At 71.5% G+C, this 56,893-nt stretch carries 53 protein-coding genes, 1 tRNA gene and 1 other RNA gene (2 of these 55 running past the window's edge); 24 read left to right on the top strand and 31 right to left on the bottom strand.

What is annotated here, in order from left to right; genetic code table 11:
- The 4 genes from ACFY3L_RS10710 to ACFY3L_RS10695 form a co-directional block, all read left to right on the top strand.
- Window positions 1–70: the end of a hypothetical protein gene (locus ACFY3L_RS10710; protein WP_389321396.1), read on the top strand. 314 nt of this gene lie to the left of the window's left edge; only the last 70 of its 384 coding nucleotides appear in the window; its start codon lies off the left edge, out of view; it ends in the stop codon at window positions 68–70.
- Between the two features lie 51 nt (window positions 71–121).
- A complete protein-coding gene (aroA, locus tag ACFY3L_RS10705; protein ID WP_389321394.1) occupies window positions 122–1,402 on the top strand; it encodes a 3-phosphoshikimate 1-carboxyvinyltransferase in 1,281 nt (426 codons plus the stop codon).
- Window positions 1,399–2,178: an inositol monophosphatase family protein gene (locus tag ACFY3L_RS10700; protein ID WP_389321392.1), complete on the top strand. Its 780-nt coding sequence runs from the start codon at window positions 1,399–1,401 to the stop codon at window positions 2,176–2,178. Before aroA ends, ACFY3L_RS10700 begins: the two co-directional genes overlap by 4 nt.
- A gap of 65 nt (window positions 2,179–2,243) precedes the next feature.
- Window positions 2,244–2,894 carry a hypothetical protein gene (locus ACFY3L_RS10695; protein WP_389321390.1) on the top strand — a complete coding sequence of 217 codons (651 nt, stop codon included), beginning with the start codon at window positions 2,244–2,246 and terminating at the stop codon, window positions 2,892–2,894.
- Here the strand turns inward: ACFY3L_RS10695 and ACFY3L_RS10690 are convergent.
- The 4 genes from ACFY3L_RS10690 to ACFY3L_RS10675 form a co-directional block, all read right to left on the bottom strand.
- Window positions 2,878–3,321: a pyridoxamine 5'-phosphate oxidase family protein gene (locus tag ACFY3L_RS10690; RefSeq protein ID WP_389321388.1), complete on the bottom strand. Its 444-nt coding sequence runs from the start codon at window positions 3,319–3,321 to the stop codon at window positions 2,878–2,880. The genes ACFY3L_RS10695 and ACFY3L_RS10690 overlap by 17 nt on opposite strands.
- Before the next feature lie 48 nt (window positions 3,322–3,369).
- The gene (locus ACFY3L_RS10685; protein WP_389321386.1) at window positions 3,370–3,864 is read right to left on the bottom strand and encodes a hypothetical protein; all 495 of its coding nucleotides are present in this window, start codon (window positions 3,862–3,864) and stop codon (window positions 3,370–3,372) included.
- Window positions 3,857–4,327: a sigma-70 family RNA polymerase sigma factor gene (locus tag ACFY3L_RS10680; RefSeq protein WP_389321384.1), complete on the bottom strand. Its 471-nt coding sequence runs from the start codon at window positions 4,325–4,327 to the stop codon at window positions 3,857–3,859. The genes ACFY3L_RS10685 and ACFY3L_RS10680 overlap by 8 nt, the downstream gene beginning before the upstream one ends.
- 405 nt (window positions 4,328–4,732) lie before the next feature.
- Window positions 4,733–5,158 (bottom strand): tyrosine-type recombinase/integrase, encoded by a 426-nt coding sequence (locus ACFY3L_RS10675; RefSeq protein ID WP_389321382.1) that lies wholly within the window; start codon window positions 5,156–5,158, stop codon window positions 4,733–4,735.
- Between ACFY3L_RS10675 and cutA the strand changes: the two genes are divergently transcribed.
- Window positions 5,090–5,383 carry a divalent-cation tolerance protein CutA gene (gene cutA, locus ACFY3L_RS10670; RefSeq protein WP_389321380.1) on the top strand — a complete coding sequence of 98 codons (294 nt, stop codon included), beginning with the start codon at window positions 5,090–5,092 and terminating at the stop codon, window positions 5,381–5,383. The genes ACFY3L_RS10675 and cutA overlap by 69 nt on opposite strands.
- Before the next feature lie 15 nt (window positions 5,384–5,398).
- Here cutA and ACFY3L_RS10665 read toward each other — a convergent pair whose 3' ends face one another.
- The 6 genes from ACFY3L_RS10665 to rnpB form a co-directional block, all read right to left on the bottom strand.
- Window positions 5,399–6,460: a DUF4238 domain-containing protein gene (locus tag ACFY3L_RS10665; RefSeq protein ID WP_389321378.1), complete on the bottom strand. Its 1,062-nt coding sequence runs from the start codon at window positions 6,458–6,460 to the stop codon at window positions 5,399–5,401.
- Window positions 6,461–6,717: 257 nt separating this feature from the next.
- A complete protein-coding gene (locus ACFY3L_RS10660) occupies window positions 6,718–7,098 on the bottom strand; it encodes a hypothetical protein (protein WP_389321376.1) in 381 nt (126 codons plus the stop codon).
- Window positions 7,099–7,103: 5 nt separating this feature from the next.
- Window positions 7,104–8,918, bottom strand: a complete 1,815-nt coding sequence (locus tag ACFY3L_RS10655) for an IS481 family transposase (RefSeq protein WP_389322580.1) — start codon at window positions 8,916–8,918, stop codon at window positions 7,104–7,106.
- A 205-nt stretch (window positions 8,919–9,123) separates the two neighbouring features.
- Complete coding sequence (locus ACFY3L_RS10650; RefSeq protein WP_389321374.1) at window positions 9,124–9,597, bottom strand: DUF1707 and DUF4190 domain-containing protein; 474 nt, start codon at window positions 9,595–9,597, stop codon at window positions 9,124–9,126.
- Between the two features lie 628 nt (window positions 9,598–10,225).
- Window positions 10,226–10,768 carry a hypothetical protein gene (locus ACFY3L_RS10645; RefSeq protein WP_389321372.1) on the bottom strand — a complete coding sequence of 181 codons (543 nt, stop codon included), beginning with the start codon at window positions 10,766–10,768 and terminating at the stop codon, window positions 10,226–10,228.
- 183 nt (window positions 10,769–10,951) lie between these two features.
- An RNA gene (gene rnpB, locus ACFY3L_RS10640) (RNase P RNA component class A) lies at window positions 10,952–11,321 on the bottom strand.
- 29 nt (window positions 11,322–11,350) lie between these two features.
- On the opposite strand from rnpB, the gene ACFY3L_RS10635 reads away from it, so the two are divergent.
- On the top strand, window positions 11,351–12,118 hold the full coding sequence (locus tag ACFY3L_RS10635) for a sulfite exporter TauE/SafE family protein (RefSeq protein WP_389321370.1): 768 nt from the start codon (window positions 11,351–11,353) through the stop codon (window positions 12,116–12,118).
- Window positions 12,119–12,154: 36 nt separating this feature from the next.
- On the opposite strand, the gene ACFY3L_RS10630 is transcribed toward ACFY3L_RS10635, so the two are convergent.
- Genes ACFY3L_RS10630 through ACFY3L_RS10610 form a run of 5 tightly spaced genes read right to left on the bottom strand, consistent with a single transcriptional unit; the run spans window position 12,155 to window position 16,968 of the window.
- A complete protein-coding gene (locus tag ACFY3L_RS10630; RefSeq protein ID WP_389321368.1) occupies window positions 12,155–13,549 on the bottom strand; it encodes a bifunctional RNase H/acid phosphatase in 1,395 nt (464 codons plus the stop codon).
- Window positions 13,507–14,247: a zinc ribbon domain-containing protein gene (locus tag ACFY3L_RS10625; RefSeq protein ID WP_389321366.1), complete on the bottom strand. Its 741-nt coding sequence runs from the start codon at window positions 14,245–14,247 to the stop codon at window positions 13,507–13,509. Before ACFY3L_RS10625 ends, ACFY3L_RS10630 begins: the two co-directional genes overlap by 43 nt.
- 57 nt (window positions 14,248–14,304) lie before the next feature.
- Window positions 14,305–15,159, bottom strand: coding sequence for a Nif3-like dinuclear metal center hexameric protein (locus tag ACFY3L_RS10620; RefSeq protein WP_389321364.1), 855 nt, complete (start codon window positions 15,157–15,159; stop codon window positions 14,305–14,307).
- Window positions 15,160–15,168: 9 nt separating this feature from the next.
- Window positions 15,169–15,711, bottom strand: a complete 543-nt coding sequence (locus ACFY3L_RS10615) for a flavoprotein (RefSeq protein ID WP_389321362.1) — start codon at window positions 15,709–15,711, stop codon at window positions 15,169–15,171.
- A 24-nt stretch (window positions 15,712–15,735) separates the two neighbouring features.
- On the bottom strand, window positions 15,736–16,968 hold the full coding sequence (locus ACFY3L_RS10610) for a helix-turn-helix domain-containing protein (protein ID WP_389321360.1): 1,233 nt from the start codon (window positions 16,966–16,968) through the stop codon (window positions 15,736–15,738).
- A gap of 193 nt (window positions 16,969–17,161) precedes the next feature.
- Here ACFY3L_RS10610 and ACFY3L_RS10605 point away from each other — a divergent pair, with 193 nt between their 5' ends.
- On the top strand, window positions 17,162–17,800 hold the full coding sequence (locus ACFY3L_RS10605) for a bifunctional DNA primase/polymerase (RefSeq protein ID WP_389321358.1): 639 nt from the start codon (window positions 17,162–17,164) through the stop codon (window positions 17,798–17,800).
- Window positions 17,801–18,140: 340 nt separating this feature from the next.
- Here ACFY3L_RS10605 and ACFY3L_RS10600 read toward each other — a convergent pair whose 3' ends face one another.
- The 6 genes from ACFY3L_RS10600 to aceE all read right to left on the bottom strand — a co-directional run bounded on the left by ACFY3L_RS10600 (window position 18,141) and on the right by aceE (window position 24,213).
- Window positions 18,141–18,563, bottom strand: a complete 423-nt coding sequence (locus ACFY3L_RS10600) for a hypothetical protein (RefSeq protein ID WP_389321356.1) — start codon at window positions 18,561–18,563, stop codon at window positions 18,141–18,143.
- A 279-nt stretch (window positions 18,564–18,842) separates the two neighbouring features.
- Window positions 18,843–19,580, bottom strand: coding sequence for an ABC transporter permease (locus tag ACFY3L_RS10595; protein ID WP_389321354.1), 738 nt, complete (start codon window positions 19,578–19,580; stop codon window positions 18,843–18,845).
- 2 nt (window positions 19,581–19,582) lie between these two features.
- The gene (locus tag ACFY3L_RS10590) at window positions 19,583–20,458 is read right to left on the bottom strand and encodes an ABC transporter ATP-binding protein (RefSeq protein WP_389321352.1); all 876 of its coding nucleotides are present in this window, start codon (window positions 20,456–20,458) and stop codon (window positions 19,583–19,585) included.
- Window positions 20,458–20,760 (bottom strand): transcriptional regulator, encoded by a 303-nt coding sequence (locus ACFY3L_RS10585; RefSeq protein WP_389321350.1) that lies wholly within the window; start codon window positions 20,758–20,760, stop codon window positions 20,458–20,460. Before ACFY3L_RS10585 ends, ACFY3L_RS10590 begins: the two co-directional genes overlap by 1 nt.
- On the bottom strand, window positions 20,753–21,394 hold the full coding sequence (locus ACFY3L_RS10580; protein ID WP_389321348.1) for a transporter: 642 nt from the start codon (window positions 21,392–21,394) through the stop codon (window positions 20,753–20,755). Before ACFY3L_RS10580 ends, ACFY3L_RS10585 begins: the two co-directional genes overlap by 8 nt.
- Before the next feature lie 74 nt (window positions 21,395–21,468).
- Window positions 21,469–24,213, bottom strand: coding sequence for a pyruvate dehydrogenase (acetyl-transferring), homodimeric type (gene aceE / locus ACFY3L_RS10575; RefSeq protein ID WP_389321346.1), 2,745 nt, complete (start codon window positions 24,211–24,213; stop codon window positions 21,469–21,471).
- 251 nt (window positions 24,214–24,464) lie between these two features.
- On the opposite strand from aceE, the gene ACFY3L_RS10570 reads away from it, so the two are divergent.
- From ACFY3L_RS10570 to ACFY3L_RS10550, 5 genes are all read left to right on the top strand, one after another.
- Complete coding sequence (locus tag ACFY3L_RS10570) at window positions 24,465–24,947, top strand: hypothetical protein (protein WP_389321344.1); 483 nt, start codon at window positions 24,465–24,467, stop codon at window positions 24,945–24,947.
- Between the two features lie 26 nt (window positions 24,948–24,973).
- On the top strand, window positions 24,974–25,387 hold the full coding sequence (locus ACFY3L_RS10565) for a YjbQ family protein (protein WP_389321342.1): 414 nt from the start codon (window positions 24,974–24,976) through the stop codon (window positions 25,385–25,387).
- A 60-nt stretch (window positions 25,388–25,447) separates the two neighbouring features.
- Window positions 25,448–25,891, top strand: a complete 444-nt coding sequence (locus tag ACFY3L_RS10560; RefSeq protein WP_389321340.1) for an NUDIX domain-containing protein — start codon at window positions 25,448–25,450, stop codon at window positions 25,889–25,891.
- A 54-nt stretch (window positions 25,892–25,945) separates the two neighbouring features.
- Window positions 25,946–28,492: a transketolase C-terminal domain-containing protein gene (locus tag ACFY3L_RS10555; RefSeq protein WP_389321338.1), complete on the top strand. Its 2,547-nt coding sequence runs from the start codon at window positions 25,946–25,948 to the stop codon at window positions 28,490–28,492.
- Window positions 28,493–28,598: 106 nt separating this feature from the next.
- Window positions 28,599–29,030 carry a DUF3052 domain-containing protein gene (locus ACFY3L_RS10550; RefSeq protein ID WP_033362448.1) on the top strand — a complete coding sequence of 144 codons (432 nt, stop codon included), beginning with the start codon at window positions 28,599–28,601 and terminating at the stop codon, window positions 29,028–29,030.
- 1,683 nt (window positions 29,031–30,713) lie between these two features.
- On the opposite strand, the gene ACFY3L_RS10545 is transcribed toward ACFY3L_RS10550, so the two are convergent.
- Window positions 30,714–33,410, bottom strand: coding sequence for an Hsp70 family protein (locus tag ACFY3L_RS10545; RefSeq protein WP_389321336.1), 2,697 nt, complete (start codon window positions 33,408–33,410; stop codon window positions 30,714–30,716).
- A gap of 47 nt (window positions 33,411–33,457) precedes the next feature.
- On the opposite strand from ACFY3L_RS10545, the gene ACFY3L_RS10540 reads away from it, so the two are divergent.
- The 3 genes from ACFY3L_RS10540 (at window position 33,458) to ACFY3L_RS10530 (ending at window position 34,843) form a co-directional block, all read left to right on the top strand.
- Entirely contained in the window at window positions 33,458–33,922 is a 465-nt protein-coding gene (locus tag ACFY3L_RS10540) for a peroxiredoxin (protein WP_389321334.1), read from the top strand.
- 87 nt (window positions 33,923–34,009) lie between these two features.
- Window positions 34,010–34,084: transfer RNA gene (locus ACFY3L_RS10535), tRNA-Val, on the top strand.
- A gap of 39 nt (window positions 34,085–34,123) precedes the next feature.
- The gene (locus tag ACFY3L_RS10530; protein WP_389322578.1) at window positions 34,124–34,843 is read left to right on the top strand and encodes a leucine-rich repeat domain-containing protein; all 720 of its coding nucleotides are present in this window, start codon (window positions 34,124–34,126) and stop codon (window positions 34,841–34,843) included.
- Window positions 34,844–34,848: 5 nt separating this feature from the next.
- On the opposite strand, the gene ACFY3L_RS10525 is transcribed toward ACFY3L_RS10530, so the two are convergent.
- Together ACFY3L_RS10525 and ACFY3L_RS10520 are read right to left on the bottom strand one after the other, a co-directional pair.
- Window positions 34,849–35,247, bottom strand: coding sequence for a hypothetical protein (locus tag ACFY3L_RS10525; protein ID WP_389321332.1), 399 nt, complete (start codon window positions 35,245–35,247; stop codon window positions 34,849–34,851).
- Between the two features lie 68 nt (window positions 35,248–35,315).
- Complete coding sequence (locus tag ACFY3L_RS10520) at window positions 35,316–36,674, bottom strand: GH1 family beta-glucosidase (RefSeq protein WP_389321330.1); 1,359 nt, start codon at window positions 36,672–36,674, stop codon at window positions 35,316–35,318.
- Here ACFY3L_RS10520 and ACFY3L_RS10515 point away from each other — a divergent pair.
- The gene (locus ACFY3L_RS10515) at window positions 36,673–37,482 is read left to right on the top strand and encodes an aldo/keto reductase (RefSeq protein ID WP_389321328.1); all 810 of its coding nucleotides are present in this window, start codon (window positions 36,673–36,675) and stop codon (window positions 37,480–37,482) included. The genes ACFY3L_RS10520 and ACFY3L_RS10515 overlap by 2 nt on opposite strands.
- Window positions 37,483–37,495: 13 nt before the next feature.
- Here ACFY3L_RS10515 and ACFY3L_RS10510 read toward each other — a convergent pair whose 3' ends face one another.
- A complete protein-coding gene (locus ACFY3L_RS10510; protein WP_389321326.1) occupies window positions 37,496–37,951 on the bottom strand; it encodes a hypothetical protein in 456 nt (151 codons plus the stop codon).
- Between the two features lie 77 nt (window positions 37,952–38,028).
- Between ACFY3L_RS10510 and ACFY3L_RS10505 the strand changes: the two genes are divergently transcribed.
- Window positions 38,029–39,591, top strand: a complete 1,563-nt coding sequence (locus tag ACFY3L_RS10505; protein ID WP_389321324.1) for a methyl-accepting chemotaxis protein — start codon at window positions 38,029–38,031, stop codon at window positions 39,589–39,591.
- A 683-nt stretch (window positions 39,592–40,274) separates the two neighbouring features.
- Complete coding sequence (locus ACFY3L_RS10500; RefSeq protein ID WP_389321322.1) at window positions 40,275–41,870, top strand: methyl-accepting chemotaxis protein; 1,596 nt, start codon at window positions 40,275–40,277, stop codon at window positions 41,868–41,870.
- Window positions 41,871–42,011: 141 nt separating this feature from the next.
- Here ACFY3L_RS10500 and ACFY3L_RS10495 read toward each other — a convergent pair whose 3' ends face one another.
- On the bottom strand, window positions 42,012–45,203 hold the full coding sequence (locus ACFY3L_RS10495; RefSeq protein ID WP_389321320.1) for an efflux RND transporter permease subunit: 3,192 nt from the start codon (window positions 45,201–45,203) through the stop codon (window positions 42,012–42,014).
- 47 nt (window positions 45,204–45,250) lie between these two features.
- Between ACFY3L_RS10495 and ACFY3L_RS10490 the strand changes: the two genes are divergently transcribed.
- The 3 genes from ACFY3L_RS10490 (at window position 45,251) to ACFY3L_RS10480 (ending at window position 48,608) form a co-directional block, all read left to right on the top strand.
- Complete coding sequence (locus tag ACFY3L_RS10490) at window positions 45,251–45,793, top strand: MarR family winged helix-turn-helix transcriptional regulator (RefSeq protein ID WP_389322576.1); 543 nt, start codon at window positions 45,251–45,253, stop codon at window positions 45,791–45,793.
- Between the two features lie 9 nt (window positions 45,794–45,802).
- A complete protein-coding gene (gene gltX / locus ACFY3L_RS10485; protein WP_389321318.1) occupies window positions 45,803–47,224 on the top strand; it encodes a glutamate--tRNA ligase in 1,422 nt (473 codons plus the stop codon).
- 115 nt (window positions 47,225–47,339) lie between these two features.
- Complete coding sequence (locus ACFY3L_RS10480) at window positions 47,340–48,608, top strand: cellulase family glycosylhydrolase (RefSeq protein WP_389321316.1); 1,269 nt, start codon at window positions 47,340–47,342, stop codon at window positions 48,606–48,608.
- A 103-nt stretch (window positions 48,609–48,711) separates the two neighbouring features.
- Here ACFY3L_RS10480 and ACFY3L_RS10475 read toward each other — a convergent pair whose 3' ends face one another.
- The 4 genes from ACFY3L_RS10475 to ACFY3L_RS10460 all read right to left on the bottom strand — a co-directional run bounded on the left by ACFY3L_RS10475 (window position 48,712) and on the right by ACFY3L_RS10460 (window position 52,095).
- A complete protein-coding gene (locus ACFY3L_RS10475; RefSeq protein ID WP_389321315.1) occupies window positions 48,712–49,365 on the bottom strand; it encodes a hypothetical protein in 654 nt (217 codons plus the stop codon).
- A 36-nt stretch (window positions 49,366–49,401) separates the two neighbouring features.
- Window positions 49,402–50,703, bottom strand: coding sequence for a TIGR04013 family B12-binding domain/radical SAM domain-containing protein (locus ACFY3L_RS10470; RefSeq protein WP_389321313.1), 1,302 nt, complete (start codon window positions 50,701–50,703; stop codon window positions 49,402–49,404).
- 62 nt (window positions 50,704–50,765) lie between these two features.
- Window positions 50,766–51,185 (bottom strand): hypothetical protein, encoded by a 420-nt coding sequence (locus ACFY3L_RS10465; protein WP_389321311.1) that lies wholly within the window; start codon window positions 51,183–51,185, stop codon window positions 50,766–50,768.
- Window positions 51,186–51,198: 13 nt separating this feature from the next.
- Window positions 51,199–52,095, bottom strand: coding sequence for a ParA family protein (locus ACFY3L_RS10460; protein ID WP_389321309.1), 897 nt, complete (start codon window positions 52,093–52,095; stop codon window positions 51,199–51,201).
- Window positions 52,096–52,190: 95 nt separating this feature from the next.
- Here ACFY3L_RS10460 and ACFY3L_RS10455 point away from each other — a divergent pair, with 95 nt between their 5' ends.
- Window positions 52,191–53,123 (top strand): sulfotransferase family protein, encoded by a 933-nt coding sequence (locus tag ACFY3L_RS10455; RefSeq protein ID WP_389321307.1) that lies wholly within the window; start codon window positions 52,191–52,193, stop codon window positions 53,121–53,123.
- Between the two features lie 9 nt (window positions 53,124–53,132).
- Window positions 53,133–54,017 (top strand): hypothetical protein, encoded by an 885-nt coding sequence (locus ACFY3L_RS10450; RefSeq protein WP_389321305.1) that lies wholly within the window; start codon window positions 53,133–53,135, stop codon window positions 54,015–54,017.
- 45 nt (window positions 54,018–54,062) lie between these two features.
- On the opposite strand, the gene ACFY3L_RS10445 is transcribed toward ACFY3L_RS10450, so the two are convergent.
- Window positions 54,063–56,309, bottom strand: a complete 2,247-nt coding sequence (locus tag ACFY3L_RS10445) for a HelD family protein (RefSeq protein ID WP_389321303.1) — start codon at window positions 56,307–56,309, stop codon at window positions 54,063–54,065.
- A gap of 111 nt (window positions 56,310–56,420) precedes the next feature.
- On the opposite strand from ACFY3L_RS10445, the gene ACFY3L_RS10440 reads away from it, so the two are divergent.
- Window positions 56,421–56,893, top strand: the 5' end (the start) of a protein-coding gene (locus ACFY3L_RS10440; protein WP_389321301.1) for a cellulase family glycosylhydrolase. It continues 535 nt past the right edge of the window; the window shows 473 of its 1,008 coding nt (coding positions 1–473); the start codon lies at window positions 56,421–56,423; the stop codon falls past the right edge of the window.

Here is a 56,893-nt window from a genome sequence, read left to right as displayed (position 1 = left end):
CGGCATCCTCGGCGACACCGTGCCGCTGGACCCGGCCGGCGACGGCTCGTACGAGATGCGCAAACGCTGACGGGGTGGGGTTGCCCCGCGGTGCGGCCGCGGGCTGCTGGACAATCGAGGGGTGAGCCTCCATGCCGATGACCTGCCGGACGTCCTTGCCATCACGCCGCTGACCGCGCCGCCCGACGTGTCGCTGCGGCCACCGGGCTCCAAGAGCATCACCAACCGGGCGCTGATCTGCGCGGCGCTCGCGCCGGGGCGCAGCACGCTGACCGGGGTGCTGTTCGCCGACGACACGCACGCGATGCTCGGCGCCGTGCGGGCGCTCGGCGCGACGCTGACCGTCGACGAGGCCGCGCACACGGTCGTCGTCGACGGCGTCGACCCGCGTACGCAGACCACGTCGGCGAGCATCGACGCCCGCCAGTCGGGCACCACCGGCAGGTTCGTGGTGCCGGCGGCGGCGTTGCGCCCGGCGCGCAGCGTGGTGGACGGTGCCCCGCAGCTGCGGGCACGGCCGTTCGGCCCGCTGACCGACGCGCTGCGCGAGCTCGGCGCGACGGTGGAGGACCTTTCCGAGGCCGGGCCAGGGTTCCTGCCGGTCGCGGTGACGGGGCCGGTCGCCGGCGGGAAGGTCGCGGTGCCGGGCCACCTGTCGAGCCAGTTCCTGTCCGGGCTGCTGATGGCCGGTCCGCTGATGTCCGACGGGCTGTCGGTGGAGCTCACCTCGCCGCTGGTCTCGGTGCCCTACGTCGAGGCGACCACCGCCGTCATGGCCGCGTTCGGGGTCACCGTCGACGGCCTGCACGTGCGCCCGGGCGGGTACCGGGCGACGGACTATGCGATCGAGCCCGACGCGAGCGCCGCGTCCTACGTGCTCGCCGCCGCCGCGATCACCGGGGGCCGGGTCACCGTCGAGGGGCTCGGCACCAGCAGCCTGCAGGGCGACGTGCGCTTCGCGGACCTCCTGGAGCAGATGGGCGCGCGGGTCGAGCGGACCGCCGACCGGGTCACCGTCACGGGCACCGGCACGCTGCGCGGCATCGACGTCGACATGGCCGACATCTCCGACACCGCGCAGACCCTGGCGGCGGTCGCGGTGTTCGCCGACTCCCCCACGCGCGTGCGCGGCATCGGCTTCATCCGCAAGAAGGAGACCGACCGGATCGCCGCGGTCGTCACCGAGCTGCGCCGCGCCGGCATCGACGCGGTCGAGGACGAGGACGGCTTCACGGTCCACCCGGGGACGCCCGCGCCGACGGCGTTCCACACGTACGACGACCACCGGATGGCGATGAGCCTGGCGCTGCTCGGCCTGCGCGTGCCCGGCATCGAGATCCGCGACCCGCGCTGCGTGTCGAAGACGTACCCGACGTACTTCATCGACCTGGCGCGCCTGTGAGCGACCTTCTCCTCGCCCGGCGGGCCGCGCTCGCCGGGGCCGAGGTCGGCATGCGCTACTTCGCCGCCCTCGCCGAGCTGCCGAAGGAGGTCAAGGCCGACGGCAGCGTCGTCACCGAGGCCGACCGCGCCGTCGAGGCCGCGATCCGGGCCGTGCTCGCCGAGGCGCGCCCCGGCGACGCGGTCCTCGGCGAGGAGGGCGGGCTCACCGGCACCGGCGGCCGTCGCTGGATCATCGACCCGATCGACGGCACCGCGATGTTCGTCGCCGGCGACGACCGCTGGCTCGTGCTCGTCGCCCTGGAGGTGGACGGCGAGATCGTCGCGGGGGTCGCCGCCGTCCCGGCGCAGGGCACCATCTGGTGGGCCTCGCGTGGCGCGGGGGCGTTCCAGGGCCGCATCGGCGAGGACGAGGGCCGCCGCCTGCACGTGGCGCCCGCCGGCGCCGAGACGCCCGAGGGGGCGACGCTCGGCGTCATCCCCGACGACTACGTCTTCCGTCCCGACCGGGCGATGCTGGAGCCGCTGACCGCCGTGGCGCGCAAGGAGCCGTGGCCGGTGCACGCGGCGCTGCTCGTCGCCGACGGGCGGCTCGACCTGTGCGTGCAGACCCGGGGACAGATCTGGGACTTCGCGGCGACGTCGCTGATCGTACGAGAGGCCGGCGGGCGGTACAGCGGCCTCCACGGCCGGCCGGAACCCGGTCCCGGGCCGTCACTTTTCGCACGGAGCGCCACTTTGCACGCCGCTACCCTGAAGCTTTTCGACGGGTCTTGACACTCATCGATGCATTCGTCCAGCATTTCCGGCGGGGTCGTTCTCAATCACGCTTTGGAGTCGCTGTGCGCTGTGCCCGGGGGTTGCTGTCCGCTGCCGTTGTCCTCCTCGCGTTACTGGTGCCGGTGCCGGCGCACGCCGGGCCCGCCCCGGTCGCCGAGACGACGGCCGACGACGATCCCGCCACGCGAGGGTTGAAGCGCACGCCGCTGGACCTCGGCGGCGGGGTGCAGGCGAACGCCCTCGGGCCGGTCGGCATCCCGGGCGCCTCGATCTGCCAGCGGTTCTACATCTACAGCTACCGCGCGGCCCGCTACGTCTCGGAGGAGCAGGGGTACACCGGCAGCAGCCACAACATGCTGCGGGCCCGCGCCACGGCCGGCGCGCTGGGCACGTGGGAGCACTTCCGCCTCTGCGCCTACAACGGCAGGACCGACACCATCTACATCCAGGCCAGCTCCGGCTACCTCGTGACCGCCGAATACGGGTACAGCGGCAACCTCCGCGGCATGATGCGCGGGCGCGGCGAGTGGCCGGGCGTCTGGGAGATCTTCGAGGTGTGGTCCGACGCCGGCGTCTACTACCTGCGCAACCAGTCCACGAAGGGCTGGGTCAGCATCCGCGTCGACATGACCGGCAGCTACGTCAACATGGTCCGCGGCAACGGCACGAGCGCGGGCCCGTGGGAGCAGCTGGCGCTCACCTCGGTGGCGTGAGGCCGGGGAGCTCGCGGCCGGTCAGCTCGTTGGCCTCGCGCCACGCCTGCACCCACAGCGGCGTCATCCGGAAGTACACGTAGCCCTTCCCCGGCCGGAAGCCCGTCTTCTCGGCGAACGCGTCCTTCGTGCCGTCCGTCAGGTCACCGGCCGGCACGGTCTCCACGGCACACTCGATGAGCACCACGTCCCGCGTCGGCCCCACGCCGACGCGGGCCCGGCCGTTGGCCTTGAGGTTGCGCGCCGTCGGGTTGCCGGCCGCCGTGGAGAACAGCAGCGTCGCCCCGTCCCACAGGAACGACAGCGGCACCATGCACGGCTCCCCCTCCGCCGACGCCGTCGCCACCCACGCGTCGACGTCCTCCTCCAGCCGCCGCAACGTGTCCGCCACGCGCTGCTCGGTGCTCCGCGCCGCCGGTGCTGTCATCGCCGCTCCCCCTGCTGGTTCTCCGGTCCCCTCAGTATCCGCGGCACCTCAGCGCATCTGACACAGCACCTGTACGTCATGCAGTCCCTCCGGCGGGACAACGACGGGTGCCTTGGCGAAGCACCGGTCCACGCGGCCGTCCGAGTGCGAGAAACCGGGGTCTCCCGTGGCGGTGTACTGCCCCGGCGCGACCCTGATGCTGAACCGTCCGTCGGCCGTCGCGGTGGTGCTCGTGGTCGTGCCGTCGGCCGCGTCGAACCACACCGTCCCGGCGGTGGCGTGCGAACGCCCCGGCATCGGCCCGCCGACCATCAGCAGCGACCCGGTGACGACCGCTCGAGGCGCGGAAGCCGGCTGTTGCCGCTGCCTCCACAGCGTGGGTCCGACCGTCGCTCCCAGCGCCACCGCCACGACCACGCCCACGACGGCGAGGTGGCGCCGGTCCCGCCGCCGCCGCTGCCGCACCACCTCGTCGAACGCCGGCGGCTGCCCCGGCTCGTGCCGCTTCGCCTCCGCCGCCAGCAGGTCCCTGAGCTCAGACATTGGACTCTTCCTCTCTCAGCAGCCCCGCGAGCGCGCTCCGGGCCCGGCTCAACCGCGACTTCACCGTCCCGGGCGCGACGTCCAGCAGCTCGGCGATCTGCTCGACGCCGTACCCGAGCAGGTGGTGCATGACGACCACCTGCCGCTGCCCGACCGGCAGCCGCCGCAGCGCCGCCGTGAGATCCACCCGGTCCCCACCCGGCGTCGACGCGTCCGCCGGCGGCCCGTGCCGCAGCAGCGCCCGCAGCGCATTCCGCGCGTTGCGCCGCCGGTTCGCCACCAGCCTGATGGCCACGGTCCGCACCCACACCTCCGGCGACTCGAGCCGGGACACGTGCTCCCACCGCCCGAGCAGCCGCACGAACGCCTCCTGGACGCACTCCTCGGCCTCGGCCCTCCCACCGGCGACCAGCGCCACCACACCGACGAGCCTCGCGAAGCTGGCCGCGTACAGCTCGGACACCGCATCGCGACTGGTGGAACCGCGCCCATACTCCTGTCACCCCCGAGCCCACCGAACGGTTCCAGCCACACCCGACTTTTCCTCGCCGAGCTTCGACGCAGGCGCCTGGTTCGAGCCCCACGCAGACCTCGCCAGCCTCCGCAGCGCCACCGCGAGGACGACGAAAGCAGCACCGCATGGGGCGAGCGACGCGACCAGACGGGCCGGCGGCGATGGCGCGCGGGACGCGCAGGTCCTGCCGCGCGCTCAGCGCGCCGGCAGTGCGCCGCCGCGGCGGCGCATGGGGGTTCGGGTGGGAACCCCCGCCGGGGCCCCGCCGCGGAGCGGTGGGGGGTACAGACGGACGAGTCGACCTGTACGCCGGGTCTTGCCGGGCAACAACGCGCTGACCTGCGGATATGCACCCTACGCCTCTTCCTGGGACGTCGCCGGGACGCGGCCGGCCGCCTGGTACAGGTTGTCGATGACATTTCGTGCCCGCCGGTCGCTGGAAGGCATCAGGTGGGTGTAGACGCGCAGTGTGAAGGCCGGGTCGTTGTGGCCCAGGTACGCCGCGAGCGTCTTGATGCTCTCCCCGCCGTCGAGCAGCGCGGAGGCGTAGGAGTGCCGCAGGGCGTGCATGCCGGTCGCCCGGGTCGGTTCGATGCCCGCCGCGAGCAGCGCCAGGTGCCAGATCTCGTGGTTGAAGTGGCCTCGGTTGATCGCGTTGCGGCGGGTGGTAGTGAACACCAGCCGGACGGTGGTCGGGCTGCCGGTGATCGGGTGCTCCCACGGCAGGGAGACCGGGACCGGTGCGCAGAGGGTGAGGTGCGCCCGTGCTCGTCCGGTCATACCGTCGAGGCGATCCGATCCATCTACAGGTGGAACGGCGAGATCTTCGATAAGCATGAAGCCCGCGTTATGCTTCACACTCGGACGTCCCTCGTTCAGCACATCATCGACCGAACGAACCGTGAGCACCCGTACGAAGTGCCCTGTGTTGTCGCTACACCAATAGCGTTCAGAAATCCGGAATATTTACAATGGATACTCGACGAGACGAACGACGCCCACTGACGCCGAGCAGCGGATTCATCGCTGTTTCGCCTGCCGATCCGCGTTCTTTCGTTTTACGCCGCGCCGTCGCCCAGTTTGCCGGTCCCCAAGCGGCGCATTGTACCGATCCGCAAATGCGAGTCCAGGGGCATGTACCTGATAAAGCGGGCCATCCGACGGGAGGTCTGCGGGCAGGACGTCGTAGTCGGGGTGCAAGAAAACGTACTTGTAGGCGTTATGCACCAGGACTCGATTCACCGTCTCCGCCGTACTCGGGTCAGCGTCGATGACGGACCCTTCTGGCAAACGCCGCTCGGATGCCAGCACCAGCAGGTGACGGGGCGTTAGAGGCAACCACACCTCATCTGCATTAAGAAACCCGTACCCGCTAAACTTGCTGGGATTCGCTTTGTAGAGCGCAACCGGCTCATCACATGTGAGAAGAAGGGGATCTGCGAACTTCGCCAAATACCAGTGACGGCGAAGCAGCACTTTATAAATCTCCCAAGCATGAGAACCCATCATTCTGAGGTGCTCATTCGGGTCAGGAACGATCGTGTACTCATCCAGGTTTTCGACAAACTCCAAGGACTCTCGCACCACATCCGGCGTTGGCTCCACACCGTTGCGACGCAGTCTCTCGCGAATCGCTGTCTCGTCCATTCCCGCAAATTCGAACCGCGCCAAAAAGTCCGCATGCAGTTCAACAGACTTGCGTGACTTACGACCACGGACGTACTGAAATGCCATGAACGTGGCGACAGCGTGCTTGTCATCTGGCGGCGGCGGAAACACTCCGAAGACGGGATTGAGCAAGCGCCGCAGCGCATCGCTGGCCTCGTCCTCGACATATTGCAAGGCATGGTCGATGTGCCCGCTAAAATCGCCGTCCTTGTCGACTGCGGTGTAAAAGTCCCGTTCGGTACCTGCGTTCGTAATGTCGGTTGGAGGAGTTCTTTCCCAGTCAGGTTTGGTAACCATGACTATTTGTCGCTGCCTGCTGGACCAGCCTTCTAGGTAAAATCGCGGAACCAAGTGGTGGCGCCATCCGACACTGCCGTTCGGGTCCCCAGGAAGAGGCCACTCCTCGTTCATCATGCCGTTGACGCTCCGTCGCGATGCGAAGCCCGGACCGGTACCGGACTACTTCAACGGCGGATCCTACAGCGCGGGAGCGCACGTCTGATAGCGAATAATCGCCCTTTGCGCCCCAGGGATCTCAAGTAGGCACAAACAAATAGGCGCGACCACGTCGCAACGCACTGCCGAAAGAACGGCTGTCGGGCTCCAGTTGATCCGTTACGGATCAGCGTCAGATGATGCGTGACAGCTCCGGCTAGACGATCTTCGCTAGATTAGCGGCCTTCTGCGTTCGGGGCGAGAGACGACAGGCCGTGTTCGAGCCAGTTCGGCGGGATGCCGAGTGTCGTGGGATCGCTGATGTCGAGGTCGGTGATGGTCTGACCTTCGGGATCGAGGCTGGCTTCGCCGACGGTCTCGCCGGAGACTTCGAGCCAGATCATGAGGCTGCCTGAGCTGCCCGGCGGGGCGGTCAAGACGAACGTGCATCCGGGCTTGCAGTGGCAACGACCGTAGAAGTGTTGTGCTGGAAGTGCATCGGCGAGGTCGCTGTGACCCATCTCGCGGAGAACGGCAACGACCCGGGCGGTCGCGTCGGGAAACGCCGTGGCCATGGTCGGCCTCGGCGGTTCGGTGGGCCGGTTGGGTCCGGTCATGCAGGTCACGTTCTCACACCGGCGTCGGGGCGGCGGCGAGGTGACTCCGGTTTGCGGGCTTTGAATCGGGCGATCGGCTTGGTGGTGGTGCGCGCCACTTCACTGATCAGGCTGTTCTCGTCATAGACGCGGTAGGTGGTGTCGGCTGCTTCGACGGTGACGGTTCGGCCGGCGTGGCGGATACCGACATGGATCTTCTGACCGGCGATGACGAGGGTGCCGCGGCTGCTGATGCGCCGGTCGACCCGTAGCGGATCGGCCGATGGTGCCGGGGCTGGCCCGGCCGGGCGGGCGTCGCGGATACGAGCCATGTCGGTGGGCGTTAGCGGGTTGGGCAGGCTGCGCAACAGCACACCCTGGTCGGTGATCTGCATCAGGGCTTGGTCGAGGCGGACAGTGACGCGCCGCCCGGCGAAGTGGCTGCCGATCGGGTGTTGACGGCCGGCCAGGCTGATCAGGCCGGTGGCGTTGACCAGCCGGTCCACCTCCACTGCTGCACCACGCTGGACAGGTGCGGCCGGTAGCGCTGGTGGGCCAGCGGGTTGACCACCGTCGGCGAGCAGCTGCCGCAGGTGGGCGGGGGTCAGCCGGGACGGCACCGTCTTGAGCCTCACATCGTCCTTGAGCAGGTGCACGACGGTCGCGTCGGCCCACAGCATGATGGTGGTGCCGGCATAAGCGGGGCCGAGCCAGAACTGCTGGCCGCACACGCCGAGATTGCCCGAGGCCGGGACGACCCTGGTCAGCTGCACGGCCAGGTTGACCGGGTCGACACCGTTAGCCGACATGACCAGCGGCGGCACCGGCGAGGCCGAGGTCGCCGGCACGCTCGACATCACTGACGGCGCAGGCTCATCAGTGGATGCAGCGGCCAGCGATGCGGGAATGCGCAGTGGCAGCTCTGCCTGATCTGGGCGCGGGACGAACCGGTCAGCGGGAAACGCCATGCCCAACGCCTGGTGCGGCCGGTCGGTGTTGTACTCCTGGTAGAAGGCGTCGATCGCGGCCTGCGCCGCCTCCAGGCTCGGCCACACCGGCACGGCGTCGAGCAGTTCGCGTTGCAGGGTCTGGTGGAACCGCTGCACCTTGCCCGTCGTGGTGGGTGAGCGGGGCTTGGTGTTACGGGCGATAATGCCGTTCTCCCGGCAGATCCGCTCGAACAACACTTCACCCGGGCGAGGTTTGGTGAACCGGCCGGTGAACTGCTTGCCGTTATCGGTGAGCACCTCCTCCGGGATGCCGAAACGGCGCAACGCCGCCGCGAACGCCAGACACACCGCCCGGCCGGTGGCCCGGCGCACCACCGTGGCGATCACGCAGTAGCGGGAATGGTCATCCACCCCGGTGATCACCTTCGCCTCGCTGCCATCGGCCAGCATGATCCCGCCGACGATGCCCATCTGCCACAACTCCATCGGCCGGTCCCGCTGCCAGCGGGTGTAGCCCTGCCGGCGACGACCACGAGGCTGCGCGTCGACCAGGCCGTGCCGCACCAGCACCCGATAGATCGTGCTCAGCGACGGGACCGGGCCGGGACAGCCGTTGCGGCCCAGCTCGAACTCGATGCGCCGCTGCCCCCACCGCGGATGCTGACGACGCAGCTCACAGATCGCCGCCTCCATCTCCGGCGACGTCTGCGCCGGATGCGCATGCGGCCGATGCGACCCGTCAGCCAGACCCTCCAAGCCCAACGTTCGGTACCAGCCCAACCACCGGTGCACCGCCTGCCGCGACACCCCGAACCGCTCGGCCACCTCGGTCACCGGCACCCCGGCTTCCACTTCCAACACGGCGCGATACCGCTGTTCCGTCATGGTCAACTCCACCAGCACTCGGCGGAGTGTCACCCATCAAGTGAAGTCAACCTGTAACGGATCAAGCGGAGTACGACACCTCTCGGGTCCTTCCAGTGGTGAGAACTTTCCATACGTCTTCAAGGCGGCCCTGGCGGGCCGCTCGCGCGGACACGGCGAAGCCCGGCGTCACAGACTTGCGGTGACGCCGGGCTCTGGCGGACGAGCTGACCTATTCGAGGAAGACGAAGAGCGCGATCGCCGCACCCTGAAGCAGTACACCGGCCAATCCGCAAAGCAAGCCCGCGAGGGCCATGCCGCGTTGACCGGGCACCCCCTGGCCGCCATTGCGTAGCGCGACAACCCCGAGAACGATCGCCACCAATCCAGCGACGCCGCCCAGGCCTGCGCAAGAGGTCAGAGGGATAGAGGTGATCCCGACGATCAGCGCGGCCAACGGCAGCTTGCTGGCCTGCCCAGCCGCCGTGGAGACCGCAGCCGTCGGCCTCGTGTCCGCGATGGGCGGTGCGGGCAGGTCACCTACCAGGTGGGCCAACTCACCCCATGTACGGGAGGCGTACGCCAGTTGCGACCGCTCGCTGAACTCCTCTAGCGTCAGCCGCCCTTCAGCGACCGCCGCGGTGAGGTGTGCGACGACAGACTCGCGGTCCGCGTCCGACACCCGGATCCAGTGCGCGGGATACATGTCCAGACGGTACAAGGACCGCGCACCCCATGCTTCCGCCGGCAGGATGGTCTCAACAAGCCGCAGCGGCAATGGCCGAGGCCTGGTTCCGTGTGACCCGGGACTTACCCAAAGGCAGTAACGGCCGCGCCGGCGAAGGCCGCGCCCTCGCATCACGGCGCGCATCATGCCTCCGGCGGGCAGGGCCTCCGGCCCTACGACCCGGGGCGTGCCTCCGGCGGCCAGGGCTGCGCGCCCTGGACTGCGGCGGGCCGGGAAGCCCGGGGTGGGCTCCGAGTCCTCCCGTTGCGCACCGAGGGCTGCCATGCCGCACCGGCAGGGCGCCAGCGTCCGAGGGCAACGGTGCGGTCCGTACGTGATGGCGCCCCACCGGCACAGCATGTCCGGGCGGAGCCTGCGCAACGGGAAGCCTCTCCGGGTCCGAAGCATGCTGCGGAAGCAGCCGGTGACAGCACGAGCGTCGATGGCGGCTGGGAGACGCCGGGGAGACAAGCCTGCAATCGACCGCTCGAAGCTCCATCCGAGACCGACAGCCACAAGCACATTGAGCAGCGAGAACGTCGTCGGTCCCAGGTAGATCAACCAGGTGGACCTAATTCGGGACGAAGAGTTCGCCAGTTCAGAGCGTTCAGTATCCGACCACCAACACGCCCTCGAAAGGCAGCCGCAACCGCTGGCTCGCAAAGATCGCGTTGAACTGATCGCGTGCGGCGCTGAACGCTGCAACCGATACCTCGCGCTCGCCGCTCTGGTGGCGATACGCGATCGGCAGCATGACGACGAGGTACCTCGCATCCAGGATGAGGCTGGTACGAACGATGTCTCGGTAGACAGCGTTGCCACGAGCTCCCCGACCGGCTTCAACTTCGACCACGATGCCGTGTCCATCGTGAAATGCATCGATTTCGTACGAGACCTCGGCCTGTCCGTTGTCGCCGAACAGTACCGGTCTGCGGATCTTTCCCACGGACGTCTTCCCGGATTCGACCGCGTAGCCGAGGTCACGCAGGCCGCTGGAGAGCTCGCGGAGAACACCGTCACTCGTGAGTCCGCTACGAGCGCTGACCGTAGAGATGGCAGGTTCGCCCTCACGAACCACGGACAGCAAACTGTCGACCCACTCCGGCGGTCGGACGTTGCGCGGGTAGTAGTTCCAGAGTGGATACAGCACTCACGCAGGGTAGCCGCTTCCCGACCGCACCGACCTCTGCCGCGCACTCCCCTGGGCCGTCTCTGGGCCGTCTGGGCCGTCGCTGGGCCGTCGAACGACCGTCAGCATTGACCGATGTCGACCAGTACTGACGTACGAAATACCAGCTCAGCGGCTATGAGAACGGCCGTGAACAGCAGGCGACGGACGAGTCGACCTGTACGCCGGGTTCTGTCCCGCCCGGAGGGGCGGGGGCGGCCATCCATCTCGGCCTGCCGTTGCCGGCAGGCTCCAGCGGTCTACCCGCAGGCTCGGGCGGGCCGCCCTCGAACGCCTGCGTCTGACCTTGCTCCGAGTGGGGTTTACCTAGCCGCCCCGGTCGCCCGGGGCGCTGGTGGGCTCTTACCCCACCGTTTCACCCTTACCCGGCCCCGAGAGGCCGGGCGGTCTGTTCTCTGTGGCACTGTCCCGCGGGTCGCCCCGGGTTGCCGTTAACAACCACCCTGCCCTGTGGAGCCCGGACGTTCCTCGGCGACACCGGTGAAGGTGCCGACGCGGCCGCCCGGTCGACTCGTCCGTCGTGATGACTATGGTAGGCGCACCATGAACCTTGCAGACATCGCGCTCCTGTCCGGGGCCGGGCTGGCCGCCGGCACGGTCAACGCGATCGCCGGCGGCGGGTCGCTGATCACGTTTCCGGCGCTGATCGCGACAGGGCTGAGCCCGGTGGCGGCGAACGTGACCAACTCGGTGTCGGTGTTCCCCGGGTACACCGCTTCGGTGTACGGCAGCCGGATGGACCTCGGTGACCTGCCGCGGCGGACGGTGCTGGCCATCGTGCCGACGGCGGTGGTGGCCGCGGCGCTGGGGTGTGCGCTGCTGCTGATCACGCCGGCGAGGGCGTTCGACCTGGTGGTGCCGTTCCTGGTACTGGCGGCGACCACCACCCTTGCGTTCCAGGACCGGCTGCGCAGGCTGGTCGGCAACCCGCGGGACATGTCGCCGGCGCGCAGGACGCTGAGCCTGCACGCGATGGTGTTCGCCGGTTCGCTGTACGGCGGCTACTTCGGCGCCGCGCTCGGCGTCATGCTGGTCGCGGCGCTGGGTCTGGTGCTCGACCAGTCCATGGCCAAGATCAGCGCGCTGAAGAACGTCGTGTCCGCCATCGGCGGCCTGGTGACGGTCTGCGTGTTCGCGCTGTTCGGGCCGGTCGAGTGGCTGGACGTGCTGGTGGTGGCGCCGACCGCGATGCTCGGCGGCTACGCGGGCGCCCGCCTCGCCCGGCGGCTGCCGTCCGCGGTGCTGAAGTGGCTGATCGTGGCGTTCGGCACCAGTGTCGGCCTGATCCTGCTGTACCGGGCGATGACCTGACGCATGGTCAGGATGCGGCACAAGGACGGAGCGCCCTCAGTGCCGGCCCAGGTGTGCGGTGTCGTTGACGGTACGCACCGCGACCCCTCCGTCAGGCCATGAGTCGACGATCGAGAGGCCGGCGGGGTCCAGGTACAGGCGGTACATGAACGCGTCGCCGGCGGCGAGGGCGTCGCGCAGCATCGACTTGATCGGGGTCACGTGGCTGACGACGGCGATCCGCTGCCCCGCGTACTGCTGCTGCAGCCGCCGCACCGCCCGCCGCACCCGGATGGTGACCTGCTGCAGCGACTCCCCGCCGGGCGGCGCGACCATGGGCGAGGCGAGCCAGCGGTCGAGCTCGGCCGGGTACGCGGCCCGCACCTCGGCGAACGTCAGCCCGTCCCACTCGCCGAAGTCGCACTCGACGAGATCCTGGTCGGTGACGATCTCGACCTCGCCGCCGACCAGGTCACGCACGGCGGCCGCGGTCTCCAGGCACCGCCGCAGCGGCGAGCTGACCACGGCGGCGAGGTCGGGGGCGAGGTCCCGGATCCGTCCGGCGGCCCACACGGCCTGGTCGCGGCCGCGGTCGGACAGCGGGATGTCGCTGCGCCCCGAGTAGCGCTTCTCGGCGGTGTACGACGTCTCGCCGTGCCTGACGAGCAGCATCCGCAACGGTGACCCGGTCGACGGCGGCGCCCATGACCGGACCACGGCCTCCGCCGGCGCGGCATCGGCGTCCCCCGCATCCACCAAAGCGCCCGCAGACGAAGACGAGCCCGGAGACGCAGGCGGACCCGCAGACACAGACGAGCCCGCAGACACAGACGAGCCCAGAGACGAAGACGGACCCGCAGCGGCAGACCGGCCCGCAGCGGAAGACGAGCCCGCGGCGGCGGCGACGGCGCGGGCGGCCGCGCGGCCCGGGGAGTCGGGCCCCGCGACCGGAGCGGCATCAACCACAGCGGAGCCAGGACCGGCAGCGGGACCAGGGGCGGCGGCGGGAGGGGCCGAGGCACCGTCCATGGCGGCGTTCGCCAGGCGGTCGGCATGCTTGTTCCGCTCGCGAGGGATCCACGAGTAGCGGACCGAGCGGAACGAGCGGGCCAGGTCGCCCGCCTCCGCCGCCAGCGGGACCAGGCCGGGGTGCTTGATCTGCCAGCGGCCCGACATCTGCTCGACGACCAGCTTCGAGTCCATGCGGACCTCGACCTCGTCGGCGCCGAGCTCGGCGGCGGCGCGGAGGCCCTCGATGAGGCCGGTGTACTCGGCGACGTTGTTGGTGGTGACGCCGAGCCGGCCGAGGCGTTCGGCGAGGACCTCGCCGGTGGTGGAGCGCACGACCGCGCCGTAGCCGGCGGGCCCGGGGTTGCCCCTGGACCCGCCGTCGGCCTCGATCGTGACCTTCACAGGCCGGACTCCGCGGTCCGGACGAGGATGCGCCGGCATTCTTCGCAGCGGACGACCTCGTCGGCGGCGGCGGCCTTGACGCGGGCCTTGTCGCCGCCGGCGAGCTCCAGGCGGCAGCCCTCGCAGCGGCCGTGGCGGAGCATGGCGGCGCCGATGCCACCGCTGGACTCGCGGATCTTGTCGTACAGGGTGATGAGGTCGGCGGGGAGGTCCGCGGCGAGGGGCTTGCGGCCGGAGCGGCGGAACTCCTCGTCCTTGGCGATCCCGGCCAGGGCCTCGTCGCGGCGCTGCTCGGTGGCGGCCCGCACGGAGCGGGTCTCGGTGAGCCGGCCGGCGATCTCGTCGAGGGCGGCCTGCGCGGTCTCCCTCTGCTCCATCAGCTCCAGCTCGGCGTCCTCCAGCTCGCCCTGGCGCCGCTTGAGCGTGGCGATCTCGTGCTGCAGGGCCTCCAGCTCGCGGGCGGGGCCGGTGCCGGCGTCGAGCCGCGCCTGGTCCTTGTCCTTGCGGGCGCGGACCTGCTCGGCGTCGCGCTCGAGGCGGCTGATGTCGCGGTCGAGGTCGTCGACGGCGACCTGGGCGCGGACGCGCTCGTCCTCCATCGTGGACAGTTCGCGGGCCAGCCGGTCGAGCTCGGCGTGCTCGGGCAGTGACTTGCGCTTGTGCGCGAGCTGGGTGAGCGCGATGTCGATCGCCTGCAGGTCGAGCAGGCGGCGCTGAGCCTCTGGGTCAGCCTTCACGGGTTGCCGTCCTCCAAAACGCCGATGGAATCGCCGGTAGCCGAAACTCCCGGAAGCCTAGTCGCCGGTCGCCGGAGCTCCGGAAGCCTGATCGCCGGGAGCCGGAGCGCCGGTGGCCGGCCGCGGGGCCGCGGCCACGCCGAACGTCCACGGTGACGTGTCCACATCGGACACGACGGTCTGCACGCCGGCCTCCTGCCGCAGGAACGCCGCCACGTCGTCGAGCCAGGGCCGCTCCGACGCCCAGTGCGAGACGTCCAGCAGCGCGGGGCCGCCGTCCGCGAGGTGCTCGTGCGCCGGGTGGTGGCGCAGATCCGCAGTCAAGTATGCGTCAACGCCGGCCCGCGCCGCGTCGGCCAGGAACGCGTCGCCGGCACCCCCCGACACGGCCACGGTGCGGATCGTGCCGGTCGGGGCGCCCGCCACTCGTACACCACCCACCGCCGACGACACGAGCGCCGCCAGGTCCGACAGCGCCATCGCAGATGGCAGCCGGCCGATGCGCCCGTGGCCGCGGCCGGTGTCGGCGACCGGGACGAGCGGGCGGACGTCGAGGAGCCCGAGCCGCGCGGCGAGCGCGTCGGACACCCCGGGGTTGGCGACGTCGCCGTTGGTGTGGGCGGTGTACAGGGCGATTCCCGCCTTGATCATCCTGTGGACGATGCCGCCCTTGTACGTGGTGGGCGCGACGCTGGACACGCCGCGCAGCAGCAGCGGGTGGTGGGTGAACATGAGGTCCGCGCCCTCCGCCACCGCCTCCTCGACCGTTCTCGGGTCGCAGTCGACCGCCAGGAGGACCTTGGTGACCTGGGCGGTGGGTTCGCCGAGGACGAAACCGACCCGGTCCCAGCTTTCGGCCCACGAGGTCGGGTAGCGCTGCTCGATGAGTTCGACGAGTTCGGCGACTAGCACGGCGCGACGTTACTCCACCCGCGGAGGGCCGAGCGCCTCGACAGGCAGATGCCAGGGAAAGCGGTCCGTGATCCGCTCGCCCGTGCCCGGTGGATGCAGCGGCAGGACGTCGGGGCCGTAGAGGACGGTGACACCCCAGGAGCGCAGCTTGTCGATCGACTCGCCGAACGCGGGGTGCCGCGCCATGGCGGCGTTGGTGAAGGGCACCGTGACGATCGGCAGGCCCATGCCGAGCCCTTCGACGACGAGGCCGAGGGCCAGGGTGTCGGCGATGCCCGCGGCCCACTTGTTGATCGTGTTGACGGTGGCCGGAGCCACGATCATGGCTTCGGCCTGCGGGAGGATGTCGGGGTCTCCTGGGTATTTGTACCGGTGCCGGACGGGATGACCGGTCTGGGCGATGAGGCTCGGGATGTCGAGCCACTTGAGAGCGTCCGGCGTGGCGACCACGCAGACCTCCCAGCCTTTCGCCTGGGCGAGCGACACCAGCTTGCTGGCGTGCTGCGTGACAGGCGATCCGCACATCACGGCGTACAGGACATGACCGGCCATGCGGGCATTGTGCTACTCCGCCCCCTACACCCCCACGCTCATGTGCTCGGCGAGTTCCGCGACCGGCGCGGACGGGGTGCCCCGGGTGCGCCGCAGGACGTCGCTGAGCACCTCCCTGGCCAGGGGGCGGCAGCGGATCTCCGAGGGGGCGAGACGGTCGCCCTCCAGGAGCATCTCGCTGGCCAGTTCGATGTCGCCGAGGATGGCGTGGGCGCGGGCCTGGTCGAGGTAGTGGTGCGCGCGGCGCTCCGGCAGCAGCGCGTGGAACGCCTCCAGGTCCAGCGACTCGTGCACCTCGACCGCGTGGCGCCCCTCGCCGAGTTCGACGGCGGCGGCGGCGCGGTGCAGCTTCACGTTCGTCGGCCCGAAGCTGGACCAGTAGTAGTTGTGGTCGCCGTCGAGCCCGCGGGCCGCCTCCTCCGCCCCGCCGAGCAGGTCGCGGACGGTGGCCCCGTCGCCGATGCGGGCGGCGGCCATCGCACCCTGCAGCAGCAGCATCCCGTAGACCGACAGGCGCTCCGGCGCGCAGTCGTTGCCGCCGGAGCCGGGGGCGAGCCGGTTGGCGATGTTGACGTTGATCTCCAGCGCCGGGCGGGAGCGGCCGAGGGCGAGCAGGGCGAGGGCGACCCTGGTGGTGGCGGCGCCGGCGAGGAGCTGGTCGTCGGCGCGCTGCGACACCGCGATCGACCGGTCGGCGGCGAGCCAGGCCAGCTCGTGCTCGCCGAGCTTGCGCAGCGCCGAGGAGGCGATCTGGTAGACCTGCCCGAGCAGGTGGGCGGCCTCGCGGCCCTGCCCGCCGTCGGCGTAGGCGGTGTCGGCGGCCTGGGCCTCCCGCAGCAGGCGGGGCAGGGTGCGGGCGAGCATGCCGTACTTCGCGTGCTGGTAGCTCAGCCACGCGTGGGTGACGGCCTTGCGCATCTCCGCGAGGGGCGGCGGCTCGGGCGGCGCGTAGAAGAAGGCGCTGATCTGGTCGTAGCGCTCCAGCGCGGCGCGGATCTCCTCGACCTCGACCTGGTCGACGCAGTTGATGCTGTCGGGGCGCCGCTCGGGGTCCTTGCCCAGCAGGATCTGGACGTCGAGCTGGAGCACGTCGGCGATCTCGTAGACCACCGAGAACTTGTCCAGGCGCCGCACGCCGCGCTCGACCTTGTCGACCCAGCTCTTCGACTTCCCGAGCCGGTCCGCGAAGACCTGTTGGGACATCTTGCGCCGGTTCCGCCAGTAGGCCACGCGCCGCCCGATCGGCAGCTCATCCACGCCGCTCACCTCCGGAGGTCACCCGCTCGGCCGACATCGCACCTTTTGTGCGGTTCGTCCGGCGTCCATGCTCATACGTTCCGATGTGCAAGTTGCAGTCCCCGTTGCCAATGCCAACGACGTACACGGCGTCCGGTGACGCGACGTGGTTCTGTGCGCACTTTCGAGTGATCCCCGCTGCTAGGAGGAGCACATGCGGTCCTGGGAACGCGCCAAACTCCGCAAAGCGGCCATCCGGTACGCCGAACACGGCTGGCACGTGCTGCCCGGCGCCTACCTGGCCGGCCGGCACGCGGGCCGGCACGCCAACGAGCGCCGCTTCGACTGTGGCCAGGCCGGCTGCCGCACCGTGGCGTGCCACCCCGCCGCGAACACGCCGAGCCGCTCGCCGGCGGCCGTCGCCGAGTGGTGGCGCGTGCACCCCTACAGCGTCCTGTTCCCGACCGGGTACGCCTTCGACGTCCTGGAGGTCCCCGGCGCGCTGGGCCGGGCCGCGCTGCTCGGCGACGGCTTCGTCGCGGCGCGCGGGCCGGTCATGGTGGCCCAGCAGAAGGGTCAGGGTGACCGCTGGTCCTTCCTGGTGCTGCCCGGGCACGGGCTGCTGCCTGAGCTGGCCCAGCAGCCCGGCGTGGTCCTGCACGGACAGGGATCGTGGGTGCCGGCGGCGCCGAGCCCGCAGTTCGGCGGGCGGGTGCGCTGGGAGCTGCCCCCGGAGTCGCACGGCTGGCAGCCGGCGGAGCCCTACGCCGTGCAGGCCCTCATGGTCGACGCGATCGGGGCGGGACCCTTGGCGACCGCGGGACAGCGGGGCACCTGGCGCACCGCCGCCTGAGCCCACCACAGCCGACGGCCGGTCCTCTCGGGGGGACCGGCCGTTGCCGCGCCCCGCGCCCGGGTCGCCGTCGCCGCCCACGTACGACCGGGCAGCGCCGTCGATGCGCGGACGGCCGTGACCACCGGCACGGCGGCCGCCGCCGTTCGCGCGCGGGACATCAACCGAGCGGCGGGGGTCGATGGGCGCGCTAGGCTTCGGAAAAAATTCACGTGCAGAATTCATGCCGCTGCCCAACGTAGCGCTGGTGTAGCCCTACGTCGACCCTTGTCCTACGAGTGGGTTACTCAAGGGTTGCGTGAATACCTACTCAAACCTGAGTGTTGATCTACTCAATCGATCAGTAACCCGCCAGGACGTCGACGGTGGCCACCACCCGGCGGACGCCGTCGCCCGCATTCCGGTCGGGCACCTCGGCCGGCTCGGCGGCCGGGTCGACCCGGATGATCCTGCCGCCCTCGGGCAACCGGACGCCGCGCGCCGCGAGCAGTGCCGTCAGCGCACCATAGACGACCGCCTCTACCCGGTCGGGGGCGGCCCACGCCTGCAGCCCGATCCGCCGGCGGACCTGACGCGCCCACGGCAGGCGCGAGCGGACCGGCTCCCCCACCGCCTCCACAAGCAGGACCGGCAGATCGCTGCCGAGGTCGGCCGGGCGTGAGGTCACCAGGGTCGTGTCGGACAGGTGGTGCTGGGCGCGCAGGTACGCCACGACGAGCCCGACCGCGTCCGGCTGCGCCACGGCCGTCACCGCCCCCGTCACCCTCGCCACCCCCGCCCGTGCTCTCGTCAAGGACAACGGGACGCGCACCGCCTGGTCGCGGTACCAAAGATACATTTCATGTTCCCCGTAGAAAGGATTCATCCGCGATCGGAGAAACGGCGCGTCCGGTCGAACGGTTCGTTGAATTCCACCGCCGGTGACTGCCGCCGCCCAGCTCCAGGGTAGTGACCAGAAAAGATCCGGTGGGCGCTTTTGCGACAAACATCGGCGCCCCCCAATCGGCTTTTCGTTGCCGATCGGTGGGCGCCGGAGTGCGGATCAGTTGAAGCGGGCTCCCTCGTCGCGGCGGTGCGCCCAGGCCGCGAGGCCCGCCGCCGCGACCGTCCAGACGGCCAGCGAAGCCATCGAGGTGGCCGACACCGTGAAGTCGCCGACCGCCGCCCAGAGCAGCTCGGCGGCGCCGCGGGTCGGCAGGTAGGGCGCGACCGTCTCGACGAACCCGGGCGCGTGGCCGGGCGCCGACAGCAGCCCGCCGCCGAACGCGAGCGGAAAGAAGATGATCTGCGCGACGGCGAGAGCGGCCTTCGTCGGCAGGGAATAGCCGATCGCCAGGCCCATGAACGTGAACGGCAGGGCGCCGAGCCCGACCGCGCCGATCGCGAGCAGCAATTGCACCGGGGATGCGGTCGCGGCGGTCAGCGCCGCACCGATGATGACGACCGGAATCAGCGACAGGAGCGTGAACGTGAGCCCGGACAGGACCCGCCCGGTGAACGCGGCGGCGGGCCCGGCCGGCAGGGTGCGGCTGTAGGGGTCCCACGGCTGCGCGCGATCCTCGGCGACGCCGACGCCGTAGGTGAACAGCGAGCTGGTCATCACCGCGAACATGACCATCGAGGCGGTCGCGTAGGTGGCACCGGCCGCGTCGTCCCCGGCGAACGGCACGACGAAGAACAGCATCGACGCGGCCGGGAAGAACGCCCCGCCGACGACGGCGACGGGGATGCGGGCGGTCTCCAGGACGCGGAACCGGGCATGGGTCAGTGCGAGCGACATGATCAGCGTCCCGTCAGGGTCAGGAATGCCTCTTCGAGGCTGGTGGGCCGGACCTGCAGGCCGCGGAACGGCACGCCCTTGGTGACGAGGTCCCGCACGAGCTGGTCGGGGTCGGCGGTGAGCAGCGAGGTGCGGCCGTCCGCGCCCTGCTCGATCCCGACGACGCCCGCCAGGTCGGGCAGCGCCGTGCTGTCCATGCTCACCCGGTGGATGCCGACCATCCCGCGGATCGCGGCCACGGTGTCGTCGGCCAGGACCCGGCCGCCGCCGATGACCACCACCCGGTCGGCGAGCGCCTCGATCTCCTCCAGATAGTGGCTGGTCAGCACGACCGTGCCGGTGCGCCCGAACGCCCGGATGTGGTCCCACAGGTCGCGCCGCGCCTGCACGTCGAGGCCGGTCGTCGGCTCGTCCAGGAACACCAGGTCGGGGCGGCCGGCGAAGGCGAGCGCGACGGCGAGACGGCGCTTCTGGCCGCCGGACAGGCCGCCCGTCTGCCGGCCGGCGATCTCCGCCAGGCCGAACCCCTCCAGGAGCTCGCCGGTGGGGACCGGGTCGGCGAAGTGGGCCGCGACGAACGCGACGCACTCGCGCACCCGCAGCGTCGCGGGCAGGCCGGTCTCCTGCGGGGTGACCCCGATCCGGCGGCGGCTCGCCGGGTCGCGGGGGTCGCCGCCGAAGAGCTCGACGGTGCCGCTGGTCGGGCGGCGCAGGCCGACGAGGAGGTTGACGAGCGTCGACTTGCCGGCGCCGTTGGGGCCGAGCAGGCCGATCACACCCCCGGCGGGGATGTCGAGGCTGACGCCGTCGAGGGCGACCCGGGCGCTGGCACCGGTGCCGTAGCGCCGGGTGACGTCGACGGTGCGGGCGAGAAGCATCAGGACTCCGTCCTCGGGTCCAGGAGGGCACGGACGGCGGCCGTGTAGTCGTCGAAGGCGACCCGGCCGCGGGTGCTGAGGGCGGCCGAGGTCGTCGGGGTGCGGCCGCGGAAGGACTTGACCAGGTCGACATAGCCGGCCTGCTCGAGCTTCGTCAGGTGGACCGACAGGTTCCCGGCCGTCATGTCGAGCAGCTCCTGCAGGCGCGGGAAGGTCATCCGGTCGCCGTCGGGCAGCCCGGACAGCGCGGCCATGATGCGCAGCCTCGCCTGGGCGTGGATCACGGGGTCGAGCTCAGCCATGTCGCCGGTTCCGCAGGTGCAGCACCGCGCTGAGCAGGCACAGGCCGCCGCCCCCGCCGAGGGAGATCAGCAGCGAGTGCCAGCCGGGGCCGAGGGCGACGCCGGCGATGTTGATGACGGTGAGCCAGGCGCCGAGGACGAACATCTCGCGCGACAGCCAGATGGCCGCGCCCGCCATGTACATGACGGCGACGGTGCCGACGGAGACGCAGGCCCACAGCAGTCCCTGCTCGTCCTGCGGCAGGAAGCGGACGAAGCGCCCGGTGGTGGACCCGACGCCGGCGAACGCGAGGAACCACGCGATCCCGTATGCCGTGCCCTGCCACGACGAGCGCCCCTCGACGCCGCGGCCGCGCCGGACCGACGCCACGAGGGTGCTCGCCATCGCGCCCGCCATCGCCGCGAACAACACGACGAGCGGCAGCCAGTCGGGCAGGTCGAGGAAGACCCGGCCGCCGGGGCCGAACCGCAGGAACAGCAGCCCGTAACCGACCAGCCAGGCGAGGCCCCACGGCAGGTAGTAGACGAGCGGGTTGAGGGTGATGGTGCTGGTGACGGCCGTGCGCTCCTGCTGGATGAGAGCGAGGGAGTCCGCCGGCGAGGCGGGCGGCGCATCGTCATCGACCGGGGTCATGCAAACTACTTTACGCCACAAACCTGTTGGCCAAAAGAGAGAGGGCTCGATCGAGCCCTCTCTCCTCGCGGTCGTTACGAGTCGCCGCCGGTCTCCCCCACCGGGGCGGCGTTGACGTCGTCGATCGCGTACTTCTTCGCCGCGTCAGCGGCGGCCGACGCGGGCACCTCGCCGCGGCGGGCGAGCTGGCGCAGCGTGGCGACCACGACCGACTCGGCGTCGACGTGGAAGTGCCGGCGCAGCGCGTGCCGGGTGTCGGACAGACCGAAGCCGTCGGTGCCGAGCGACGTGTAGTCGGTGGGCACCCAGCGGGCGATCAGGTCCGGCACGGCCCGCATGAAGTCGGAGACCGCGATGACCGGACCCTCGGCATCCTGCAGCGCCTGGGTGATGTACGGCACCCGCGGCTCGTCGGCCGGGTGCAGCAGGTTGTGCTCCTCGGCGAGGATCGCGTCGCGGCGCAGCTCGGTCCACGACGTCGCGGACCACACGTCGGCGGCCACGCCCCAGTCCTCGGCGAGCAGCTTCTGCGCCTTCAGCGCCCACTGCATGCCGGTGCCGGAGGCGAGGATCTGCGCCTTCGGGCCCTCCTGCACCGGTGCCGGCAGGTACTTGTAGAGGCCCTTGAGCACGCCCTGCACGTCCAGCCCCGCGGGCTCGGCCGGCTGGAAGATCGGCTCGTTGTAGACCGTCAGGTAGTAGATGAGGTCTTCGGGCTTCTCGCCGTACATCCGGTTGACCGCGTTCTCGGTGATGTGCGCGATCTCGTAGCCGAACGCCGGGTCGTAGGCCACCACGGCCGGGTTCGTCGCCGCGATGAGCAGCGAGTGACCGTCCTCGTGCTGCAGGCCCTCACCGTTGAGCGTGGTGCGGCCCGCGGTGGCGCCCAGCAGGAAGCCGCGCGACATCTGGTCGGCGGCCGCCCAGATGCCGTCCGCGGTGCGCTGGAAGCCGAACATCGAGTAGAAGATGTAGACCGGGATGATCGGCTCGCCGTGGGTGGCGTAGCTGGTCGCCGCGGCGGTGAACGAGGCGACCGAGCCGGCCTCGTTGATGCCCTCGTGCAGGATCTGCCCGCTGGTGGACTCCCGGTAGCTCAGGAACAGCTCCCGGTCGACCGGCGTGTAGTTCTGCCCGTGCGGCGAGTAGATCTTCGCGGTCGGGAAGAGCGAGTCCATGCCGAACGTGCGGGCCTCGTCGGGGATGACCGGCACCCAGCGCCGCCCCATCCCCTTGTCGCGCATCAGGTCCTTGAGCATGCGGACGAACGCCATCGTGGTGGCGACCTTCTGCTTGCCGGAGCCGCGCTTGATGTCGCCGTACACCGACGACTGCGGCAGCTGCAGCGGCACGTGGGTGGTCCGCCGGTTCGGCACCGGGCCGCCCAGCTGCGCCCGGCGCTCGCGCATGTACTGCATCTCGTCGGACTTCTCGTCGGGCCGGTAGTACGGCACCGCGTACGGGTTGTCGCCGATCGCGCTGTCCGGGATGTCCAGGTACAGCCGGTCGCGGAAGTCCTTGACGTCCTGCAGCGTCAGCTTCTTCATCTGGTGGGTCGCGTTGCGGCCCTCGAAGTGCGAGCCGAGCGTCCAGCCCTTGATCGTCTTGGCCAGGATGACCGTCGGCTGGCCGGTGTGCTCGGTGGCAGCCTTGTACGCCGCGTACAGCTTGCGGTAGTCGTGGCCGCCGCGCTTGAGGTTCCAGATCTCGTCGTCGGACAGGTGCTCGACCATCTTGCGCGTGCGCGGGTCGCGGCCGAAGAAGTGCTCCCGCACGTACGCGCCGGACTCTGCCTTGTAGGTCTGGTAGTCGCCGTCCGGGGTGACGTTCATCAGGTTGACCAGCGCGCCGTCGGTGTCGGCGGCCAGCAGCGGGTCCCACTCCCGGCCCCAGACGACCTTGATCACGTTCCAGCCGGCGCCGCGGAAGAACGCCTCGAGCTCCTGCATGACCTTGCCGTTGCCGCGGACCGGGCCGTCGAGGCGCTGCAGGTTGCAGTTGATGACGAACGTGAGGTTGTCCAGCTCCTCGCGGGCGGCGACGCCGATCGCGCCGATCGACTCCGGCTCGTCCATCTCGCCGTCGCCGAGGAACGCCCATACGTGCTGCTGGCTGGTGTCCTTGAAGCCGCGGTTGTGCAGGTACCGGTTGAACCGTGCCTGGTAGATCGCGTTGATGCCGCCCAGGCCCATCGAGACGGTCGGGAACTCCCAGAAGTTCGGCATCAGCCGCGGGTGCGGGTAGCTGGGCAGGCCCTTGCCCATGCCGCCGTGCGACAGCTCCTGGCGGAACCCGTCGAGCTGCTGCTCGCTCAGGCGGCCCTCCATGAACGCGCGCGCGTACATGCCCGGCGAGGCGTGGCCCTGGAAGAAGATCTGGTCGCCGCCGCCCGGGTGGTCCTTGCCCCGGAAGAAGTGGTTGAAGCCGACCTCGTACAGGCTGGCAGCGCTGGCGAAGGTGGAGATGTGACCGCCGACACCCACGTCGGGGCGCTGGGCGCGCTGCACGAGCATCGCCGCGTTCCACCGGATGTAGGCGCGGATGCGCCGCTCCACGTGCTCGTCGCCGGGGAACCAGGGCTCACGCTCCGGCGTGATCGTGTTGATGTAGTCGGTGGTCGTGAGCGGGGGCACGCCGACCTGTCGCTCCCGCGCGCGCTCCAGCAGGCGCAGCATCACGTACCGGGCGCGCTTCGTGCCGCGCTCGTCGATCACTCCGTCCAGCGACTCGACCCACTCGGTGGTCTCCTCCGGGTCGATGTCCGGCAGTTGACTCGGCAGGCCGTCGCTGATCACTGGGCGCTTGCGTTCGGTGGACACAGGCGTTCCTTCTAGGTGTAGGGCCGGTCGCCGCCGAGGTAGAACGGTGGTGGCCGGTCGGGATGGCCGCTGGGTGTTCGGGTTGGGGCAATGTGTGAGCCCATGTCCCATCCTGCCTGCCCTCAGTGCAATCCGTCACGTCTACGGGGCGTCAACTGCGACGCGCGACACGATACCGACGGGTAACTTCTGGGTGACAAAACCGTGACTGATCGACCGTACCGCGCGTCCGGATCGGCTACGGTCCGGGCGTGTCCGACAACTCCGCCTGGTGGCTGCTGGTCCCCATCCTCTGCGTCGCCGCCTCGATCACCACGGTGGTCGTCGTCATCACGTTCGTCCTGCGCCGGGCGGTGCGCGCCGCCGGCGCCGCCATCAACACCCCGCCCGGCGGCGGGCTCCGGCCGGGCCGCCCGTCGTCGTCCTCGTTCCCCTTCGGCTCGGATCCGATCGGGCCCGACTGGACCCCGGACGGCGGCGGCGCCGGCCCGTCAGGCGGGCACCACGGCTCCCACGACAGCCACGTCCACGGCTGGGGGCACAGCATGGACCACGGGCACTCCCACTCCCACTCGCATGACTCCGGCTCGTCGTGGTCCTCCTCGGACTCCGGGTCGTCCTGGTCGTCCAGCGACTCCGGCTCGTCGTCCAGCGACTCCGGCTCCTCGTCCTCGTCGGACTCTGGGTCCTCGTCCTCGTCCTCGGACTCCGGGTCGTCCTCCTCCAGCTTCTGAGACGACCGGCTGCCACACTGTCGCTCATGCACTCCGAAGTCATCACCGTGCGCACCGGCTCCCGGCCCGTGGTGCGCGACATCACCGACGAGGCGTCGCGGTTCGTCGCCGCGCACGCGCCGGACGGCGACGGGCTGCTGCACGTGTTCGTCCCGCACGCGACCGCCGGCGTCGCGATCATCGAGACCGGCGCGGGCAGCGACGACGACCTGTTGCGCGCCCTCGATGACGTGCTGCCGGCCGACGACCGCTGGCGGCACCGGCACGGCTCACCCGGCCACGGCCGCGACCACGTCATGCCGGCGTTCGTCGCGCCGTACGCGACGCTGCCGGTCGTCGGCGGGCGGATCGCGCTGGGCACCTGGCAGTCGATCTGCCTGGTCGACCCGAACGGCGACAACGCCACCCGCCAGGTCCGCTTCAGCCTCCTGCGGGGATGAGTACCGCATGAGCCGCGTTTCTGCCGGGGTTCCCGGCCAGCAGGCGGGAGGATCGCAGGCGTGATCGAGCGTCGCGTCGCCGTCGTGTTCCTCGTCGACCCCCAGGGGCGGGTCCTGATGCAGCACCGCGACTCCCAGGCGAAGGTCTCGCCCAACCAGTGGGCGATGCCCGGGGGCAAGATCGAGGACGGGGAGACGCCGGAGGAGGCCGCCCGCCGCGAGGTGCGGGAGGAGACCGGACTCACCGTGACGACACTGGAGCACTACGTCACCGACACGAGACCGTCGGTGACCACCGCCGACGGGTTGGTGGAGATGCACGTGTACTGCGCGGCCACCGACGCCACCCAGGACGACATCGTGCTCGGCGAGGGGCAGGCAATGGTCTTCCTCACACCCGAGGAGGCACTCTCCCGTGACCTCGGCGTGACCGCCGCACTTCTGGTGCCGGGCTTCCTGGAGTCTTCGCAGTACAGAGCCCTGGCTACGCGTATCGGGCGGTGACCGCCCCGGCACGCAGTGCCGCGCCGGACTGGCAGACGAAGACCAAAGTCGGCCATGCTGTCGAGCGTGACCACGCCTCAGGACCTCGACGAGCGGTTCCGCGCCGAGCTCGCCGGGATCGTCGCCGCCGCGGTCGTCCGGGACCTCGACGAGCCGGTGCGGGACGACACCGCGCTCACCGGCGTGCAGGCCCGCGAGCTGTACGACGCCCAGTGCACCAGCCGGCACCTCGACCTCGCCGCCCGCTGGCTGCGCAGCTTCACCGCCGGCTACTACACGATCGGCTCGTCCGGCCACGAGGGGAACGCGGCGGTCGCCGCGGCGCTGCGCCCGACCGACCCCGCCCTGCTGCACTACCGCTCCGGCGGCTTCTACTGCATGCGCGCCGCCCAGGTCCCCGGCAGCGACCCGATCCGCGACGTCCTGCGCGGGGTCGTCGCCTCGGCGAAGGAGCCGATCGCCGGCGGCCGGCACAAGGTCTTCGGCCACCCCGACCTGCACGTCGTGCCCACCACCTCGACGATCGCCTCGCACCTGCCGCGCTCGATCGGCGTCGCGTACGCGCTGGGCCGCGGCCGCCGGCGCACCGGTGCGAACGCCGACGCCGGCTCCGGCGCCAACGGCCACGGCTGGCCCGGCGACGCCATCGTCGTCTGCTCCTTCGGCGACGCGTCGATCAACCACGCCGCCGCGACCGCCGCGTTCAACACCGCCGGCTGGTGCGACCACGTCGGGCTGCGCCTGCCGCTGCTGTTCGTCTGCGAGGACAACTCCCTCGGCATCAGCGTCCGCTCCCCCGAGGGCTGGGTCGCCGCCGCCCTCAGCAGCCGCCCGGGGCTGCGGTACTACGCCGCCGACGGCTGCGACAGCGCCGACACCTACGACCGGGCCGCCGAGGCGGCCGCCTGGGTGCGCCGCTTCCGCCGCCCCGCGATCCTGCACCTCACCACCGTCCGGCTGATGGGACACGCCGGCGCCGACGCGGAGGTGGCGTACCGCCCCGCCGCCGAGATCGCCGCCGACCTCGCCCGCGACCCGCTCGTGCACACCGCCCGGCTCCTCGTCGAGGCGGGCGTCGCCACCCCGTCGGAGCTGATGGCCCGCTACGACGAGCTCGGCTGGGACGTGCGCCGGGTCGCGGAGGAGGTCCTCGGCGAGCCGAAGCTGGCCAGCGCCTCCGAGGTGACGGCGCCGCTCGCGCCGCGCCGGCCGGTCCGCGTGTCCCGCGCCGTCGCCGACGCCGCCGCCGACCTGGTCGACGAGGCCGTGGACCCCGACGCGGGCAGCGACATCGACGACGACCTGGAGTTCTCCGAGGCGTACGAGCCGCCGCCCGCCGACCCCGCCCCCTCCCCTGCTGCCGACGACGCTGCCGACGACGCTGCCGATCCGGTCTCCGCGTCCTCGTCGCGCACCTCGCCCGAGGACACCGCGAAGGCCGAGGTCGCGGACGCGACGGAGATCTCTGAGATCTCGGAGCTGCCGGAAGCGTTGGCGGACGGGGCCCGTACCGGCGGACATCCGCCGACCCGCGCGGCCGCCTTCAACGGCAAGCTCCCCGAGCGCGCCGGCCCGCTCACCCTCGCCCAGACGATCAACGCCGCCCTGACCGACGCGATGCTCGCGTATCCGCAGATGGTGGTCTTCGGCGAGGACGTGGCGGCCAAGGGCGGCGTCTACGGGGTGACGAAGGGCCTGCGGGACCGCTTCGGCAGCACGCGCGTCTTCGACACCCTCCTCGACGAGACCTCCATCCTCGGCCTCGGCCTCGGCGCCGGGCTGGCCGGGATGCTGCCCGTGCCCGAGATCCAGTACCTGGCCTACCTGCACAACGCCGAGGACCAGCTGCGCGGCGAGGCCGCCACCATGCAGTTCTTCTCGCAGGGCGCGTACCACAACCCCATGGTCGTCCGGGTCGCCGGCCTCGCGTACCAGCTCGGCTTCGGCGGGCACTTCCACAACGACAACGCCCTCGCGGTGCTCCGCGACATCCCGGGGCTCGTGGTCGCCGCGCCGGCCAGGGCCGAGGACGCGGCCCCCATGCTGCGCACCTGCCTCGCCAGCGCGATCGTCGACGGCAGCGTCTGCGTGTTCCTGGAGCCGATCGCCCTGTACCACACGCGCGACCTGCACGGCGACAGCGACAACTGGTGGCTGTCGGAGTACGCGCCACCCAGCGAATGGTCGGCCATCCACGTGCCGATCGGCCGGGCCCGCGCGTACCACAGCGGCCCGAACGACGAGATCACCATCATCACGTTCGGCAACGGCGTCCGGATGTCGCTGCGGGCCGCCGCCCGCCTGTCCGAGGAGGGCGTCGGCTGCCGGGTCGTCGACCTGCGCTGGCTGTCGCCCCTGCCCGTCGGCGACATCATCAAGCACGCCTCCGACACCGGCCGCGTCCTCATCGTCGACGAGACCCGCCGCTCCGGCGGCGTCGGCGAAGGCATCATCGCCGCCCTGGTCGACGCCGGCTACGTCGGCGTGGCCCGCCGGGTGGCCGCGGTCGACTCGTTCGTGCCGCTCGGCCCGGCCGCCAACCACGTCCTCGTCTCCGAGGAACAGATCGTCCAGGGAGCGAAATCGCTGTTGGCCCGGTAGTTTGGACCTTTAGTTTTTCGATCGCATCGGTGCGCCACTTGCGTTGACGGCCCGTACTGTGTGGACTACGCGCTAACAGTGGTGTTGCGACAGGAGGCAGTGGACAGTGAACGCGACCGCGGGTCAGGCCGAGGTGAAGAGCCTGGCGGACCGGTTCGGTGTCGAACCGGGCATGGTCGTTATGGAGATGGGGTACGACGACGACGTCGACCAGGATCTCCGCGACGTCCTGATCGACCGGTGCGGGGACCTGGTTGACGAGGAGACCGACGAGGTCGTAGACGTCGTGCTGCTGTGGTGGCGCGACGACGACGGCGACCTGGTCGAGACGCTCATCGACGCGCTGGGCCCGCTCGCGGACAACGGTGTGGTGTGGCTCCTCACCCCCAAGGCCGGCCGTCCCGGGCACGTCGAGCCGAGCGATATCAACGAGTCGGCACCCACCGCCGGGTTGCAGCAGACCTCGACGGTCAACGCCGGCAAGGACTGGACCGCGGCGCGCCTGGTCGCCCCGCGCGCCGCGAGGTCCCGCCGCTAGCTTGTCGGTGCGCTCGCCTTCCCCTCCGCAAGGAGCCGCTGAAGGCGAGCCCTGACTCAGCCCGGCCTCGCCCCTCTCCGGCGAGGTGCCCCGGGCCAATCCTCCCTGCGCTCCACCCGCCTCTGTCCGGCCCGCCGGTGTTGACCGAACCCCGGTCCCGGACGCCCCCTCAGCGCATCCGCGTCCGCGTCCGCTCGCACCGAAGCCGGGTTCACGGGGTCGCGTCCAGGCTGAGCTGTGCGGGCAGTGCCGCACTTTCCCGAGCAGCGTCTTGGCCCGGACACCGGTCGCACCGTGACGCATCGGTCGTGCCGGTCGCACCGTGACGCATCGGGCGCGCTGGTCGCGCCGTGGCGCATCGGGCGCGCTGGTCGCGCCGTGGCGCATCGGGCGCGCCGGTCGCGCCGTGGCGCGCTGGCCGCTCGCCACCCACCGCCGCCGGGCCTGGGCACCTCGCCGGCATCGCCGCGCTGCCCTACGCCCACGATCGATGGACAGCCCTGGCCACCCCGGCGACCAGATCCGTCCTTCGATCTTCGACGACGGCGCGCAGTCCGGAGCCTGGACCACGCAGACCCGGAATCAACTGGTCGCCCCTCAGCCCGACGACGGAATGCGAACCGTACGACCAGCACCTCGCCCACCACAGCGACGAACACGACGCAGCGCGGCACACACCCCGCCGATCCTCTGTTACCCATCCACCACCGCGCCCTCGCCCCCGACCGCCGGGCTCCCGGACGTGGACCTGAACCAGCGGCTACCTACCACCGAAGCGGTCACGTCCGCACCGAACCCGGCTCGGGTCACGCCCGCTTACACCGCAGCCGGCAACGCACACGCCGAGACCACACCCTCGGCACGCTCGACCGCCGTTCCAAAGCCCCTCCCGGCCCAGGCCACGCCACCCATCCGCCGCAGTGTCCTCGCCCGCGCCCGCCTGCGACCCGGCCCAGCACACACCTGTCCGGCCGCGACTGACAGCACTCGCACCCGGAGCCATCCCAGCGCACACCCAACCGCGCGGAGTCGGCAGCGCCCGCGGCCGGAGCCAGGTCGGGGCACGCCGCTCGACACCGCAGCCCACCCGGCCAGACGTCACCACCCAACCGCCAGGACGCCCCCGCCCGCGACCCGGTCCAGCACACACCTACCCGGCCACGGCCGGCAGCGCTCGCGGCAACGTCAGCGCGCACCTGACCGGCCATGGAGGGCTGACGGCACTCGCACCTGAAGCCAGCTCAGCGCACACCCAACCGGCCGGAGCCGGTAGCGCTCACGGCCGGAGTCAACTCGGGGCACGCCCGCTCGACACCGCAGCCCACCCGGCCAGACGTCACCACCCAACCGCCAGGACGCCCCCGCCCGCGACCCGGACCAGCACACACCTACCCGGCTACGGCCGGCAGCGCTCGCAGCAAGGTCAGCGCGCACCTGACCGGCCATGGAGGGCTGACGGCACCCACACCCGAAGCCAACTCGGCGCACACCCAACCGGCCGGAGCCAGGTCGGGGCACGCCGCTCGACACCGCAGCCCACCCGGCCAGACGTCACCACCCAACCGCCAGGGCGCCCGCGATCGCCCCACGACCCCGGCCCAGGCGCGCCACCCTGGCGGAGCCCGGGGCGCTCGTGGTCGCGGAAGGTGGGGCGGCGGGCGCCCGGGGCGCTCGTCGGTGGGGTCAGGCGGCTGAGGAGCGGGTCTGGGTCGGCTTCCAGGTCGGGGTCGAGGTCGGGGTCGGGGAGTTGGACCAGGACTTCGACGGGGTCGGGGTCGGGGTCGGGTTGCCGCCGCCGCCCGAGTTGGACTGTGGCTGGTAGACGCGGACGTCGGAGAACGTGACGTCGGCCGCTTCGCCGGGGGTGAAGGCGCCGAGGTTGACCTTGCCGCGCTTGATCGATTCGTTGACCTTCGAGCCGAGCTTGACGCCGTTGGCGTAGACGGTGATCTCCGCGCCGATGACGACCAGGGCGACGTACGGGTCGCTGCTCATCTTGACCGGCCAGGACGCCAGCTCGTTGTTCTGGCTGGGGGCGGCGTCGCCCAGCGCGTACAGGCGGATCACGCCGTCGCAGACGCCGACCGTGTACGCCTCCTGGCCCGTCCTCGCCCACATGCCCGCGCAGCCGCTCACGCGGTGGACCTTCGCCTCGATGCCGACGTCGGTCAGGTTGACGTTGAGCGGGTCCTTCAGCGTGCAACCGGTCAGGCCGCGGGACTCCGTCACCACGTGCAGGTCGTCGCTGGTCGCGTCGCACCTGCCGCCCTCGGACTCGTCCTGCGAATGCCACAGCTCGTGCAGGCCACGGTCCTGGAACTGCTTCCAGTTGCCGGGCACCCAGGACGGCCGGTCCTCGCGCGAGTACGTGGGAAGCTCCAGCCCCCCGGCCGCCGACGGCGGCGCCGACCCGCCGCTCGTGGTGCTGGTGCTCGGCTGCTGCGAGGCGTTGTCGTCCTTCTTGTTGCCGACCTCCGTGTAGACCACGTAACCGGCGAGCGCGAGCGCCAGCACCAGGATGCCGACGAGCAGCGGGATCGCCACGTTGCGCCGCGGCGGCGGGGGTGGCGGATCCTCCCGCGGCATCGGGGCGTAGTCCATCGGTGACGCGGACGGCGAGACGTAGACGCGCTGCACCGGCTGCGGCGGCTGCGCGACCCTCGGCGGCTGCGGCGGCGGTACGGGAGCGTGCCCCTGCTGGTACCCCTGCGGCGCCGCCGGCCCGCCACGGTGCCCCTGCTGGGCGGGTGGCGGGGCCATCGGGCGGATCCGCTGCGTCGCCTCCGCGTCGCCGAACGCCGGGCTGACCGGCGCCGCGCCGGCCTGGAAGCCACCCGCCTGATATCCGCCCTGGTGCCCACCGGGCCCACCGCTCACCGGCGGCGGCGCACTGACGGGCACGTTCCCAGCGGGAGGCGCGCTCATAGGCGGACCACTCATAGGCGGACCACTCATGGGCGGACCACTCATGGGCGGACCACTCACCGGCGGCCCGCTCATCGGCATCGCGCTGACCGGCGAGACCCCGCCAGGCGGCGTGCCCGGCCCGTGCTGGAACCCCGCTGCGGCCTGCCCGCCCTTCCCCAACTGCGCCGCCGCCTGCTGAGCCGCCGCCTGCTGAGCCGCGGCCGCGGCCGCCTGTTGAGCCGCAGGCGCCTGCTGAGCGCCGGCCGCCTGCGCACCGAAAGCGCCGGCAGCGGCACCCGCGACACCCGCCGCCGGCCCCGCCGGTCCCCCGGCACCGCCGGGCACAGGTCCACCGGACCCGGCCGGAGGCCCCGACTGCGGCGGCGCCATGCCGGGCTGCACGCCCACGTTGACCCAGGCGCGGAGGCTGCCCTCGGCGACCACCATCTCGGGCTGCTCGATGATCGTCGGCGCGACGCCGAGCTCCTTCTGCAGCAGCGTCGCCACGAGCGGGATGCGGCTGGACCCGCCGACGAGGAACAGCCCGGCGAGCTTGCTGTTGTCCAGGCCCGCCCAGCGGACGACGGCCGCCGTCGTGCGGACCGTCTGCTCCAGCAGCGGCCGGGCCAGGTCCTCGAACGCCTCGCGGGTGATCTCGACGTCCGCGGCCGCGATCGGCACGTGCAGCCCCGTCGACGGGGTCCGGGACAGCATCTCCTTCGCCACCCGGGCGTCGTCCCACAGCAGCCGCCGGTGCCGCCGGTCCTCGGTGGTCTGCGGGCTCTCCAGCCGCGCCCACACCGGCGGGTCCTCCAGCTTGCGCTTCGCGTGGTCCACGATCAGCGCGTCGAGATCGATACCACCCAGGTCGTCGATGCCGTCGACGGCTCGCACGTCGAAACCGTCGCCCGCCCGGGTCACGACGCTCGCGTCGAAGGTGCCGCCGCCGAAGTCGTACACGAGCAGGCCCTGCCCAGCGGTGAGCGGCCGCTGCAGTACACCTGCGAAATAGTGCGCCGCGGCGACCGGCTCCGGCATGAGCGCCGGCTGCGGCAGCCCCGCGATCGTCGCGCCCTCCACCAGCGCGAGCCGCCGCGACACGCCCCACGCCGCCGGGTGCGTCATGGTCACCGCGCCGATCTGTCCGCCGGCGACCCGCTTGGCCTCCGCCGCGACGTGCGACAGGACGGCCCCGATCAGCGCCGGCACCGTGAACTCGCGGTCGCCGAGCAGCACCGTGCCGTCGTCGATGCGGCGCTTCGGGCTCGCCTCGAACCGCGCGGGGTCGACCCGCGCCGCGTGCACCGCGTCGCGGCCCACCAGGACCTGCCCGTCTGGCTGCGCATAGACGCAGGACGGCAGCAACGGCGAACCGTCGAACAACAAGGGGCGGACCCGCCCATCCGGCCACGCAAGCAGCGCAACGGTATGGGAGGTCCCGAAGTCGATGCCCAGACGCGGACCGGCAGTCATGCGGGCGAGTGTAGGCCCCCGGTACGACAAAGTGGCATGCTCGTGCCATGACCCTGGACGTCGGTGCCGAAGCGCCGGACTTCGCACTCAAGGACCAGAACAATCAAGAGGTCCGCCTGTCGGATTTCCGCGGTCACAAGGCGGTGCTCCTGGTCTTCTACCCTCTGGCCTTCACCGGCACCTGCCAGGGCGAACTCGCCTCCGTCCGGGACGAGATCGCCGACTTCCAGTCCCCGACCGTCCAGGTGCTCACCGTGAGTGTCGACTCGCCGTACAGTCACAAGGTGTGGGCGGACCGCGAAGGATATGACTTCCCTCTCCTGTCGGACTTCTGGCCGCACGGCGCGGTCGCCCAGGCGTACGGCGTCTTCAACGACAAGGCCGGCTTCGCCAATCGTGGCACGTTCCTCATCGATCCGACCGGCGTCATCAGGTTCGCTGAGGTCAATGCCCCAGGCCAGGCCCGCGACCAGGACCGGTGGCGCACGGCGATCGCATCGTTGCAGAGCTGATACGGACCTGATACCGACTGGGGCGGATGAGGCGCGGCAGGTAGCATCCTGGGGTACCCGGGTTCGCGTCGCCGTGACAACAGTTCGGGGCGCGTAGCTCAGTGGAAGAGCACCCGCCTTACAAGCGGGGGGTCGTTGGTTCGAACCCAACCGTGCCCACCAGCACATACCTGACATCAACGCGGTAGAAGAAGGCCCCCGCTGGACCTGACGTCACAAGGCCTGACCGAGCTGCCCGTCCGGCCAGAGGAGCTGGCCGGGGTCACCGAGCTCCACCTCGACGGCAACGCGCTCACCGCGCTGCCGGACTGGATCGGGGACCTGACCATGCTCACCACCCTCAGCGTGTCGTGCAACCAGCTCACCGAGCTGCCGGCGGCGCTGCGGCGGCTCACCGGGCTGACCGAGCTGCAGCTGGGGCACAACTACCTCGGGCGGCTGCCGGACTGGTTCGGGGAGCTCACCGCGCTGACCGACCTCCACCTGTTCGGTAACCGCCTGACCGCGTTGCCGGAGTCCTTCGGCGACCTGGCGGCGCTCAGGAACCTGCATCTGTTCGAGAACGCGTTCACCGAGGTGCCACCGGTCCTGCGCCGGCTGCGCGGGCTCACCGGCCTCTGGCTGTCGGACAACCGCCTCACGGCCGTGCCGGAGTGGATCGGGGACCTGACCGGGCTGGTGCGGCTCGCCCTGGACCGGAACCGGCTCACGGTCCTACCGGAGCGGCTGGGGCGGCTCACCGCGCTCACCACCCTCTGGCTCCAGGACAACGCGCTCACCGAGGTGCCCGGGTGCGTCCGCGACCTCACCGCCCTGACCAGCCTCTACCTCGCCGGCAACCCGATCACCGAGGTGCCCGCATGGTTCCCCGATCTCACCCACCACGACCTGTCCGACACCACAGCCAGGGTGCACGGGTGAGCGCACTACAGCTTGTGCGGGCACTGGTGCAGCGGGCGCCGCGGGATGCGGGCGGGGCGGCGGATCGAGACGAGCCGGGCGGGGCGGATCGACGGAGCGGAGTGCGGCGCCGAGGTGGAGGTCGCGGTGCGGGACACGGCGGCCAGGTGCGACGAGAGCGCGGCGTGCAGAAGCGTCGGTGACTGCTGCGGCATCGGCTGCATGCGGCGGTTGCTGCCGGTGTACGACGAAGCCGCCGGCGCGGGGGTGTGCACCCGCTGTGCCGGGATGCGGGGCGCCGGCGGGGGCGCGTCCGTCGCGGCGGCCGGCTCGTCCTTCTCCGGCCTGGTGACCATGAACGCGACGATCGCCGCCACGACGACCGGGACCAGGTAGAGGAGGGCTCCGGCGTATTGCTCGGTCACGACGACGACTCCCAACGCTGCGCACTGCTGACCTGCGCAACGCTACGGATTGCCCCGCATCGACGATGTCATCCGGTCGGCTCACCCTGCAAGTCCGGGCGGGGTGCAGCTGAGGTGCAAACCTCCTGGAACCAGGCGAACGACGTCCGCCGCGTCCGCTCCTGCGTCTCGAAGTCGACGTGGACGAGGCCGAAGCGCTGGTCGTACCCCTCGGCCCACTCGAAGTTGTCCAGCAGGGACCACGCGCAGTAGCCGCGGACGTCGACGCCCGCCTCGATGGCCTCGCGGACGGCGGCGAGATGGCCGGCGTGGTAGTCGACGCGGAACTGGTCCTCGACCGGCGCGTACGAGCAGCCGCTCTCGGTGATCCAGATCGGCGGGAGCCGCTCCCCGTACACCTGCCGCAACTGCAACAGGAGATCCTTCAGCGCGGACGGGACGACGGGCCATCCGAAGTCGGTGGTGGGGTAGCCGGTGATGTCGAGCCGGCTGAACGGGAGGTCCTCACCCTCGACCGGGGCGCTGATGAGGCTCGGGTTGTAGTAGTTGACGCCCAGCGCGTCGATCGGCTGCGAGATGACCTGGAGGTCGCCGTCCATGACGATCGAGTCGATGTCGGCGGTGGTGAGGGCCTCGACGACCGGCGGGTACTCGCCGAGCAGGACCGGGTCGGTGAAGAGCCGGTTCTGCACCAGGTCGTAGAACATCGCGGCGGCCCGGTCCTCGTCGGACCCGCTCTTCGGCCACACCGGCGAGTAGTTGTTGGCGAGGGTGATCGGCGAGGACGAGACGCGGCGCAGCGCCGACACGGCGAGGCCGTGGCCGAGGAGCTGGTGGTGGATGACCGGCAGCAGGTCCATGCCGAGCTGCTGGCCGGGCGCGTGGATGCCGAGGACGTGCCCGAGCACGAGGTGGATGTACGGCTCGTTGAGCGTCACCCACAGCTTCACGCGGTCGCCGAGGGCCTCGCCGACCAGCTCCGCGTACTCCCCGAAGCGCATCGCGGTGTCGCGGTCGCCCCACCCGCCGAGGTCCTGCAGGGCCTGCGGCAGGTCCCAGTGGAACAGGGTGGCGACCGGGTCGATGCCGCGGGCGAGCATCCCGTCGACGAGCCGGTCGTAGAACGCGATCCCGGCAGCGTTGGCGGGGCCGTCGCCGGTCGGCTGGATGCGCGGCCACGCGATCGAGAACCGGTACGCGGTCGCGCCCAGCTCCTGGATCAGGTCGAGGTCGGACTCCCACCGGTGGTAGTGGTCGCAGGCCACGTCGCCGGTGGCGCCGCCGCGGGTCGTGCCGGGCGTGCGGCTGAACGTGTCCCAGATGGACAGCCCGCGGCCGTCCTCCTCCGCGGCACCCTCGATCTGGTACGCGGCCGTGGACACACCGAACTGGAACCCCGTGGGGAAGTTCTTTGGAAAGTCCGACATGATCGCACGCTACCGGCTGCGGCAGTATTGGGCCATGGCACACGAGATCCCGACCGCCGAGCTCGCTCCGGGCGTGCAGCTGCCCACGATCGGCTTCGGCACCTGGCAGATCACCGGAGCGTCCGCGTACGAGTCGACCCGCACCGCCCTGGACGTCGGCTACCGGCACATCGACACCGCGACCATGTACGGCAACGAGGCGGAGATCGGCCGGGCGCTGCGCGACAGCGGCGTCGACCGCTCCGACGTCTTCATCACCACGAAGCTCCCGCCATCGCAGGCCGGCCGCGAGCGGCAGACGATCGAGGCGAGCCTCAAGGCGCTCGGCGTCGAGTTCGTCGACCTGTGGCTCATCCACTGGCCGCCGTCGCGGGGCAAGTCGGTGCCGGTGTGGGCGGCGTTCCAGCAGCTGCGCGACGCCGGCCTCACCCGCACCATCGGGGTCAGCAACTACGACGCGGCCCTCGTCGACGAGCTGACCAAGGAGACCGGCGAGACCCCGGTGGTCAACCAGGTCTCCTGGAGCCCCGGCGAGCACGACGAGAAGTTCCTGGCCGACATGCGCGACCGGCGGGTGGTCGTCGAGGGGTACAGCTCGCTGAAGAACACGCCGCTGGACGACCCGCGGCTGGTCGCGATCGCCGAGGCGCACGGGGTGACGGTGCCGCAGGTCGTGCTCCGGTGGCAGCTGCACCACGACATCGTCATCATCCCGAAGTCGACGCACCGGGACCGGATGGAGCAGAACCTGTCGGTGTTCTCCTTCTCGCTGACCACTGACGAGCTGGCGACCATCGGTTCGCTCTAGGTCACCCGTTTCCTCAGTTCCGCTGTACGGCCCGGTCCACGCGCGCCCGCCAGCCTCCGTCGCGGGGCTGGCGGCGCAGCTTCGCCAGGGCCTCGACCGCGCCGGTCACCAGCTCGCCGTAGTCCGGCTCCGGCCCCTTCTGGATGAGGAACGCGAGGCCGGCGGAGTTGCTGACGGCCCACCCCGTCCGCCGGCCCAGACGGTGCGCGGCGTCCGCACCGTGCGCCGTGACGAGCTGGATGTCGTAGGGGTGCCGCACCACGCCACCCTCCCTGGTCACCACGATCCTCGCCTGCGCCAGGGTGTCGTCGCGGTTGAACAGCGCCCGCCACCAGCGGGTCCTCGGTGCCTCGACGACGACCTCGACGCCCTGGCCGTGCTCGCCGGGGTCGCGGGCGGCCGCGACGGTCCGCACGAGGTCGACCACCCGTGCGGGGTCCGAGCGGCGGAACGCGACCCAACTGTTCACGGCGACATCTTCGTTTTCCTCAGGTAACACCGCCGTCGGTCGTTCAGCCGGACAGCACATCCGAAAGGACGTCCGCCATGCGCCGCTGGCTCGGCTCCCGCCGCCTGTACACCAAGATCCTGTTCGTGGCCGCGGTGGCGATCGCCGGGACCGCCGCGACCGGGATCGTTGCCCTCGCCGGCATCACCGACCTGCGCCACACCCGCGACCACGAGGTCGGCAGTGCGGTGCCGTACATCGCGGCGCTGCACTCCGCCGCGCTGACCGCCAAGTCCGCGGCCAACGACGAACGCGGCTTCCTCCTCGGCGGCGACACGTCCTTCCGTGACGAGGCCCTCGGCCGCAAGGACGACCTCGACGCCGCGCTCGCGTCCGCCCGCTCGCTCGCCCCGTCCGGCCAGGCCGTCGAGGAGATCCAGGCCGCGGTCGACGCCTGGTTCGACGCGCTGCAGGCCGAGTTCACGCTGTACGGCACGGACCGCGCGGCCGCCGTGACCGCTGCCTTCGGGCCGAACCGTGAACTGCGCAAGACGTACGAGAGCCTCCTCGACAAGGAGATCGCCCGCGCCGGCCAGGCCCTCGTCGCCGGGCGGGACTTCACCGACACGGTGTCCTCGGTCCGCGTCACCGTCGTCACCCTGCTCGTCGTCGCGCTCGCCCTGGCCGTCGCGCTCGCGCTCTACATCGCCCGCCTCATCGTGCAGCCGCTCGCCCGCGTCTCCCACGTCCTGCGCGCCGTCGCCGACGGCGACCTCACCCAGGACCCGGCCGTCGACCAGCGCGACGAGGTCGGCCGGATGGCCGCGGACCTGCGGACCGCGACCGGCAACCTGCGCGGCACCGTCGCGACGCTCGCCGAACACGCCACGGTCCTCGCCAGCGCCTCCGAGGAGCTCGCCACCACCAGCCGCGCGAGCTCCGACGGCGCCACCACCGGCGCCCGCCAGGCCGCCGCCGTCGCGGACCTCGCCGCCGCCATGTCCCGCGCCATCTCGACCGTCGCCGCCGGCGCCACCGAGATGGGTGCCTCGATCCGCGAGATCGCCCAGAGCGCCACCCAGGCCGTCACCGTCGCCGGCCGCGCCGTCGAGGTCGCCGGCACCACCAACACCGTCATGAGCAAGCTCGGCGACTCCTCCGCCGAGATCGGCAACGTCATCAAGGTGATCACCTCGATCGCCGAGCAGACCAACCTCCTGGCCCTCAACGCCACCATCGAGGCCGCCCGCGCGGGCGCCGCGGGCAAGGGTTTCGCGGTCGTCGCCTCCGAGGTCAAGGACCTCGCCCAGGAGACCGCCCGCGCCACCGACGACATCAGCCGCCGCGTCGCCGCCATCCAGTCCGACACCACCGGCGCCGTCTCCGCCATCGAGGAGATCAGCGCCATCATCGCCCAGATCAACGAGTACCAGACGACGATCGCCTCCGCCGTCGAGCAGCAGTCCGCCACCACGGAGGAGATGAGCCGCAGCGTCGAACAGGCCGCCGCCACCGGCAACCAGGTGGCCGCCACCATCGGCGAGGTGGCCACCTCGGTCCAGCTGACCACCTCCGGCCTCACCGAAGCCGACCGCGCCGCCGGCAGCCTGGCCGAACTCTCCGGCAGCCTCCGCACGATCGTCCAGACGTTCCGCTACTGACCCGCCCTCCTGCGGCAGGCGCGCCTGGCCCGACCGTCTCTGGCGGCAGGCGCGCCTGGCCGGACCGCTGGGCCGGCATCGCCGGCAGGCCGTGCTCGACAACGGCCGCCACGACCTCGGCCGCCACCACCGCGGTCTCCGCCGACGCGACCGTCCACCACATGTCGCGACCGACCGGCATCACGTGGCCCAGCCGGCGACTCCAGGTCCTGCCGAAGCGTCCGTACCGGGTGCCTGGCCGCGGCACCTCGGGCAGGTGCGGGTGGACCGCGCGCTGCTCGGCCCAGGACGCCCGGCTGACGACCATGAGGTTCACGGTGAACCGGACCCCCTCCGCCGTGTTCCACCGGGACGACTCCCCCGCTTGCAAGACGGTGCCGCGTGGCGGTCGGCGGGCAATTCACCGGAGCGGCGAGACAGTGCGCGACGGCGCCGGAGGTGGGGACGCCGGGACTGGGCCGGCGTGTCCGGCGGCGGGGAGGAGAGCCGTGTGCAGGGGCGCACGGTGGACGGTCGTCGGACATCGCGGTGAACACCGCAGCGTGCGGCAGGTCGTACCCGAGGCCGAGGGTTGCGGGTGCTCGTGGCGGAGGTGCTGGTCCGGCAACGCTGACAGGAGTGGAAGCTCAGATCCGGGGTGAACCGCTCGATAAGTGGAGTAAACGCCTTGGAGAGGTGTCCGGATGAGCGCGACCGCGGGTGGGCGGGGGCGGATCGGTGACGTGCCGGTCGGCGTGAAGATCTTCGGTGCGGTGCTGATCGTCGTCGTGACGTCCGCGGTCGTGGTCTGGCTGAGCATCGCCGGGCTGAACCGGCTGGCGGCGGGCGGGCAGGCCGTGTACGACGACGGGGTCCGGCCCACCCAGACGCTCGCCCAGCTGCGCGCGGACGTCCTGGCCGACCTGAACACGACGGTGAAGTACTTCATCTCCAGCGCGGAGTGGCGGGCGAAGCACAAGGAGCAGATGCGGGCGCTCGACGCCGCCATCGCCGCGTCGATGGAGCGGTACGCCGGCGAGGCCGCCGACCCGGCCAGCTTCGACAGTCTCCGTAAGGACTGGGCGTCGTACATGCAGATCCGCGACACCGAGGTGCTGCCCGCCGCGGACAGGAACGACCTGGACGGGTTCTGGGCCGGGTACAACAAGTCGGAGCTGCTCACCAACGACATGAACAAGCGGTTCGAGACCCTCGTGGCCGGCCAGGCGAGCGCCGCCGCCGCGGAGGCGAAGGCGCTGCGCGACCGGCGGGACAGCACCAACTGGCTGGTCGTCAGCGGCGCGGTGCTCAGCCTGCTGCTCGGCCTCGGCGTGGCGTGGCTGGTCACCCGCGCGGTCGTGGGCCCGCTGCGCCGGGTCACGGGGGTGCTGGAGGGGGTGGCCGACGGTGACCTGACCCGCACCGCCGACGTCGGCGGGCGCGACGAGGTCGGCAAGATGGCGTCGGCGCTGAACCGGGCGATCGGCAGCATGCTCACCGCGGTCACGACGATCAGCACCAACGCCGCCGCGCTCCGCGGCTCGTCGCGGAGCATGGCCGGCATCAGCGACACCCTCGCCGGCGGCGCCGCGCAGACCGCGCAGCGGGCTGGTGCCGTGCGCCATGCCGCCCAGGAGGTGTCGAACCACGTGCAGACCCTCGCGGCCGCCGCGGAGGAGATGGGCGCCGCCATCCGGGAGATCGCCTCGAGCGCGGGAGACGCGGCGGCCGTGGCGGGCGAGGCCGTCGCCTCGGCGCGCGAGACGACCGGCATCGTGGGCCGGTTGGGCGAGTCGTCGTCGGAGATCGGCAACATCGTCAAGGTGATCACCTCGATCGCCGAGCAGACGAACCTGCTCGCCCTGAACGCGACGATCGAGGCGGCCCGGGCCGGCGACGCCGGCAAGGGGTTCGCGGTCGTCGCCTCCGAGGTGAAGGACCTCGCCCAGGAGACGGCCCGGGCGACCGAGGACATCGCGGCCCGGATCCAGACGATCCAGGCGGAGACGTCCGCGGCGGTGGCCGCCATCGAGGGGATCTCGCAGATCACCGACCGGATCAGCGACTACCAGACGACGATCGCCTCGGCGGTCGAGGAGCAGACCGCCACCACCGGCGAGATGAGCCGCAGCGTCTCGGAGGCGGCCGCCGGCGCGGACGAGATCGCCCGCACGATCGGCGGGGTCGCCGACGCCGCCGAGTCGACGAGCCAGACGGTCGAGGGGTCCCGCGCCACCGCCGACTCGCTCGCCCGGATGGCGGGGGACCTCAACGAGGCGGTCGGCCGCTTCCGGGTGTGAGCGATCGAGGCGCTGACCTACCCGACCACGAGCTGACCTACCCGACCACGATGAGCGACCCGATCGCGGACCGGTCGGAGCGCACTGACGCGACCAGCCACCCGTCGAGGTGACGGGTGGCCGGTCGGTCGTGCGGTGCGGTCAGTGCGACGGCGCGGGTTCGAACGGGTCGACGCGGTGCCGGCCCTCACCCTCGGCGTCCGCCACTGCCGGCTCGTCCGCCCCCGGCGAGGGGGACACGGGGGCGGCGTGCCGGCCCTCACGCTTGAGGCGGCGGCGCTCCTTCGTGCCTTCGACCATGGTGTACAGCGTGGGCACGAGCACCAGCGTCAGCAGGGTCGAGCTGATCAGGCCGCCGATGACCACGATCGCGAGGGGCTGGGAGATGAACCCGCCCTCGCCGGTGAGGCCGATCGCCATGGGCATCAGGGCGCAGATCGTCGCGACGGCCGTCATCAGGATCGGGCGGAGCCGGTGCCGGCCGCCCTCGATGACCGCCTGCCGGACGGGCATGCCGCCTTCCCGGTACTGGTTGATGAGGTCCATCAGCACGATCGCGTTGGTGACGACGATGCCGATGAGCATCAGGACGCCGATCATCGAGGGCAGGCCCAGCGGGGTGTCCGTGATGAGCAGGAGCAGGATCGCCCCGGTCGCCGCGAACGGGATCGACACCAGCAGGATGATCGGCTGCGCGATGCTGCGGAACGTCGCCACCATGATGATGAAGACGATCGCGATCGCGGCGAGCATGGCCAGGCCGAGCTGCGCGAACGCCTCCTGCTGGTCCTGGGTGACGCCGCCGAGGGTGACGGTCGCGCCGGCCGGCAGGGTCAGCGTGTCGAGCTTCTTCTGCAGGTCCGCGGAGACCGTGCCCAGGTCGGAGCCCTCGGCCCGGCCGGTGACGGAGGCGCTGCGGTTGCCGTCGATGCGGGTGATGGCGACCGGGCCGGCGCCCTCCTTGACGTCCGCGATCTGGTCCAGCCGGACGAACGGCGTCGTGCCGCCCTGGACGGGGATCGCGAGCGCCTTGAGCGCGTCGAGCGTGGCCGGCGCCGGGCCGGAGCGCAGGATCAGGTCGCGCTCCTGTCCGTCGATGGTGAGCTGGGCGAGGTTCTGCCCCCGGTACGCGGCGCTGACGATGCCGCCGACGGCCGCGTCGGACAGCCCGTACTTCGCCGCGACGTCCCGCTTGACCCGCACGTCGATGCGCGGGTTGCTGGCCGCGAGGTTGCTCTCCACGTCCGCGATGCCCGGGGTGCCGGCCATCGCCTCCTGCGCCGCCTTCGCCGCGGTGGCCAGGTCGTCGGTGTTGTTGGCCTTGACGACGACCTCGAGCTGGTCGGTGGAGCCGCCGCCACCGCCGCCGGCGGTGACCTTCACGGTGCCGAACGCCTTCGTGTCGGTGACCTGCCCGCGAAGCTGCTCGATGACCTTGTCGACGTCGGCGTCCTCCTTCGCGGTGACCGAGAAGTTGGCCGTGTTGCCCGACTGCGCGCCGGCGAAGCCGAAGCCGGCCGAGGCGCCGATGGTGACCTGGTAGGACTCGATGTCGGAGCGGGCGGCGAGGAGGTCCTCGACCTTCTTCGCGGCGGCGTCGGTGGTGGCGAGGCTGGAGCCGACCGGCAGCTCCTGCGAGATGGAGAACTCCGTCTGCCCGCTCTGGTCGATGAAGTTGGTCTTGAGCTGGCCCGCCAGGACGAGCGTCGCGATGAACACGAGGAGGCTGAAGCCGACGGTCGCCCAGCGGGTGCCGCGGCTACGGGTGACCCAGCTGATGGTCGGCACGTAGGTCCGCTGGAGGCGGCTGCGCTCCTCCTTGTCGAGGGCCTTGGCGAGGATCGCCTCCCGTTCCAGGGCGCCGACCTGCTTCGGCGGGCGCAGGAACCAGTACGCGAGGACCGGCACGACGGTGAGCGAGACCAGCAGCGACGCGAGCAGCGCCACGGTGATGGTGACCGCGAACGGGCGGAACAGCTGCCCGGCGAAGCCGCCGACGAGACCGATCGGCAGGAACACCGCGACCGTGGTCAGGGTGGAGGCGACGACGGCGCTGGTGACCTCGCGGACGCCGGTGAGGATCGCGTGGCGCTTCTCCTCGCCGTACTCCAGATGTCGTTTGATGTTCTCCAGCACGACGATGGAGTCGTCGACGACCCGGCCGACGGCGATGGTGAGCGCGCCGAGGGTCAGCAGGTTGAGCGAGTAGTCGCCGGTCCACAGGCCGATCAGGGCGACGACGACCGACAGCGGGATCGACACCGCGGTGACGAGCGTCGAGCGCAGCGAGAACAGGAAGACCAGGATCACCAGCACGGCGAAGAGCAGGCCCAGGGCGCCCTCGGTGCTGAGGCTCTTGATGGACTTCTCCACGAACGGCGCCTGGTCGAAGACCGACGTGATCGCCACGTCGCCGCCGAGCTCCTTCTTCAGGCCGTCGAGCTTGTCCTGCACCTCGTGGCTGATCTTCACCGCGTTGCCGTCGGGCGAGGCGGTGACCGCGATGCCGAGGCTGGGCTTGCCGTTGGTGCGGGTGATCGACGTCGTCTCGGCGGTCTTCAGCTCGACCTTGGCGACGTCACCGAGCTTCGCCGTGGGCGTGACGTTGAGGTTCTTCAGGTCGTCGAGGGTCGCGAGGGTACCGCCGACCTGCACGGCGAGGGAGCGGTCGCCTTCGGTGAGGGTGCCGGCGGGGAATGACACGCCGTTGGACTTCAGCGCGGCGGTCACCGTCTGGGCGTTGACCCCGGCCGGGAAGGCCTTCGCCGGGTCGAGGGTGATCTCCACGTCCTGCGTCCCGGCGCCGGTGACCTCGACGGCGCGCACGCCCTCGATCCCCTGCAGCGCGGGCACGACGATCGCGTGGAGCTGCTGCGCGAACGCGACCTGGTCGCCGGACTTGCTGGCGGCGAGCACCACGGCCGGCAGGTCGTCGGTCGAGCCGGCGATGACCTGCGGGTCGACGGTCGACGGCAGCGTCGACTTGATCCGGTTGATCGCGGTCTGGATCTTGTTGGTGATGTCGTCGATGGACGAGCCGAACTCGAACGACACCTGGACCGTCGCGACACCCTCACGCGTGGTGGAGGTGATGTCGGTCAGCCCCGGCACGCCCTGCAGCGCGTTCTCGATGGGCTGGGTGACCTGCTCCTCCACGATGTCCGGCGACACGCCCGGGTAGGGCGCCAGCACGAACGCGGCGGGGAAGTCGATCGACGGGATCAGCTGCTGTTTCAGTGAGGGGATGGCAATGGCGCCGAAGCCCAGGACGACGATCGCGATGATCGCGACCAGCCCCCGGTTCGCCAAACTGAGCCGGGCGAGAAACGACATGTCTGGAGTCTTCTTCCGATCGGCTGAGACAGACGTTAGTTCGTGTGATGCTAACCGTTCGCCTCGCACAAAATGGTTACAGGGGGTACAACTTCCCTGTGAAGACTCACAGGGAAGCGCTGCTGCTGCGCGTGATGACGGCCGAGCAGCGTCTGCGCACCCTGTTCGCGTATGACCGGACCAACCGGCTGTTCTCAGTAAACCTCACAATGCAGCAGCTCAAGGTGCTAATTCTGCTGGCCCGCCACGACGGGATCGCCTCGCAGGAGCTGACCCGGCACCTCGGCGTGACGTTGGCCACCCTGTCCGGGATCGTCGACCGGCTTGTCACGCACGGCTACGTCACCAGGGTCGAGGACCCCCACGACCGCCGCATCCGCCGGATCCACCTGTCGGACGCCGGGCGGGAGCTCCTGATCGAGATCATGGACAGCGGCGCCCGTGCCCATCAGCGGCTGCTGAGCCGCGTCGACGACGACACGCTGGTCATGCTGGAGACCGTGCTGGTCCGGCTGCTGGAGGCGGCCCGCGACGATGCGCTGGAGCAGGGCATCGTTATCCCGGATGACCTCGAAAATGCCAGCCACTAGTCTGGGGGTGTGACGGTTCGCGTGCGTTTCGCCCCCTCCCCCACCGGGATGTTCCATGTCGGCGGTGCCCGTTCGGCCCTGCAGAACTGGATCTACGCCAAGCAGCAGGGCGGGGTGTTCGTGCTGCGGATCGAGGACACCGACGCGGCCCGCAACCGGCCGGAGTGGACCGAGGGCATCCTCAACGCCCTCGCGTGGATCGGCATCGCCCGCGACACCTACGAGGGGCCGTACTTCCAGTCGACGTACGCGGAGCAGCACACCGCCGCCGCGCACGAGCTCTACACCGCCGGGAAGGCGTACTACTGCGACTGCACCCGGGAGCAGGTCCAGGAGCGGTCCGGCCCGCAGTTCCGCGGCTACGACGGGTTCTGCCGCGACCGGTCCCTCGGCCCCGGCGAGGGCCGCGCGCTGCGCTTCCGCACCCCTGACGAGGGCTCGACCGTCGTGGTCGACCTGGTCCGCGGTGAGCCCACGTTCGACAACAAGCTCATCGAGGACTTCGTCATCGCCCGCGCCGACGGCTCCGCGGTGTTCCTGCTCGCCAACGTCGTCGACGACATGACCATGGGCATCACCCACGTCATCCGCGCCGAGGAGCACCTGCCCAACACGCCGAAGCAGCAGCTGCTGTGGGCGGCGCTGGGCAAGACCCCGCCGGTGTGGGCGCACGTGCCGGTGGTGGTCAACGAGAAGCGCCAGAAGCTGTCGAAGCGCCGCGACAAGGTGGCCCTGGAGCAGTACCGCGACGAGGGCTACCTCGCCGACGCGATGCGCAACTACCTGATGCTGCTCGGCTGGGCACCGTCCAACGACCGCGAGATCGTGCCGTGGTCCGTGATCGAGGACGAGTTCCGCCTGGAGGAGGTCAACCCGTCGCCGGCGTTCTTCGACGAGAAGAAGCTCCGCGCGTTCAACGGGGAGTACATCCGCGCCCTGACGCCGCAGGAGTTCGCCGAGGCCTGCCGGCCGTGGCTGACCGGCACGCCGGTCGCGCCCGGCGGCACCCCGGTCGCCGCTCCCCCGTGGGACCCGGCCGACTACGACCCGAAGGTCTTCGACGCGCTCGCCCCGCACGCGCAGACCCGCATCGCGCTGCTCGCCGAGGTCGTGCCGAACGTCGACTTCGCGTTCCTGCCGGAGCCGGCCGTCGACGAGGCCGCCTGGGCGAAGGCGATGAAGGACGGCGCGGCCGACCTGCTCGGCGCGGCGATCGAGGCGTTCGGGACGGCGGCGTGGGACGCGGAGTCGCTGAAGTCGGCCCTGGAGGCGGTCGGCGCCGAGCGGGGGCTGAAGCTCGGCAAGGCCCAGGCCCCGATCCGGGTCGCGGTCACCGGCCGGTCGGTGGGGCTGCCGCTCTTCGAGTCCCTCGAGGTCCTCGGCCGCGAGCGCACCCTCGCCCGTCTCCGCGCGGCCCTCGGGAAGCTCTGACCGTCTCCGCGCGGCCGCGGAGGCTCCGGCCGCAGCGCCCCCGGGCAGGGCTCGTCCAGCGGCGTCACCCTGCCCGCGGGTGTAGCACGGGCCGGCCCGGGTAGCGGTTCGCCTCGTGAGAAGCCTGGTCGTGCTCGCCCTGCTCGCCGGCGTCCTGCTGACACCCGCCCGGGCCCATGCCGAGACCGCCGCCCCGCACACGGGGATCCACGTGCGCGACGGGCGGCTCGTCGAGGCCAGCGGCAGCGACCTCGTGCTGCGCGGCGTCAACCACGACTTCATGTGGTACCCGGACCGCAACGGCTCGTTCGCCGCGATCAAGGCCGCCGGCGCCAACGCGGTCCGGCTCCCGCTCGGCATCGGGCACCAGTGGCGGCGCAGCGGCCCCGAGGACGTCGCGAAGGTCGTCGGCCTGTGCAAGGCGAACCGGCTCATCTGCATCCTCGACGCGCACGACACGACCGGCTTCGGCCAGGACCGGAAGGCCGCGACGATGGCGCAGGCCGTCCAGTTCTGGCTCGACGTCCGCAAGGCCCTCGTCGGCGCGGAGGATCATGTCATCGTCAACATCGCCAACGAACCGTTCGGCAACGGCACGACGATGCCCTGGGTGCAGCAGACCTCCGACGCGATCCGGGCGCTGCGCGCCGCCGGCTACCGGCACGCGCTCATGGTCGACGCGCCCGGCTGGGGCCAGGACGAGTCGTTCGTGATGCGCGACAACGCCGAGAAGGTCCGCGACGCCGACCCGCTGGGCAACACGCTGTTCGACATCCACATGTACGGCGAGTTCGGCACCGCCACGAAGGTCAACGCCTACCTGAGCTCGTTCACCTCGCGCCGCCTGCCGATCCTCATCGGCGAGTTCTCCGGCGAGCATCAGTGGGGCGACCCCGACGAGGACGCGATCATGGCCTTCGCGGAGGCCCGCGAGCTCGGCTACTTCGGCTGGTCGTGGAGCGGCAACGACAAGCAGTACAGCTACCTCGACCTGGTCGACAACTTCGACGCGGCGAAGGTCACCGCCTGGGGCCGCCGCTTCATCTCCGGCCCCAACGGGCTGACCACCGGCACCCGCGAGGCCACGGTCTACCGCAACGGCGCCGCCTCCCCGCCCAGGGCGCCGCAGCAGGTGCGGGTCCTGGACGTGACCAGCTCGCAGGTCGTGCTGTCCTGGACACCCCGGCGCTACGCGACCTACCAGGTGGTGGCGGTCGACGGCGCCGCGGAGACCCGCCTCGTCACGACGAACCGGCCGACGGTGACGCTGCGCGGGCTGCGCGGCTCGACCGAGCACACGTTCGCCGTCTACTCCAAGGACATCCTCGGCACCCGCTCGCCACGCTCCGCGCTCGTCGCCGCCGTCACCACACCGGCGCGCTGACCCAGCCGGCCGGCCACCACAGCGCGCTGACCCAGCCGGCCGGCCACCACAGCGCGCTGACCCAGCCGGCCGGCCACCACAGCGCGCTGACCAGCCGGCGCCGTCACGGCCCGGGCCTTCGCCGGCCGGCCGCCGACGCCGCGAGCAGTCCGGCGACGGTCAGCCACAGCGCGGCCAGGATGCCCAGCTGGAGCGCCACGTCGTGCCAGGCGCCCGCGGTGCCGTCGGTCATGGCGAGGGGGCGCGGCCCGCTCACCCACCCGTCCACGGTCGCCGCCCGGGTGTCCCGCTGGACGGAGACGCGGGGCACCTCGAAGGAGCCGTCGTCGGCCCGGAACGTGCCCGTGCACTCGAAGCCGTACTCGAGGGCCTCGCAGTCCTGGACCGTCATCGTCCCGTGCACGCCCCGGCCCTCCGATGCGCGGTACGCGTCGGACATGGCCCGCGACCCGTCGTAGGCGAACGCGAGCAGCCCGGCGAGCACCGCGACGGCCACGCCCCGCGTCCAGCCCGACCAGTCCCGCGGCCGCCACGCCGGCATCGGCCCGCCGCGCAGGACGTTCAGGGCCCAGCCGGCGACGACGAGCCCGACGAGGATGCCGGCGGCGGCGTGCCCCTGCCGGACGAGGATCCGGTCGTCGTCGCCGTAGCGGCCCTTGAGCTCCTGGACGAGGGTGAACGCGTACCCGCCGTACGCCAGGCACACCGCGGCCGCGAGGCCGATCCACGCCGCCGCCCGGATCCTGGCCGTGCTCACCCGCTCGGCTCCTCGCTCACCCGTTCGGCTCCTCGCTCACCCGCTCGGCTCCTCGGCGAGCGGCAGCAGGGTGCGGCTGCGCCCGGGCCGCGGGTACTCGACCGCCGCGGCGGCGAGCCGGGTGGCGTGCTCGCGCTGCTTCTGCCAGTGCCCGTACAGCGCCCCCTGCTGCGCGAGCCGCGACACGGCGCGGATCGTCTCGGGGTCGACGTCCCCGGGCGGCGCGTCCCGCCACGGCGTGCCCGGCAGCGGCATGAACACGTGCGAGTGGATCCTGGCGCCGAGCCCGGCCAGCTCCTGCGCCAGCCTCAGCGACGCCTCCGCGTCCGCCGGGTCCTCCCCCGGCATCCCGAAGATCATGTCGACGTTGATCCGGAAACCCTCGGCGATGCCGATCCGCACCGCCCGCCGCACCGACTCGACGTCGTGCCCCCGCTTCGCCGCCGCCAGGACGCGCTCCGAACCCGACTGCGCCCCCACGATGAGGTTGTCGTTGGCGCAGTACCGCTTGACGAGCCGCAGCGCCTCGACGGTCATGTGCTCGGGCCGGATCTCGCTCGGGAACGACCCGAAGAACACCCGCCCGTCCGGCCCGATCCCTTCCTTGCAGCTCGCGAGGAGCTCCTCCACCGCCGCGAGGTCCGGCTCCTCCCCGTCGGTCCCGTAGGACAGCGACGTCGGCGTGATGAACCGCACGTCCCGCTTCCCGAGCTCCCGCATCCGGTCCACGTGCCACCGCACGTTCTCCACGCTCCGGTGCCGGAACCGCGCCGAGAACATGAACGGCGTCTGGCAGAACCGGCACGCGTAGATGCAGCCCCTGGTGATCTCGATCGGGTTCATCCGCTTGTACGAGAGGGGAAACGCGCGGTAGGTCCCGAGCGGCTCCTTGTGCGCCTTCCCGCTCCGCCTGACGGTGCCGCTGTCGTCGCGGTAGACCAGCCCCGCGATGCCCTCCGGCTCCCCGCCGCTGTCGACGAGGTCGAGGAACGTCCGCTCGCCCTCCCCCACCGCCGCGACGTCCCATCCCGCGTCGAGCGTCTGCACCGGCTCCGCGGTCGCATGCACCCCACCGGCGACGTGGACCGCCCCGGGCGCCTGCTCCTTGATCGTCGCCAGCTCCTCCGCCAGCGCGGCGGCGTCCGGCGAGTAGAACGACCACAGCACGAGCTTCCGCCCCTGCCGGGAGTTGATCGCCTCGACGGTGGCCCGCGCCGACTCCGCGAACACCACCTCGTACCGCGTGTCCGTGACATGCTCTTCCAGCGCCGCCAGCAGGGTGTGGAACCCGTAGGTCACCGCCTTGCGGTACCGCAGAATCAGGACCAGGTCGCTCACCGGGCCCAGTCTAGGGAGCGGGTCCGGGAGAGATCTCCGGGCCGTCGACGTGGTCGCCGGCGTCAGCGGGCGACCAGGCGGTCGATGGCGGAGGAGTCGAGGCGGCGGCCGACCACGGAGTCGACGATCTTCGCGGTGATGTCCGCCTTGGCGGCCTTGCTCGGGAGGGCGACGCCGAAGGTCCTGGCCAGCTCGCGGAGCTGCGGGACGGTGAGGCGCTGGTCGTTGAGGTACTGCACGGCCGCCGCGCGGGTGCCGATCTCCGACAGCATGGTCTCGATCTCGGCGACGGGGCGGGTCAAGGGCTTCGACGAGGGCTTCGAGGAGGGCTTCGCAGAGGCGGCGGGAGTGCCGCTCCTCGGCACCAGCGTGAGGCGGGCCGCGCCGGAGGCGAGGTCGGCGAGCTGCGACGCGGGCAGGGACTTCACGAACGCGGCGACCTTGAGCAGCACGTCGTGGGCGAGGTCGGCGGGGTCGGTCATCGCGGGAGGCTCCTCAGATCCGGGTGCGCGCCAGGAACTCGCTGGTCAGCTGCTGGAACTCGTATCGTAGGGTCTCGATCGAGGCGGTGCCGGGCGGGGCGAGGACGACGGGGAGGCTGCGTTCGCCGGCGTCGGTGACGGCGGTCTTGTTGTCGCGGACGGTCTGGCGGAAGACGGGGATCTCGATGCGGGAGGTCTCGTTGACCGAGGTGCGCTGGGAGATGAGCGGGCCCGCGCCGGTGTACTGGACCATCGTGTAGACGACGCCGATGATCTCCGGGTTGATCGGGTGGGGCGCGGCGGCGTTGTACTCCTCGACCAGCCGGGACATGCGGGCCCGCAGGTAGTCGATGCCGCGGGTCGACAGGTAGTCGGGGCGGGCCGGGACCATGACGTAGTCGCTGGCGACCATGGCGGTGCGGGTGACCATGTTGAAGTTGGGTGCGCAGTCGATGAGGATCGAGTCGTACCCGTGGAACGCGTGGTCGGTGAGGGCGTCGGCGAGCAGCCGGTGCACCGGCAGGTAGCGGGGGCTGCCGGACTGCAGGCGGGCGCCGCCGAGCGCCGCGGCCAGGTTGAGGTCGACCTCGATGAGGCCGAGGTCGCCGGCGAGCAGGTCCAGCCGGCCACCCAGCGGCTGCACCACGGCGTTGATCTCGCGGGGGCTCACCACGTACCTGTGCAGCGGCTCGGCGACGCGGGTGGCGAGGTAGCCGTCGAACCACGGCAGGATCGTGGGCCGCGACTCGAACTCGGCGGGCCGGTAGAAGGAGAACGTGAGGCTCGCCTGCGGATCGAGGTCGATGAGCAGCACCGTGCGCCCACGGGCGGCGAGCTCGGCGCCGATGTTGGCCGTCAGTGTGGTCTTGCCGACCCCGCCCTTGTAGTTGATCACGGAGACGACGCTCATCAGGGCAGCATGCCATCGGTGGCATCCGTTGTCGTCCCTCGACCGTGGCGGTTAGGCTGTCTTTCCTATCGACAAGGTAGGCATAGGAGGCTGTGATGGCGTTGCCGGACTTCCTGGTCGCCGGAGTGCCGAAGGCGGGCACCTCCGCGCTGCACGCGGCGCTCGTCCGCCACCCGCAGCTCTTCCTCCCCGAGGTCAAGGAGCCCAAGTTCTTCCTGTCCGACGGGCCGCCACCGGACCACGGCGGCCCCGGCGACCGGCAGACCTACCAGGAGCACGTGTGGCGCCGCGACGACTACGAGGCGCTGTTCGACCCCGCGCCCGAAGGGGCGCTGCGGGGCGAGGCGACGCCGTTCTACCTGTACGACCTGGCGTCGCACGAGCGCATCGCGAAGCTGGTCCCCGACGCGAAGATCATCCTGGTGCTCCGCGACCCGGTCGACCGCGCCCACTCCAACTGGTCCCACCTGTGGGGCGCCGGCCTGGAGTCCGAGGCGGACTTCCTGCGGGCGGTCGAGCTGGAGCCCGCCCGCACCGCCGCGGGATGGGCCGACTTCTGGCACTACACGGCGCTCGGCCGGTACGGCAGCCAACTGCGCCACCTGCTGCGCTTCTTCCCTCGCGAGCGGGTGCTGCTGCTGCGCTACAAGGATCTCCGCGACGACCCGGGGGCGACCGTCGACCGCGTCTGCGCCTTCCTGGGCGTCAGCACCGGGCACGTGGCGGAGATCCCGCCGGAGAACGTGCGCCGGTACGTCGCCGACACGCGGGTCAACGCCGTGCTCCGCCTCCTGCTGCGCAACGGTGGGAGGATCGGGCATCGGTTCCCCGTGCCGGTGCGCCGGGCGTTCAGCACCCCGCTGCTCGCGCTCCTGCACCGCCAGCACGGCAGGCGGCCGAGGGTCACCGCCGAGCAGCGTGCCGCGCTGCTGCCCCGGTTCATCGAGGAGATCGAGCTGCTGCAGGAGGTCTCCGGCGAGTCGTACGCCGACTGGCTGAGCCTCGAACACGCCAGCAACTACCACTAGGAGCGCTCAGTGCCCGCGTTGCCCCGCCTGACAGGTTCCGACGTCGTCGTCGCCCCGCCCGCCGGCGGCCCCGGCAACTGGGCCGGCGGCCCGAGCGCCATCATGCTCGATTCGTCGGTGTTCCTGGCGTACCGGTTGCGCCGCCCGATCGGCTCGGGCCGCGGGTACGCGAACGTCGTCGCCCGCTCGTCGGACGGCCTGCACTTCACCACGGTCGCCGAGGTCTCCAAGGAACGCTTCGGCGGCGCCTCCCTGGAGCGCCCCGCCCTGGTCGTCACCCCCGAGGGCCGCTGGCGCCTGTACGTCAGCGTCGCCACCCCCGGCACCAAGCACTGGCGCGTCGACCTCCTGGAGGCCGACGAGCCGGAGAAGCTCGGCGACGCCCCCGCCCGGACCGTCCTGCCCGGCTCCGCCGAGATCGGCGTCAAGGACCCCGTCCTGCACTTCGACGGCCTCCGCTGGCACCTCTGGGCCTCCGTCCACCCCCTGGAAACCCCCGAACACGCCGACCGCATGTCCACCTGGTACGCCACCAGCCCCGACGGCGTCGACTGGTCCTGGCAGGGCGTCGCCCTCGCCCCCCGCCCAGGCCAGTGGGACGCCCGCGGCGTCCGCCTCTCCGCCGTCTCGGTCCACGGGGGCACGCTCACCGCCACGTACGACGGCCGCGCCACCGCCGAGGAGAACTGGGAGGAGCGCACCGGCACCGCTACCGGCACCCTGGGCCCGGACGGCCTCTTCGGCACACTGACCGCCACGCCCGCCGCCCCGTGCGGCTCACCCCACACCCCCCACGGCCTGCGCTACCTGACCACCGTCCCGGGCCGCCTGTACTACGAGGTCACCCGCCCCGACGGCGCCCACGAACTGCGCACCGAGCCCACCCCGAACTGACCCGGCCGCCCGGCCGCGTGCCCCGCGGCCCGGTCACCACACGGGTCAGTCGCGGCGGTGGCGGCCGGTGGGGCGGGGGCGGTCGGCGCGGGTGTCGAGGAGGGCGGCGGTGCGGTGGAGGACCTCGTCCCACACGGAGGTCGGGGCGTTGCCGGCGATGAGGGTTGCCAGGTCCTCGGCGAGGCGGTCCAGCTGGGTCATGTCGAGGGTCGGGTCGGGGTCGGGTTCGATGACGGCGCGCTGGCGGGGGATGCGGGCGGTGACGTCGGGGCCGGGTTCGACGGGGAGCGGGTCGCCGGAGCAGACGATGTCGAGGTAGCGGATCGTGCGGGTGAGGGCGACGAACAGCAGCCGGTGGCCGCGGTCGTCCTCGGCGATGATCTCCTCCGGTTCGACGACGATGACGGCGTCGAACTCGAGGCCCTTGGCCTCCTGGGGGCTGACGAGGTTGATGGCCTCGTCCAGCGAGCCCTGGTCGGCGCGGCCCCACTGCAGGTCGTTGGCGTGCAGGGCGAACTCGAGCTCGGACCGGCAGGCGGCGGGGCAGACGATGCCGACGAAGCGGCCGCCGAGGGCGTGGTCCTTGGCGATGAGGGCGGCGCGGCCCGCGCGTTCGGCGGGCTCGACGACGTGGATGCCGGGGTCGGCGGGGCCTTCGCGGACGGCGCGGGTCGGCTCGACGTCGGGGGCGGCGACCGGGAGCAGCTCGGCGGCGAGCTCGTAGACCTGGCGTGGGACCCGGTAGCCGTACCGGAGCCCGACGACGACCTGGGGCAGCACGGCCGGCAGGTGCTCGGTGACCTCCTCCCAGTGGTCGCGGGCCCAGGCGCCGGTGGACTGGGCCAGGTCGCCCACGACGGTGAGGGAGCCGGTCGGGCAGCGGCGGGCGACGGCGCGCAGCTGCATCGGCGAGAGGTCCTGCGCCTCGTCGACGACGACGTGGCGGTACCGGCGCTGCACGCCGTTGAGGAGGTCCTCCAGCTCGTCGAGCAGCGGCAGGTCGGCGTTGCTCCAGATCTGCTCGGAGAGCTTGTCGGCGCCGCGGCGGTGCAGTAAGGCCAGCTCGTCGGGGGTGAACTCGTCGCCCGCGGCGCCCGCGAGCCTGGCGCGGGAGCCGAGGAGGGCGCGCAGGAAGGCGGCGGCGCTCTGCAGGGGCCAGAGGCGTTCGAGGAGGTTCTCGACCGGGCCGAGGCGCTCCGGGTCGGTCGGGCCGCCGCGGGCGCGGACGAGGTCGGCGAGCTGCGCCCTGAGTCGCTGGCGGCGTTGCGCGTACGAGCCCCCGGCCTGCCGTGCGGACGCGACGGCGGCGGCGACCTCGACGCCGGAGAGGGTGAGGAACGCGCCGTCGAAGAGCATCCGCTCCGCGGGTTCGGGGGCGCCGACCCGGTTCTCCAGGGCCCGCGCGAGCAGCCGGGCCATCCTCGCCTCACCCTTGAGCCGCCGGGTCTGCGCGGGTTCCGGCCGCCCACGTTGTACGGGCGGCGCCAGCTGATCGATGTCCAGCTGCACCACGTCGGCGTCGCCGAGGCTCGGCAGGACGGTGCGGATGTAGCGGGTGAACGCGGGGTGCGGGCCGACGACGAGCACGTCCTGCGGGCGCAGGCGGTCGCGGTGGTTGTACAGCAGCCACGACACGCGGTGCAGCGCGACGGCGGTCTTGCCGGTGCCCGGCCCGCCCTCGATGACGAGCAGCTGGTCCAGGGGCGAGCGGATCAGCCGCGACTGGGCGCCCTGGATGGTGGCGACGATGTCGGCCATCGTGCCGGTGCGGCCCCGGTCGAGCTCGGCCAGCAGCGCGTCGTCGGGCCCCGCCTCCGCCAGGGCGGCGACGGCAGTCGCGAGCTGGGCGAAGACGACGTCGTCGAAGTCGCGGATCCGGTTGCCGTCGCAGTGGAACGTGCGCTTGCGCCGCAGGCCGCGCGGGTCCTCGTGGGTCGACTCGTAGTACAGGGCGCCGATCGGGGTCTGCCAGTTGACGACGAGCACCTGCCGCTGGTCGTCGAAGATGGTCTCCCGGCCGATGTAGAACGTGTCGTCGACGCCCGAGCGGCCGGGAGGGTCGGCGGGCAGGCAGTCGATCCGGCCGAACGCGACCTGCTCCTCCGGCGGGGCGATCGCCTCCTTGCGGCTGCGGCGGAAGACCGCGAGCCGGCGGCCGGCGCCCGCGTTGGCCGCCGCGTCGGGGACCTCGCCGAGCTCAGCCCGGGCGCGTTCGCGGTGCTTGCGGGCGAGGTCGAAGTGCTGCTGCTCCAAGGCGAGTTCGGTGGCCAGCTCAGCCGACTTGGACTCCACGGCCCGCCTCTCAGACGATCATGGCCACGCTACGTGATCTCCAGGTTACCCGGCGACAGGGACCCCGGTCGATCCCCGTTTGGTGGGCAGATGACCGGGTAGCGCCCGGCCGTGCTGATCAGAGCGGCGTTCCTCGCCCTGCTGCTGTCGTTGCTCGGTGCCGCATACGTCTCGGTGGAGCCCGCCTACGGCGCGAGTGGCATCAAGGCCGAACGCGGGCATCTCGTCGAGGCGAACGGGGAACGGCTCGTGCTGCGCGGGGTGAACCACGGGTACTACTTCGGCAAGGGGCCGAAGTCGGTGTTCGCCGACATCAAGGCGGCCGGGGCCAACTCGGTGCGGGTCGCGCTCTCCAGCGGCACCGGGTTCCCCGCGACCAGCCCCGCCGAGGTCGCGGGGATCATCGGGCAGTGCCGGGCGAACCGGCTCATCTGCGTGCTCGACGTGCACGACACGATGGGGTACGGCACGGAGCCCGGCGCGGCGACCATCGCCCACGCCGTCGACTACTGGCTGACGCTGCGCAAGGTGCTGCTGCGGCAGGAGTCGTACGTCATCATCAACGTCGCCAACGAGCCCTCCGG

It is taken from the genome of Dactylosporangium sp. NPDC000521 (assembly GCF_042898305.1).
GTDB lineage: Bacteria > Actinomycetota > Actinomycetes > Mycobacteriales > Micromonosporaceae > Dactylosporangium.
Note: the sequence above shows the minus strand (reverse complement) of the source record. Positions and strands in the feature narration are given on the sequence as shown.

Bases quoted from the DNA above. Each gene is read 5' to 3' on its own strand.
- ACFY3L_RS10690 (WP_389321388.1), bottom strand. From the start codon at position 3,321: ATGACAGCACCGGCGGCGCGGAGCACCGAGCAGCGCGTGGCGGACACG.
- ACFY3L_RS10685 (WP_389321386.1), bottom strand. From the start codon at position 3,864: ATGTCTGAGCTCAGGGACCTGCTGGCGGCGGAGGCGAAGCGGCACGAG.
- ACFY3L_RS10675 (WP_389321382.1), bottom strand. From the start codon at position 5,158: ATGACCGGACGAGCACGGGCGCACCTCACCCTCTGCGCACCGGTCCCG.
- ACFY3L_RS10665 (WP_389321378.1), bottom strand. From the start codon at position 6,460: ATGATGAACGAGGAGTGGCCTCTTCCTGGGGACCCGAACGGCAGTGTC.
- ACFY3L_RS10660 (WP_389321376.1), bottom strand. From the start codon at position 7,098: ATGACCGGACCCAACCGGCCCACCGAACCGCCGAGGCCGACCATGGCC.
- ACFY3L_RS10650 (WP_389321374.1), bottom strand. From the start codon at position 9,597: ATGTATCCCGCGCACTGGATCCGGGTGTCGGACGCGGACCGCGAGTCT.
- ACFY3L_RS10635 (WP_389321370.1), top strand. From the start codon at position 11,351: ATGAACCTTGCAGACATCGCGCTCCTGTCCGGGGCCGGGCTGGCCGCC.
- ACFY3L_RS10630 (WP_389321368.1), bottom strand. From the start codon at position 13,549: ATGCCGGCGCATCCTCGTCCGGACCGCGGAGTCCGGCCTGTGAAGGTC.
- ACFY3L_RS10615 (WP_389321362.1), bottom strand. From the start codon at position 15,711: ATGGCCGGTCATGTCCTGTACGCCGTGATGTGCGGATCGCCTGTCACG.
- ACFY3L_RS10605 (WP_389321358.1), top strand. From the start codon at position 17,162: ATGCGGTCCTGGGAACGCGCCAAACTCCGCAAAGCGGCCATCCGGTAC.
- ACFY3L_RS10595 (WP_389321354.1), bottom strand. From the start codon at position 19,580: ATGTCGCTCGCACTGACCCATGCCCGGTTCCGCGTCCTGGAGACCGCC.
- ACFY3L_RS10590 (WP_389321352.1), bottom strand. From the start codon at position 20,458: ATGCTTCTCGCCCGCACCGTCGACGTCACCCGGCGCTACGGCACCGGT.
- ACFY3L_RS10585 (WP_389321350.1), bottom strand. From the start codon at position 20,760: ATGGCTGAGCTCGACCCCGTGATCCACGCCCAGGCGAGGCTGCGCATC.
- ACFY3L_RS10580 (WP_389321348.1), bottom strand. From the start codon at position 21,394: ATGACCCCGGTCGATGACGATGCGCCGCCCGCCTCGCCGGCGGACTCC.
- ACFY3L_RS10565 (WP_389321342.1), top strand. From the start codon at position 24,974: ATGCACTCCGAAGTCATCACCGTGCGCACCGGCTCCCGGCCCGTGGTG.
- ACFY3L_RS10555 (WP_389321338.1), top strand. From the start codon at position 25,946: ATGCTGTCGAGCGTGACCACGCCTCAGGACCTCGACGAGCGGTTCCGC.
- ACFY3L_RS10545 (WP_389321336.1), bottom strand. From the start codon at position 33,410: ATGACTGCCGGTCCGCGTCTGGGCATCGACTTCGGGACCTCCCATACC.
- ACFY3L_RS10540 (WP_389321334.1), top strand. From the start codon at position 33,458: ATGACCCTGGACGTCGGTGCCGAAGCGCCGGACTTCGCACTCAAGGAC.
- ACFY3L_RS10515 (WP_389321328.1), top strand. From the start codon at position 36,673: ATGATCGCACGCTACCGGCTGCGGCAGTATTGGGCCATGGCACACGAG.
- ACFY3L_RS10520 (WP_389321330.1), bottom strand. From the start codon at position 36,674: ATGTCGGACTTTCCAAAGAACTTCCCCACGGGGTTCCAGTTCGGTGTG.
- ACFY3L_RS10505 (WP_389321324.1), top strand. From the start codon at position 38,029: ATGCGCCGCTGGCTCGGCTCCCGCCGCCTGTACACCAAGATCCTGTTC.
- ACFY3L_RS10500 (WP_389321322.1), top strand. From the start codon at position 40,275: ATGAGCGCGACCGCGGGTGGGCGGGGGCGGATCGGTGACGTGCCGGTC.
- ACFY3L_RS10495 (WP_389321320.1), bottom strand. From the start codon at position 45,203: ATGTCGTTTCTCGCCCGGCTCAGTTTGGCGAACCGGGGGCTGGTCGCG.
- ACFY3L_RS10490 (WP_389322576.1), top strand. From the start codon at position 45,251: ATGCTAACCGTTCGCCTCGCACAAAATGGTTACAGGGGGTACAACTTC.
- ACFY3L_RS10465 (WP_389321311.1), bottom strand. From the start codon at position 51,185: ATGACCGACCCCGCCGACCTCGCCCACGACGTGCTGCTCAAGGTCGCC.
- ACFY3L_RS10460 (WP_389321309.1), bottom strand. From the start codon at position 52,095: ATGAGCGTCGTCTCCGTGATCAACTACAAGGGCGGGGTCGGCAAGACC.
- ACFY3L_RS10455 (WP_389321307.1), top strand. From the start codon at position 52,191: ATGGCGTTGCCGGACTTCCTGGTCGCCGGAGTGCCGAAGGCGGGCACC.